This window comes from Streptomyces sp. NPDC001156 (genome assembly GCF_053598275.1).
The window spans coordinates 1-54922 of the sequence record NZ_JBSFJX010000049.1 but is presented as its reverse complement, the minus strand read 5'-3'; the positions used below and the strand labels follow the sequence as shown (position 1 = coordinate 54922).

The window sequence follows — 54922 nt, the reverse complement described above, 5'->3', positions numbered from 1 at the left end:
AAGTGGAACTGGCCTATTACTCGGATTACGCCGTACGACTCGTGAACAGCGAGGAACCGGCCCGGGGCAAGGACTCGCTCACCTCGGTGGAGGCCGTCCGCGACCTCTTCGTGGGCAACCAGTCGGCGGCCCGCCGCGCCACCGACGCCGACGTCACCCGGTTCCGATCGGTCAGGGCCCGACTCCGCGCGGTCTTCGAGGCGGCCGACACCGGCGACGAGACGCTCGCCGTGGACCTGCTGAACTCGCTGCTCCTCGAGTTCCCGGTGAGCCCGCAGATCTCCGGGCACGACCACCGCGACGAGGACGGCCGCCCGCTGTGGCACATGCACCTCGCGGACCACCCGTCGAACGCGACCGCGGGCTATGCGGCGATCGCCGCGATGGGGCTCGCCTTCCACCTCACCGCATACGGCGTGGACCGCCTGGGCCTGTGCGAGGCGGCCCCCTGCCGCAACGCGTACCTCGACACATCGACGAACCGCTCCCGGCGCTACTGCTCGGACCGCTGCGCGACGCGCGCCAACGTGGCCGCCTACCGCGCCCGCAAGCGCCTGGAGGCGGACCGGCCGGAGAACACGGGCCGGCCGGCCGAAAGCGCCCAGCGCAGCAGCGCGAACAACGAGCGCTGACCCTCCTTGCGCGGCCGGTAGCGCAGTCGCACCTTCCCGAGGACAAGCTCCTCGGGAACGCTGCCGTAGTCGGTGCTGTCCCCGCCCGCGTACGGATTGTCGCCGAGCACCCACCAGCCGCCCTCGCGGAGCTCGACGGCCCGCTTGACGACCAGCAGGTCCTGCTGGAAGGGATGCCGCAGAACGACGACGTCACCCGGCCGGACCCGCGCCCCGTACTGGACGAGCAGCCGGTCCCCGTGCTGCAGCGTGGGCACCATGGACGGTCCCGTCACCTCCGCCGCCCCCAACGGCAGCAGGGCCCTCGTGCGCTCGAACTCCTGTGACAGCTCCGGCATCCCCGGCACCTCCCCGGTCCGATCCTCCACCAGTCCCAGTCCCAGTCTCACCCCGGACTTTTGACGTAAGCCCACGGGGGCACTCGCGAAAACCCGTCCCCCACGGAGTAATGTCCCACCTGAGAAGACGATCACGAGGAAGGACAGCTTCATGCTCTCCCGCCTGTTTGCCCCCAAGGTCAAGGTCAGCGCCCACTGCGACCTGCCCTGTGGCGTCTACGACCCGGCCCAGGCCCGCATCGAGGCGGAGTCGGTGAAGGCCGTACAGGAGAAGATGGCCGCCAACGACGACCCGCACTTCCAGGCCCGCGCCACCGTCATCAAGGAGCAGCGCGCCGAGCTCGCCAAGCACCACGTCTCGGTGCTGTGGAGCGACTACTTCAAGGCCCCGCACTTCGAGAAGTACCCGGAGCTGCACCAGCTGGTCAACGACACCCTGAAGGCCCTCTCGGCCGCCAAGGCGTCGAAGGACCCGGCCACGGGCCAGAAGGCGCTGGACTACATCGCCCAGATCGACAAGATCTTCTGGGAGACCAAGAAGGCCTGATCCACCGGTCCTTCTGGTCGCGAAGACCCGTGAGCGGTGCACCCGCGCAGGTCAGCGACGTGTCTGAAGGGGCCCGGCCGCACCGTCGGCCGGGCCCCTTCACATGTGCCCGGCCGCCCGGGGCCAGCGCATGGATCAGCCGGCCCGGACCGGACCGTTCCGCCCGTCCGGGCCGCCGGGCCGTCCCATGCCGGGTCCTGTTGTCGGTGCCCCGTGCCATGCTGTGGGCGTGGACCTGGACGACCTGGTCCGGCTGCGGCGGGCCCGCGACCGGATGGACCGAGACTACGCACAGCCGCTGGACGTGCCCGCGCTCGCGCACACCGCGCTGATGTCGCCCGGGCACTTCCAGCGCAGCTTCCGCGCGGCCTACGGGGAGACTCCGTACAGCTACCTCATGACCCGCCGCATCGAGCGGGCCAAGGCGCTGCTGCGGCGCGGCGACATGACCGTGACGGAGGTCTGCATCGCCGTGGGGTGCACGTCCCTGGGGTCGTTCAGCTCGCGCTTCACGGAGCTGGTCGGCGAGACGCCGAGCGCCTACCGAGCGCGGTCGCACGAGCACGCAGCGCCGATTCCGCCGTGCGTGGTGAAGGGCCTGACGCGCCCCCGCCGGGGCAGGCCGGGCGATACGCGAGCGGACCCGCGCGCCCAGCTCTAGCCTGGCGCCATGGACCTGAAACTCTCCCAGTGCTTCATCGCCGTCGACGATCACGACAAGGCGCTCGCCTTCTACCGGGACGTCCTGGGCCTCGAGGTCCGCAACGACGTCGGGTTCGAGGGGATGCGCTGGGTGACGGTCGGCTCACCGCTCCAGCCGGACGTGGAGATCGTCCTGGAGCCGCCGGGCGCCAGCCCGGACGCCTCCCCGGCGGACCGCCAGGCGATGGCGGAGCTGCTCGCCAAGGGCATCCTGCGGGGCGTCATCTTCTCCACCGAGGACTGCGACGCCCTCTTCGCCCGCGTCGAGGGGGCCGGGGCCGACGTCCTCCAGGAGCCCATGGACCAGCCCTGGGGCGTGCGCGACTGCGCCTTCCGCGACCCGGCGGGCAACCTGCTGCGCTTCACGGAGCGCCGCGCCGCCTGACGCGGACCGCGGCGACCTGGCAGCCGGGCCCGGGAAACGCGTTGCGTGTTCCGTCCCGCCGGGAGACGGTACGAGCGGCCCGTCCACCGTCCGCACCCTCTGCCAGGGAGCCGCCCCGTGAGCGAACCGATCCGCTGGACCTACGCCTTCGTCGACCGGCCCGCTCCGGAGTTCGGCCAAGCCTGCGATTTCTGGACCGCGGTCACGGCGACCAAGTTGTCCGAAACCCGGGGCGATGACGACGAGTTCGTGACACTGCTGCCGGAGACGGGAGACGCCTGTCTGAAGGCGCAGGCCGTGCGCACGGGCGGCGGCACCCATCTCGACCTGGCCGTCGAGGACGTGCCCGCGCTGGTGGCGGCGGCGCGGCAGCTCGGAGCCGACGTCGTCGCCGGCCACCCGGGGTGGGCCGTGCTCCGCTCCCCGGGCGCCCAGTCGTTCTGCGCGGTGCCCTGGCACGGCGAGTCGGCGCGACCTCCCGTGGTCGAGGACTCCGGCGGTGCGGCCGACCGGCTCGACCAGGTGTGTCTCGACGTCGGCCCGGCCGTCTTCGACGCCGAAGTCGCCTTCTGGGGCGGCCTCACCGGCTGGGAGTCGTATCCGGGCTCCCTGCCGGAGTTCCATGTGGTCCGGCCGCCCGCCGCACTGCCGGTCCGCATCCTGGTGCAGCGCCTCGGCACCGACGGCCCCGCCTCGGCCCATCTCGACCTCGCGTGCACGGACATCGAGGCGACCCGGGTGCGGCACGAACGCCTGGGCGCCGCCGTCGTCGAGCGGGGTGCCCACTGGACGGTCATGCGCGACCCGGCCGGCGGCACGTACTGCCTGACGGGCCGCGACCCATGGACGGGCGGCCTGCCCGGCTAGGCGACGCCGGACGCCGCCGTCATGCCCGCTTCGCCGGATGACGGCGCACTACCGGATGGCGGAGTACGCGCAGACGATGATCACCGGCCTCGTGGCAGGCGTCGGGGTCGGACAGGACGTCTCGTCGACGTCCGCGGACAGCAGCGGAGCGGGCGCGCGTTCCCATCGGGCCGGAGGATCCGGCTCGTTCGCTTCCTGCAGCCACAGCGTGAGGCCCCCGCCCGTCAGCACCAGTGCCGCCCACACCCCCACGGCCCACCGCCAGGCCTTGCTCCGTCCCCCCGTTGCCGTCACTCCGGAGCCGCCGTCCCGGCGTTCCAGACCTCCACGTCCACCACGGCGGACACCGGTATCGGCCCGTAGATGTGCGGGAACTCCTCACCGCCGGGCTGCACGGCCTCGTAGCGTACGGGGGCCGTCAGACGCCGCGGGTCGATCACGAGCAGCACCAGTTCGTCGGGCCCCTCGTACGTCCCGTACACCCAGCCCGCGACGCGCGGGACCTGGTGCCGCAGCGAGCAGTGGATGAAGCCCTCCTCCTGAAGCGTGCGGTCGCGGGTCGACATCTCGTAGGTGCCGGTCGCGCGGGCCGCCTCCCACAGGGAGCGCTCGGTGAGGTGCAGCAGAGGTTCGGACATACCGCCAACCCTAGGCTTCGGGTACGACACCCCGGTCTCCGGAGCCGCGTACGCCGGGCACTTGTGGTTGCGGCAGGGACCGGGGCGCCACACCGGGACGAAGGCACCCAGCGTCTTGTGGCGCCGTACGACGGTGCCGACGGGCTGCCCGCAGAACCGACAGACCTGATCCTTGCTGCCCATGCCCTCAGCGTAGGGCGGCCACGGGTGCGGCGCCCCCGGTGCTTTCGGTCAGCGGGGGTCGCGCCACATCGGCCACATCTTCGGGCCGTCGGGGATGTCGAGGGTGCGACCCGTGTAGGCGAACCCGAGCCGCTCGTACAGCCTGGTGCTGCGGGCACTGCTCGCCTCCAGATAGGCAGGCAGGCCCTCCCGGTCGCAGCGGTCGAGGACGTGCTGGATGAGCGCGGTGCCGAGGCCCTCGCCCTGGTGCCCCGGGGCCACGCCGATCATCCACAGGTATTCGTGGGCGCGTTCCGTGGGGTGCGACGCGGCCGCCAGCCGGGCGATGCGCTCGACCCTTTCGTTGTCCGGGTCGACCGTCTCACGCAGTCGCACGGCGTCGTCCGCGTCCTCCGCGTCCGCGTGGTCGCCGGCCGGCACCGGCAGCCAGAGCGCACAGGCCGTGCCGTCCTCGGTCACGTCGATGCGCCCCTCGGCGAACACGATGTCGGTGAACGCGCCCATCAGCCTGTGGTGCGTCGTACGCCGGTACTCCACGTCAGGAAACACCCAGCTGCTGACCGGATCGTCCCGGAACGCCTCGTCCAGCAGCCGGACGACCGTCTCCCGGTCGTCCCCCTCCGCCGCCCGGATGGCCACGCCCATCTGCCCGTCCTTTCACCCCAACCAGCTTTTCAACTACGGGCGTTGACCCTATCGAGTGCTGCTGGGCGCATGACCCGAAGGGGCGCACCGGAGGCGAACCGGCCTTCGGCAAAGGGCGCAGGGCCGCACACCGCGGGGAGGCGCGGGGCCCACCCCTCAGCCGGAGACCCGGGTGCCGCGAGGGGTCAGGAGCCTCGCGGAACCCGGGTCTCCGGGGTCTGACGGTCGCGCCGGTCAGCTGCTGCGCCGGGTCACGAACTCGGCCAGGGCCAGCAGACCGTCCGCTGCCACCGGGTCGGGGACCGCACGGGACAGCTCGTGCATCGCCCGGCCCATCCGGTCGGCCGCCTGCACCTGCGCCCAGTCACGTCCGCCCGCCCGCTCGACGGCGAGCACGGTGCGCTCCAACTCCCCTTCCTCGTACGGTCCCCGGTACAACTCCGCCAGGTCCGCCGCCGCCGGTGTACCGGAGGCCAGGGCGGCGACCACGGGCAGCGATTTCTTCCGGGCCATGAGATCCGCCCCGGCCGGCTTGCCGGTGCGGCTCGGGTCCCCCCAGATCCCGATCACGTCGTCGATGAGCTGGAAGGCGAGCCCGGCCTCGCGGCCGAAGGCGTCCAGCGCCGCGACGTCCTCCTCGTCCGCTCCGGCGTACAGAGCGCCGAGTGCGCAGGCGCAGCCGAGCAGTGCGCCCGTCTTCGCCTCGGCCATGGCGAGCACCTCGTCGAGGGTGACCTCGTCGGGGTCGCGCCGCTCCATGGCCGTGTCCGCGTGCTGACCGGCGCACAGTTCGACGACGCAGGACGCGAGCCGGGCGGCCGCCGCCCCGGACGCCGGGTGCGGGTCCTCGGCGAGCAGCCGCAGGGCCAGCGCCTGCAGGGCGTCCCCGGCGAGGATGGCGTCGGCGTCGCCGAACACGGTCCAGGCGGTGGGACGGTGTCTGCGGGTGGCGTCCCGGTCCATCACGTCGTCGTGCAGCAACGTGAAGTTGTGGACCAGTTCGACGGCCGCGGCGGCCCCCACGGCGGCGGCCGCTTGGCCGCCGAGCGCGCGGGCCGCGGTCAGGACGAGCGCGGGCCGTATCGCCTTGCCCGCGTTGCCGGACGCGGGGGTGCCGTCCGCGTGCTCCCAGCCGAAGTGGTAGCGCGCGATGCGGCGCATCGAGCCGGGCAGCGAGTCCACGGCCCGGCGGAGTTCCGGGTCGACCGAGGCGCGGGTACGCTCCAAGATCACCGTGGCCTCGTGTCCGTCGGGCGGCCCGGCCGGGCCCGGGAGCGGGCCGAGGCGGCCAAGGGAGCCGGCCGGGCCGAGCCTGCCGAGCCTGCCGAGCGTCGGACTCTGCTTCGGCTCCGTCATGAACTCACCCATGGAACCGCCTCGAAGTGTCTGCGGACGGTGACGCTTCCGCTGCCGATGGGCCAGTACCCCGAGGGTGTACCCGCCCGGACGGGCGGGCACACGGCGTGCCGGTTGTGCTCAGTGTCACCTCCAGCGGCCGATCTCGACGTTCTCCAGGACACCCAGCACGTCGGGGACCAGGACGGCGGCCGAGTAGTAGGCCGTCACCAGGTACTTGATGATCGCCTGTTCGTTGATGCCCATGAAGCGCACCGAGAGGCTCGGCTCGATCTCGTCGGGGAGGCCCGTCTGCCTCAGGCCGACGACACCCTGGTCCTCCTCCCCGAGACGCATGGCGATGATCGAGGTCGTACGGGCCTCGCTGACCGGGATCTTGTTGCACGGGAAGATCGGCACTCCCCGCCAGGTGGGGATGCGGTTGCCGCCCATGTCGACGGTCTCGGGGACCAGTCCGCGCTTGGTGAGTTCCCGGCCGAACGCGGCGATCGCGCGCGGGTGGGCGAGGAACAGCTTGGTGCCGCGCCGCCTGCTGAGCAGTTCGTCCAGGTCGTCGGGGCTCGGCACGCCGTCGTGCGGCTGCAGCCGCTGGTCGTATTCGCAGTTGTGCAGCAGACCGAAGTCACGGTTGTTGACCAGCTCGTGCTCCTGGCGCTCCTTCAACGCCTCCACGGTGAGCCGCAACTGGTGCTCGGTCTGGTTCATCGGCTGGTTGTAGAGGTCCGCCACGCGCGAATGGATACGCAGCACGGTCTGGGCGATGCTCAGCTCGTACTCGCGGGGTGCGGCCTCGTAGTCGACGAAGGTGTGCGGCACGTCCGGCTCGCCGCTGTGGCCCGCGGCGAGGTCGATCTGCTTCTCGCCGTACTTGTTGGTGCGCTGCTCCGGGATCGTGCGCTGCCGCCGGAGGTGCTCGCGCAGCGACTCGGCACGCTCCGCGACCTGTTCGACGTCCCGGCGGGGCAGGGCGAGCACCGTGCAGGCGGTGACCGCACGAGCCGTGTACTCCCAGATGGCACCCTGGTCCAGCAGCGCCTGATCGCCGAAGTAGGCGCCGTCGGCGAGGACGCCGAGCACCGCGTCGTCCCCGTAGGGACCCGTTCCGATCTTCTCGACCTTGCCGTGCGCGAGCAGGTACACCTCGTCGGCGTGGCTGCCGAATTCGGCGAGCACGTCCCCGGGCGCGAACCTCCGTTGCTGGCACCGCTGGGCGAGTTCGCCGAGCACGTGCTGGTCGTCGTACGACCGCAGGGCCGGCAGCTCACCGAGCTCGGCCGGGATGACCGTGACCTGGTCGCCGGTCTTCACGAACGTCACACGGCCGTCGCCCACCGCGTAGCTGAGGCGGCGGTTCACACGGTACGTACCACCCTGCACGTTCACCCACGGCAGCATGCGCAGCAGCCATCGTGAGCTGATCTCCTGCATCTGGGGTGCGGACTTGGTGGTGGTGGCCAGGTTCCGTGCGGCCGCGGTGCCCAGACTCTGCTGCGGCCTGTTCTCGTCCGCGCGGACCTCTTCGCCTACCGACATTGGGTTTGCCCCTCCCGGAACATGCGTTGATCTGCGGGAAGAAGCCTCGCAGCACGAAGCGTGACCATGCCATTACCCAAACGAGCGGGAATGGATCATCGTGGCCCTGGGCACACTGGGGAGCCCCGCCAAGGCCGTGGCAGTCCGCCGAAACCGGCGGTCGAGGACGGGCGCGGACCCGGAAGCGCACGCACAAGTCGCTGTTCGAGTCGGCCGATCGTCGGCAGATCCTCCGCTGACCGGATCGGCTCGCACACCGTACGAACGGCTGGTCCGCGCGCTGCGGTCGCCGGTACAAGCAGCGGTACGAGGCGGCCGCGACCGGTGGCCGTCGCGCAGCGCGAAGGAGGCGGCCATGGCCCCACCCATGTCCGCGGGCACGTTCCTCGACCGGCTCGGAGCCGAAGGCGTCACCGTCGTCGAGGTCGGCGACTGGCGACATCACAACCGCAACCACAAGGGCCCCTGGGGCCCCGTCCACGGAGTGCTGATCCACCACACGGCGACACCGGGGAGCAAGCGGACCGTCGCGGTGTGCCGCGACGGCGACGCCGAGTTGCCCGGGCCGTTGTGCCACGGCGTGATCACCAAGGACGGCGTGGTGCATCTGGTGGGCTACGGCGTGCCAACCACGCGGGGCTGGGCGACGACGACGTACTGCGCGCGGTCGTCGCCGAAAAGGCGCTGCCCCCGGTGAACGAGGCGAACACCGACGGCAACCGTCACTTCTACGGTTTCGAGTGCGAGAACCTCGGCGACGGCGACGACCCCTGGCCCCCGACCCGACTCGAGGCGATCGAGAAGGTGAGTGCGGCGATCTGCCGCCGGCACGGCTGGTCGGAACGCTCGGTGATCGGGCATCCGGAATGGCAGCCCGGGAAGGTCGATCCGAAGGGCTTCTCGATGGCCTGGCTTCGGGAGCGGGTCCGCGACCGCCTGAAGTGACACCGGCCGCCCCCGCCCGGCCGTGCGGACTCCCCACGTGTTCGACAATGGCGGGGTGACCAGCCCCGATGTGCCGCACACCGAAGCGCTCGACCCGGCCGTGCTGCATCCACGTCTGCCGTCTCCCCTGGAGGAGGTCGCGGACGAGCGGTTCGCGCGACACGGCGTCCGGCTGCTGCTCAAGCGGGACGACCTGATCCACCCGGACCTGGTCGGCAACAAGTGGCGCAAGCTCGCCCCGAACCTGCGAGCCGCGGCCGGCCGCCCCCTGGTCACGTTCGGCGGCGCCCACTCCAACCATCTGCGGGCCACCGCGGCCGCCGGCCGGCTGCTGGGCCTGGGGACGATCGGAGTGGTCCGCGGCGATGAGCTGGCCCACCGCCCGCTCAACCCCTCCCTGACCCGGTGCGCGGCCGACGGCATGCGGTTGCACTTCGTCGACAGGCCGACGTACCGCCGCAAGGCGGAACCGGAGGCCCTGGCCGCCATCCTGCGGGCCGCGGACGCCGCGGAGGCCTACGTCGTGCCCGAGGGCGGCAGCAACTCCCTCGCCGTACGCGGCTGCCTCGCGCTCGGTGAGGAACTGCGCGGCCGGGCGGACGTGGTCGCCGTCGCCTGCGGCACCGGCGGCACGCTGGCGGGCCTTGCCGCCGGCCTGGCACAGGACCAGCGGGCCCTGGGGATCCCGGTCCTGAAGGGCGACTTCCTGGCCGCCGACACCGCCGAGCTGCAACAGCGGACCTTCGGCGCCCAGCGCGGCACATGGTCGCTGGACACCCGCTTCCACTTCGGCGGCTACGCCCGCGTACCCGATGAACTGGAGGCCTTCGCGGCCGACTTCGAGTCCCGTCACGGCCTGCCGGTGGAACGTCTCTATGTCGCCAAACTGCTCTACGGACTTGTCGTCTTGACCGAAGAGGGCGCCATCTCTCCGGGTACGACGCTGGCCGCCGTGATCAGCGGAAGCCCGTTTCCCTCAGCTCCGCCCGGGGTCACTTAGGCGTTCACGGACATCCGGGGCCCCGACGCGCGAGACGGTCCAAGCCCTCCCCGGGAGGGAGCCGGCGTGGTCCCGCGGGCTCCCGACGAGCCGCCTCAGGTGGTCTCCCGGTACGCCGCCGCCTCCTCCAGGTCCAGTCGGCGCAGCAGGGTGCGGAGCATCTCGTCGTCGATGTAGCGGTGGTTGCGGAGCTTGACGAAGACCTTGCGTTCCGCGCCGATCATCTCGCGGGACAGGCGGCGGTAGGTGTCGTCGTGCGTTTCCCCGGTCACCGGATTCACCGAGCCCAGCCGCTCCCAGACCGAGTTGCGGCGCCGCTCCAGGACCCTGCGCAGACGGTCGGCCAGCGGCGGCGGGAGGGCGTTGCGCTCGTCGTCGAGCAGCGCGTCCAGGCGCTGCTCGGCGGCCCGGGACGCCTGCGCCTGGGCGTTGGCCTCCGCCAGGGTCTCCGCCTGCGCGTCACGCCCCGGCAGCCTCAGCAACCGGATGAGCGGGGGCAGGCTCAGTCCCTGCACCACCAGCGTGCCGATCACCGTCGTGAAGGTCAGGAAGAGGATCAGGTTGCGGTAGGGGAAGGGGTCGCCGTTGTGCATGGCCCGGGGGATCGAGAAGGCGATCGCCAGCGAGACCACGCCGCGCATCCCGGCCCAGCTGATGACGAACGGCCCCCTCCATGTCGGGTCCTCCTCCCGCTCCCGGATGCGCTTGGACGCCATCCGCGGCAGGAAGATCGACGGATACACCCACATGAACCGTGTCACGACGACCACGACGAACAGGGCCAGTGCGTACCAGGCCGCACGCGTGCCCTCGAACCGGCCCAGCCCCCTCAGGACGACCGGGAGTTGCAACCCGATCAACGCGAACACGGCCGACTCCAGGACGAACGCGACCATCCTCCACACCGCCTCCTCCTGGAGCCGCGTCGCGAAGTCGACCTGCCAGTTGTGGTATCCGAGGTAGAGGGCGACCACGACCACGGCGAGCACCCCGGAGGCATGGACCCACTCCGCGGCCCCGTAGGCGACGAACGGAATCAGCAAAGAGAGCGTGTTCTGCAGCAACGCCTCCTTCAGGTGCATACGCAGCCAGTGGATCGGCATCATCAGCAGCAGACCGATCGCGACGCCGCCCACAGCCGCCACGGCGAACTCCCGCGCCCCGTCCGCCCAGGTCGCCCCCTCGCCGACCGCCGCCGCGAGCGCCACCTTGTACGCCGTGATCGCGGTCGCGTCGTTCACCAGCGACTCGCCCTGCAGGATCGTGGTGATCCGTGACGGCAGCCCCACCCGCCGGGCCACCGCCGTCGCGGCGACCGCGTCCGGCGGCGCGACGACCGCGCCCAGCACCAAGGCGGCGGTGAGCGGCATGCCCGGCACCAGCACATACACCGCCCAGCCCACGGCGAGCGTCGCGAACAGCACGTACCCGATGGACAGCAGGGCCACCGGCCGTACCTGGGCCCGCAGGTCCAGGTACGAACTGTCAGTGGCCGCCGTGTACAGCAGCGGGGGCAGCACCAGCGGCAAAACGATGTCGGGGTCCAGGGTGTACTGCGGCACCCCCGGCAGATACGAGACCACCAGCCCCACCGCGACGAGCAGCAGCGGCGCGGGCACCGGAGTCCGGCGCGCCGCACCGGCGACGGCGGCACTGCCGGCCACCAGCAACAGCAACGGCAATACGTTCATCGTCTTCCGCCCGCCCTCGATCTCCGCACAGCTTCCCGTCCCCGAATTCCGCGCGGCACCGCGCGGACCCGTCGTAACCTGGCAATCATGAAACAGTGCACGCACGCCGACGCGCTGCCGCTCCCCGAACCCAAGCCCCAGAGCGAGACCTGCCTGGAGTGTCTCGCGGCAGGCACGCACCCGGTGCAATTGCGGCTGTGTCTGGAGTGCGGACACGTGGGCTGCTGCGACTCCTCGCCCCTGCGGCACGCGACGTCGCACCACAAGGACAGCGGCCACCCGGTGATGCGTACCTTCGAGCCCGGCGAGAGCTGGCGGTGGTGCTTTGTCGACCATGTACTCGTGTGACGCGCGGTCCCCTCGCGTGTGACCCTGGATCCGGACGGTTCGGCGGTCTGACGACTGGGTACGTCAAACCGGCGCTCGCTCATCCGGATTGGGCCCGCAGACCCCTAGCCACTGTGCGTATACATGGGTTTACCATGAGTGACAGGAAGGGATCGGGGTCCCGGGACAGAAAGCCGAGATCGCGATAGCGTCACCGCTGAACCACGTAGGGCGTTACCCCCGGGGGCGACCCTCGGCCCCGAAAGAGCTTGTACCACCTTGGAGGTGAGGGTGTCCCAGATCGCAGGCGAGCCCGCGACCCAGGACTTCGTGGAAGTCCGGCTTCCGGCAGCGGGTGCCTACCTGTCGGTGCTGCGCACGGCCACGGCCGGTCTCGCGGCTCGTTTGGACTTCACCCTCGACGAGATCGAGGACCTGCGCATCGCGGTCGACGAGGCCTGCGCGATCCTGCTGCAACAGGCCGTGCCCGGCTCGGTGCTCAGCTGTGTCTTCCGGCTCATCGACGACTCGCTCGAGGTCACCGTCGCGGCCCCCACCACGGACGGTCACGCCCCCTCGCGGGACACCTTCGCCTGGACCGTCCTGTCGGCTCTGGCCGGCAAGGTCTCCTCCGCGGTCGGCGACGACAAGACCGTGTCCATCAGCCTCTACAAACAGCGCGGCGCGGGACCCGGGCCGGCGTGACGAACGGGGACGGGCCGGTGCGGGACGAAGAGCGCGGCACACGGGAACTCCCCGCCGGGGACGCCGGTGGCCCGAGCGGGTCGCGGCGCATGGCGGACGGCGTGGACGGCATCCCCGAGCAGGCCCGTCCGCACCCGGAGGACGAGGCTTCGGCGGTCGTGGCGCCCCCGCAGACGGGGCCGAACGGCACGGACGAGGCGTTCTCCGTCCGGGGCGACGGACTGCGGGATCCGGACGACGCCACGCGGAGCACGTCCTCCGGAGGGACTGGGGCCTCCCCTGCTCGAGCGGAGTCGAGGGCATGGGGAAGGGTGACGGGCGGGACGATGAGCGAGCACGAGCGAAACGCTGAGCAGAGTGTGCCGGGCGGCGTACAGCACGACCCTCAGGACCGCACCGGAGCGCGGGCCATGTTCGTCGAGCTGCGCAAGTTGAAGGAGGGCAGCCCGGAGTATGCCGAGCTGCGCAACCAGCTCGTCCGTATGCACCTGCCGCTCGTCGAGCACCTCGCGCGCCGCTTCCGCAACAGGGGCGAGCCGCTGGACGACCTGACCCAGGTCGCCACCATCGGTCTGATCAAGTCGGTGGACCGGTTCGACCCGGACCGCGGCGTCGAGTTCTCGACGTACGCCACCCCGACCGTGGTCGGCGAGATCAAGCGCCACTTCCGTGACAAGGGATGGGCGGTGCGGGTGCCGCGCCGTCTGCAGGAGCTGCGCCTGGCCCTGACCACGGCCACGGCCGAGCTGTCCCAGCAGCACGGCCGCTCCCCGACGGTCCACGAGCTGGCCGAGAAACTGGCCATCTCGGAGGAAGAGGTCCTGGAGGGCCTGGAATCGGCCAACGCGTACTCGACGCTGTCCCTCGATGTGCCGGACACGGACGACGAGTCCCCCGCGGTCGCCGACACGCTCGGCGCGGAGGACGAGGCCCTGGAGGGCGTCGAGTACCGCGAGTCGCTGAAGCCGCTGCTCGAGGGCCTTCCGCCCCGAGAGAAGCGGATTCTGCTTCTCCGTTTCTTCGGCAATATGACGCAGTCGCAGATCGCGCAGGAGGTCGGCATCTCCCAGATGCACGTCTCGCGCCTGCTGGCCCGCACGCTGGCGCAACTGCGGGAGAAGTTGCTGGTCGAGGAGTGACGAAGGGCGACCGGAGATCCGGTCGCCCCAAGGTTGCGTGTGCCGAAGCCCGGCCGCGCCGTTACTTCTGGTCCTGTACGTTTCCGGGTCCGCGGATGCCGAGGGCCCGAGTCGTCGCCGGATGCAGCAGCAGCACCAGGGCGGACACCGCGACGACCGCGAGGGCGATGCCGGCCGGGATCGCCATGCTGTCGGCCTGAAGCAGGCTGTAGGCCACCGGCAGGGCCAGGATCTGGGTGATGACGGCGGGTCCCCTGCTCCAGCCGCGCCGCAGCAGCAGTCCGCGCGCGGCCAGCAGGGGCAGCAGCGCGAGCACGACCAGGGTCAGGCCACCGGTGACGGCCTGTCCGCGGTCGTCGGGCGTGCCCGTCAGACCCAGGACGAGAATCCAGATGCCGCCCACGACCACGGCGAGCCCCTCCAGAGCGGCCAGCGCGGCCGCGGCGGTCAGCCGCCCGGGACGCGGTTCTGTTCCGGAGGCGGCGGGGGTGGGGTTCTGCTCAGCGCTCACCCCTGAAGAATAGCCTTCGGGCCCACGCCCACCGTCGGCACGGGTACCGCGATTGTGCTCAAGGCCACCCCCCTTCCTCTTACCGGATCCCTACCTCGGGCTGGGATGAGCACCGCCCCGGTAGGTACCCTGCAATCCATGCGTGCACTTCTCGTGGTCAATCCGGCAGCCACCACCACAAGCGCACGTACTCGTGACGTCCTGTTCCACGCGCTGGCGAGCGAGATGAAGCTCGAGGCGATCACCACGCAGTACCGGGGGCACGCCAGGGACCTCGGCCGCCAGGCCGCGGAGAGCGACGACATCGAGCTGGTGGTGGCCCTCGGCGGTGACGGCACGGTCAACGAGGTCGTGAACGGCCTACTGCACCACGGCCCGGACCCCGACCGCCTCCCGCGACTCGCGGTGGTCCCCGGCGGCTCGACCAATGTCTTCGCCCGCGCGCTGGGGCTGCCCAACGACGCAGTGGAGGCGACCGGCGCGATCCTCGACGCCCTGCGCGAGGACAGCGAGCGGACGGTCGGCCTCGGTCTCGCCTCGGGCACCCCGGGCACCGAGGACGAGGCAGTACCCTCCCGCTGGTTCACCTTCAACGCGGGCCTCGGTTTCGACGCGGGCGTGGTGGGCCGGGTCGAGCAGCGGCGCGAGCAGGGCAAGCGCTCGACCCATGCGCTGTATATGCGCCAGGTGGCACGCCAGTTCCTGGGCGAACCCCACCGCCGGCACGGAACGATCACTCTGGAGCGGGCCGGCGAGGAACCGATCACGGATCTCGTCCTGTCCATAATCTGCAACACGGCGCCCTGGACGTTTCTCGGCAATCGTCCGGTGTACGCGTCACCTAAGGCGTCGTTCGATACAGGACTTGACGTACTCGGTCTCAGCCGCGTCTCGACGGCCTCGGTTGCCCGATATGCAACCCAGTTGCTCACTTCGTCCCCCGAACGGGGGCCCCGCGGCAAGCATGTGGTGTCACTGCACGACCTGGGTGACTTCACCTTGCATTCGAAGGCTCCCCTGCCCCTTCAGATGGACGGCGACCACCTAGGGGTGCGTACGAGCGTGACGTTCACAGGCGTACGCCGTGCACTGCGTGTGATTGTGTGAGCAGAAGAGGCTAAAGTCCTTTCACTCGAACGTTTAGGCCAGGATCCACCCCTTGGAAGTACGGCTGTGATCGAGCCGACACCAAGGAATCAAAAAAAACTTTCCGGAAGGGGTTGTATCCGCCGCTGAGGTTTGCGAGTCTCTACGTGGCGCTCGGGACGGCCCGCAACATCGGCCTCCCATCGAGAGCCCGAACCCCTCCTCAATTCACAGGACCACGTCAGTGTGTCTGACGGTCGGCCCTTCACTTGTTGAGGGATTCGTGAAAGCGTTCACATTCACAAGCAATCTGCACGTATTACCACGGAGAGGTAGCAGCCATGGACTGGCGTCACAACGCCGTTTGCCGCGAGGAAGACCCCGAGCTCTTCTTCCCCATCGGCAACACCGGTCCTGCGCTGCTGCAGATCGAGGAAGCCAAGGCCGTCTGCCGTCGCTGCCCGGTTATGGAGCAGTGCCTGCAGTGGGCGCTCGAGTCCGGCCAGGACTCCGGCGTCTGGGGTGGTCTCAGCGAGGACGAGCGCCGCGCGATGAAGCGCCGCGCCGCCCGCAACCGGGCCCGTCAGGCCACCGCCTGACCTGCCCACCCCGTACGAGCCTGAGGTTGGCGGCGCGTACAGCGAGTACGCATCTCCCGCCCCCGAGCCGCAGCGCGCAGTACCCCCGGTGCGCCTAGTGAGCAACACCCGGCAACGAGCTCTGGCCCCGGACCACTTGTGGTCCGGGGCTCATTGCTGTCCGGGACCACCGTCGGGAGGCGCTGTCCGGGGCCGGACACCGCCGGCGCCGTGAGGCGGTGTCACTTGGGTGCCCGCACCGGGATGTCCAGGATGACCCTCGTACCGCGCTCCGGGGCCGGGACCATGTCGAAAGTGCCGCCCAACTCGCCCTCCACCAGCGTTCGTACGATCTGCAGGCCCAGGTTGCCCGCCGTGTGCGGATCGAAGCCCTCTGGCAGACCGACCCCGTCGTCCTGGACGGTGACCAGGAGGCGGGCCTCCTTCGTCGTACCGCCGCGGACCGCGGAGACCTCGACCGTGCCGGTGTCGCCCTGCCGGAAGCCGTGCTCCAGGGCGTTCTGCAGCACCTCGGTCAGCACCATGGAGAGGGGGGTCGCGACCTCGGCGTCGAGGATGCCGAAGCGGCCGCTGCGCCGGCCGGTGACCGTACCGGGCGAGATCTCGGCGACCATGGCGAGCACCCGGTCGGCGATCTCGTCGAACTCCACCCGCTCGTCCAGGTTTTGGGACAACGTCTCATGGACGATCGCGATCGAGCCCACGCGCCGTACGGCCTCCTCGAGGGCCTCCCGCCCCCGCTCGGACTCGATCCGGCGGGCCTGGAGCCGGAGCAGCGCGGCTACCGTCTGAAGGTTGTTCTTCACCCGGTGGTGGATCTCCCGGATGGTCGCGTCCTTGGTGATCAACTCCCGCTCGCGGCGCCGCAGTTCGGTGACGTCCCGGAGCAGGACCAGCGAGCCGATACGGGTGCCCTTCGGCTTGAGGGGGATCGCGCGGAACTGGATGACCCCGTCGTTCGACTCGATCTCGAACTCGCGCGGCGCCCAGCCGCTGGCGACCTTGACCAGGGCCTCGTCCACCGGACCCTGGGTCGGAGCCAGTTCGGCCGTGGTCTCGCCGAGGTGGTGGCCGACGATGTCGGCCGCGAGGCCCAGGCGGTGGTACGCCGACAGTGCGTTCGGGGAGGCGTACTGGACTATGCCGTCCGCGTCCAGCCTGATCAGCCCGTCGCCGACACGCGGCGAGGCGTCCATGTCGACCTGCTGCCCGGGGAACGGGAAGGAGCCCGCCGCGATCATCTGCGCCAGGTCGGAGGCGCTCTGGAGGTAGGTCAGCTCCAGGCGGCTCGGGGTCCGCACGGTCAGCAGGTTGGTGTTGCGTGCGATGACACCGAGGACACGGCCCTCGCGTCGCACGGGAATGGACTCGACCCGGACCGGAACCTCCTCGCGCCACTCGGGGTCGCCCTCACGGACGATCCGGCCCTCGTCCAGGGCCGCGTCCAGCATGGGGCGGCGGCCGCGCGGGACCAGATGGCCGACCATGTCGTCCTGGTAGGAGGTGGGGCCGGTGTTGGGGCGCATCTGGGCGACCGAGACGTAACGGGTGCCGTCGCGCGTGGGAACCCACAGCACCAGGTCGGCGAAGGAGAGGTCGGAGAGCAGCTGCCACTCCGACACCAGCAGATGCAGCCACTCCAGGTCGGAGTCGCTGAGCGCGGTGTGCTGGCGAACCAGCTCGTTCATGGAGGGCACGTGTGCGAGGGTACCCGGGGCTTCGTACATCGATCGAAATCGGCCAGGTCGGCGACGGTGCGGTAGGCCCCCGGGAACACCCGCGGGCCGCGGCGCCTGGGAGGGACCCTCAACCCTCCCGGCACCGCAGCCCGGAGCAGCAACGGCCGTGGGGTGTGCGGTCCCGGTCGGCCGATGGTCGAGGAGCCGGAGCAGTCAGGGCAGAGAGCGCCGGATCCTCGGTCCGTCCTCCTGTGCGGGGAAGACGGAGGTCTGTGCGGCAGGTCCGCTCACCGTGGGACGAGCGGATTTTACTGAATTTACCTGAGCTGTCTGGACTAGACCACGCTCGCGAACCATGTTCCTGGGTCCCGGGGCGTGTGTCCATGCGTTGGCGGATGTTTGTTGTTGTCTCTTTATCGGACACCCGCCGACGGCTCACCCGCAGCGTAGCCGTCTTCGGCTCCCGGACGGGGTCGGATCGCCATCGTGGCGCTCGCGAGTGCTGCGTTTCCCACCGGCCCGCCCCGGCGTGCGTCTGACGGGAGCCACCACCCTGCCGCTCAGTGCGTCTGCGTCACCTTGGCCAGGGCACGCGGAGCGTCCGGATCCTGACCGCGAGCGATGGTCACCTCGTACGCCAGCAACTGAAGCGGGATGATCTCCAGGATCGGCTGGAGTTCCTCGGGTACGCCCCCGGTGGGCAGGACGAAGCCCGCCGAGGCCTGTTCCACCTGGTCTTCGGGCCCGATGACGACAAGATCGACGCCGCGGCCGCGCAGCCGGTCCAGTACGGGCTGGAGCGCCGTGCCGCCCTTGCCGTCCGTCACGACCGCAATGACCGGCGAGACGTTGTCGACCATGGCGAGCGGGCCGTGCAGGAGGTCTGCGCCCGAGTAGGACAGGGCGGGGATGTAGCTGGTCTCCATCAACTTCAGGGCGGCTTCCTTCGCGGTCGGATAGCCGTAGCCGCGCGAGGTGATGACCATCCGCTCGGCGAACCAGTACCGGGCGGCGAGGGTGCGGACCTCGTCCTGGCGGGCGAGCAGCTGCCCGGCGAGGTCGGGCAGCACCTTCGCGGGCGCGCCGTCACCGCCACGCAGCCCGTCCACGAAGAGATAGAGGGCGAGCAGGGAGGCGGTGTAGGTCTTGGTCGCCGGAAGGGCCTTCTCCGGTCCCGCGAGGATGTCGATGTGGAACTCGGAGACCGCGGCAAGCGGCGAGTCCGGGTTGTTGGTCACCGCGAGCGTGAGCGCGCCGGCCTCGCGGGCGGCCTGTGTGGAGGCGACCAGGTCCGGGGAGCCGCCGGACTGGCTGACGGTGATGACGAGAACGTCGGTGAGATCGGGACGGGCGCCGTACGCCGTGGTCGTCGACATCGAGGTGAGACCGCAGGGCAGACCGAGACGGATCTCCAGCAGGTACTTGGCGTAGAGCGCGGCGTTGTCGGAGGTGCCGCGGGCGGTCAGCAGCACGAACCGGGGCTTGCGGGCGGCGACCTCCCGGGCCACCTCCTGGATCCGCGGCGCCCCGGCGTCCAGGATCCGGCGCAGCACGGCGGGCTGCTCGGCCATCTCCCGGGCCATGATCCGCCCGGGCAGGTCGTCGCTGCGGGGGTCCGTGGTGGGCGCGGTCATGGGGCCTCCTCGGGGTGGCTCATCGCTACGGCACGGCGTCGGCTGCCTCCATTCCACTCCCCCGTCTTTGGATCCGCGCAGCGGGGGGCGACCCGGACATGGCCGACCTGGGACGCGCGGCCCGTGGAACCCTCGGTCGGAGACCGTTTCTGGTAGATTGGTCTATACCACTATTGTTTTCCCCTCGGTTCCCCGGCGAGCCCTCTTCAGATCGGCAGGCCCAGCGTGGAAGTTGTCATCGTTCCGGATGCCAAGGCAGGTGGCGCACTCATCGCCGAGGCCGTGGCGCAGCTGCTCCGGCGCAAGCCCGACGCCGTGCTCGGGGTGGCCACCGGCTCGACCCCGCTGCCCGTCTACGAGGCGCTGGCTGCCGAGGTGCGCTCCGGTGCCGTGGACGCCTCGCGGGCGCGGATCGCACAGCTCGACGAATACGTGGGGCTGCCGGCCGAGCATCCCGAGTCCTACCGCTCGGTGCTCAGGCGCGAGGTGCTGGAGCCGCTCGGCATCGGCATGGACGCCTTCATGGGACCGGACGGCACCGCCGAGGACGTGCAGGCGGCGTGCGAGGCCTACGACCGGGCGCTCGCCGCGGCCGGCGGCGTGGACCTGCAGTTGCTCGGTATCGGCACCGACGGGCACATCGGGTTCAACGAGCCGTGCTCCTCGCTCGCCTCGCGCACCAGGATCAAGACGCTGACCGAGCAGACCCGGATCGACAACGCGCGCTTCTTCGACGGCGACATCGACCAGGTGCCGCATCACGTGATCACCCAGGGCATCGGGACCATCCTGGAGGCACGGCACCTCGTGCTCCTCGCCACCGGCGAGGGCAAGGCGGACGCGGTCGCCGCGACCGTCGAGGGCCCCGTCGCCGCGATCTGCCCGGCGTCCGCGCTCCAGCTCCACCCGCACGCGACGGTCGTCGCCGACGAGGCCGCGGCGTCCAAGCTGAAGCTCGCCGGCTACTTCCGCCACACCTACGCCAACAAGCCCGCCTGGCAGGGCATCTAGCCCGCCCGGTACGCCGAAGGCCCCGGCCCCCGAGAGGGGTGGCCGGGGCCTTCGGATCAGCGGCTACGCGCCCGCGAGGACCTCCGCCGCCGCCCGGCCGCACACCCGCGCCGCCCCGTGGGTGGCGATGTGCAGGGCACTGCGGGGAGCGGCCTGGGGGACGCCCATCTCGACCACGATCGTGTCCGGACGTGACCCGAGGAGTGTGTCGAGGGCCCCGGCCATCCAGGGGTGGCGGTGTTCGTCCCGGACCACCGCCACGATCCGCCGGCCCCCGGCGGCCTCCAGGGCCTCCCGCCCCGCTGCCTCCCCCGCGAAGCTGCCGGTCTCGGTGCCCGGAAGCAGTCGGCCCAGTTCCGCCGCCACGCCCCACGGAGTCTCCTCGCCCACCGCGATGTTGGCGACGGGGGTGAGAGCGGCGACGTAGGGGGGCTCGGTGAGCGGGGTGAAGTCCTCCGCGCCGGTCACCGTCAGCGCACGCCGGGCCGCCAGCAGACCGATGTCCGCACGGGCGCCCGGCAGGGCGGCGACGTCCTTCGCTCCCGCCTGCGCCGTCCACCGCGCCAGCGCCCGCACACGGTCCGCCGCCTCGGCGAGCCGTTCCTCGGCCAGTTCTCCCGAGCGCACGGCGGTGACCAGGGCGTCCCGCAGACGCCGTACCGTCTCGTCGTCGGCGAGGCCGCCGCCCACACAGATGGCGTCCGCGCCGGCCGCGACGGCGAGGACGCTGCCACGCTCGATCCCGTACGTCCCCGCGATCGCCCGCATCTCCATGCCGTCGGTGACGATCAGCCCGTCGTAGCCGAGTCCGCCGCGCAACAGGTCGCTCAGGACGCTCCGGGACAACGTTGCCGGGTGGTCCGGGTCCAGTGCCGGGACCAGGATGTGAGCGCTCATCACCGCGCGGGTGCCGGCGGCGATCGCCGCGCGGAACGGCGCCAGTTCGCGCTCCTGGACCGTGGACACCTCCGCGTCGATCCGGGGCAGCGCGTGGTGGGAGTCGACCGCCGTGTCGCCGTGGCCGGGGAAGTGCTTGGTGCAGGCCGCGACGCCGGCCGACTGGAGTCCGGTGACGTATGCGGCGGTGTGCCGGGCCACCAGTGCGGTGTCGGCGCCGAAGGACCGGACGCCGATCACCGGGTTGGCAGGATTGGAGTTCACGTCGGCGGAGGGCGCCCAGTTGAGGTTGACCCCGCACTCCGCGAGCCGGCGGCCGAGTTCACGGGCCACCTCGCGGGTCAGCTCCACGTCGTCCACCGCGCCGAGGGCGTGGTTGCCCGGGAAGGAGGAACCCGTCCTGACCTCCAGGCGGGTGACATCGCCCCCCTCCTCGTCGATCGCGACAATGACGTCGTTACGTTCGGCGCGCAACTGGGCGGTCAGGGCGTCGAGTTGTTCCGGTGAGGCGATGTTGCGGCCGAACAGGCCCACGGACGCCAGGCCCTCGCCGATACGGCGCAGCAGCCAGTCGGGGGCCGTGGTGCCGGTGAAGCCGGGCTGGAGGACCGTCAGCGCGTCTCGCGTCAGGGTGTCGGTACCGCTGGCGAATGTCGTCATCGGGTGGCGTTATCCCTTCACGGCGCCCGCGGTGAGGCCCGCGGCCATCTTGCGCTGGACGAGGAGGAAGAGAATGACGATCGGCACCGCCATCATCGTGGAGCCGGCCATCATCGGCGCGTACTCGGTGCCGTGCTTGGTGGTGAAGTTGCCGAGCCAGACAGTCGCGGTCTGGTTCTCCTGGCTCATCAGCATCAGGGCGTACAGGTACTCGTTCCACGCCTGAATGAAGCCGTAGACCGAGGTGGCGACCAGGCCGGGGGCGAGCAGCGGGAAGACCACGCGCAGGAAGGCTCCGGTGCGCGAGCAGCCGTCCACCATCGCCGCCTCCTCCAGTTCGCGCGGGATGTTGACGACGAACCCGCGCAGCGTCCACACCGTGAACGGGAGGATGAAGGTGAGGTAGGTGATGATCAGACCTGTCAGCTTGTCGTACTGGCCCAGGTCATTAAGGAGCAGGAAGACCGGGATGATCATGGACACCGCCGGGACCATCTGGACCGCCAGGATGCCCACGATCACGATCTTCCGGCCGCGGAAGGCGAAGCGGGAGATGGCGAGCGCGGCCAGCATGCCGACGACGATGCCGATGGCGACGACGGACAGCGACACGATCAGGCTGCGGCCGACCGGCCCCCAGAAGTCGGCGATGTCCAGCGCCCGGCGGAAGTTGGCCAGGGTGACACCCGTGGGCAGCAGGCTGGGATCCGGGTCGATGGCGTCCTTGGCCGGTTTGAAGGCCGTGTCGACCATCCAGTAGACGGGGAAGCCCGCGGTGACGAAGACGAACAGGCCGAGAAGGTTCCAGCCGAGCCGGGACGTCGGGCGGCGGCGCCCCCCGGTCGCGATGGCGCTCATTCGACCTCTCCGATCTTCAGCATCTGACGCATGTACACGGCGACCACACCGAGCAGCAGCAGCACGGTCAGCAGGGCGATCGCCGAACCCTGCGCGTAGTCGTTGACCACGAACGCGCGGTCGTAGGAATAGGTCTGGAGCAACTGGAACTCCGGCTCCGGATGACCGTTGCGCATCACGAAGACCTGCGGGAAGACGCCCATGTCCCAGATCACTGAGAGGGTGGTGAGCATCACGATGATCGGCTTGAGGATCGGCAGGGTGACATGGCGGAAGACACCCCACCCGGTCGCACCGTCCAGACGGGCCGCTTCCTCCAGCTCCTTGGGCACCTGGGTCAGGCCGGCGGAGAGCGTGATGACGACGAACGGCACCGCGCCCCACACCACGAGGAGCATGATCACGGCGAGGCCCTGCGGCCCGCTCGCGAACCAGTTGTGCCCGATCAGCTCCACTCCGGGCAGCTTGCTCAGCAACGCGTTGAGGATGCCGTAGTCCGAGTCGAAGAGCCACTTGAAGACCGTGGTGGCGACGATGATCGGCATGCCCCAGCTGGCCACCAGCACAATGTTGACCATCGTCTTCACCCAGCCGGACACTCGCTGGAGCAGCAGCGCGATCAGCATGCCGAGGACCATGGTGAAGATCACCGAGCCGGCGGCGAACACGATCGTGCGCACCACCACCGCCCAGAACTCGCTGTCGCCGAGCACCTGGGAGAAGTTGGCGAAGCCCACCGACTCGGCGGGCTGGAAGCCCCACAGCTGCGACTGGCCGAACTTCTGGAAGGAGAGGGTCACCAGGCGGACCAGCGGATACCCCATCACCAGGGCGAGGATCAGCAGACAGGGGGCGAGCAGCGCCCAGGGGGTGGCGGTCCCGCGCGGCGTCCGCTGTCCGCGTGGTTTCGCCGGGATGCCCGGTGGCGGCGCCGGCCGCGGCGGCGGCACCTTGGCGTGGGTGGTCGTGTCTGCGGCACTCATCGCGCGCTCCTTGAGGGTCCCTCAGGTCGTACAAGGGCGAAGCCCCGCACGGTCGTACGAAGGCGGAACACCGCACGCCCGCATGGGGGATGCCGCCGTGCGGTCGTGCGAGAAGCAGGGCCCCGCCCCGCCTACCCTCGGGGGTCACGGGGCCCTGCACTCAGGTCACTTGGTGTTGATGACCTTGTCGATCGCGGCGTCCGCGTCCTTCGCGGCGGCCTCGACCGACTGCTTGCCGGTGCCGATGTTCTGCAGCATGGTCTGCAGGATCTGCGCCTTCTCGACCTGGCCCCAGCCCGGCGCCATCGGGACGAACCAGTTGGACTCGGCCGCCGTGGCCGGGACCGCCGTCGCCGGGTCGTTCTTCAGCGTGGCGAGGTCGGTCTTGTTGTTGGGCAGGTTGCCCTTGGCCATCAGGCCCTTCTGGCCCTCGGAGCCGGTGAACGCGTTGATCCACTCGGCGGCCACCGACTGCGCCTTGGACTTCACCGGGATCGCGAGATCCGAACCGCCGAGGAACACCGGGATGTTCTTGCCGGACGGACCGGGCATCACGAAGTTCTCGAGGTTGTCCTTCAGCTTGCCGGTCTTGTCGTTCTTCGGGTCGGCCGCGGTAGCGCCCTCCCAGGCGGCACCGAAGATCATGGCGGACTTGCCCTGGCCGTAGACGATGTAACGGTCGGACTCGTCCTTGGTCTTGTCACCGTGCATGTACTTGTCGAGGATCGTCTTGAACTCGTTGAGGCCCTTGAGGGACTCCGGCGAGGAGAGGTTGGCCTTCCACTGGCCGCCCTCCTCCTTGGCGATCGAGCCGCCCGCGTCGTAGACGAAGGACATCGCCGCGTACCAGTCGCGCGTCGGCTGGTACCAGGCGTTGAACTTGGCGCCCTCCTTCTTCTGGATCTTGTCCAGGTCGGCGGTCAGCTCCTGGTACGTCGTCGGCGGCGTCTTGACGCCGACCGAGGCGGCGACGTCCTTGCGCCAGTTGGCGACCCGGCCGCCGGCGTAGTAGGGCACGCCGTACGTCTTGCCCTCATAGGTCACCGAGGCCTTCAGGCCGTCCAGCCACTCACCGGAGTTGTCGAACGTGGAGGGCTCGACGGGGGCGAAGGCGCCCTTGACCATGTAGCCGAGCATCTCGGTGTTGCCCATCTCGACCACGTCGGGGGCCTTGTCGGTGGCGAGGACCGCGTCGAGCTTGGTGTTCTTGTCCGGCCAGCCGTAGTACTCGTGCTTGATCTTGAGGCCGGGGTGCTTCTTGACCACCGCGTCGTCGGCGGCCTTCACCAGCGCGGGCCAGTTGTTCTGAGCGTCGACCGTGAGCCAGACGGTGAGCTCCTTGGCGTCCGCCCCCTTGTCCGAGCCTCCGGACTTGCTGCCACCGTCCCCGCACGCCGCGATGGAGACCATCATGCCCGCGATTCCGATCGCGGCTATCAGCTTGCGCTTCACGCCATCCTCCTCAGGGATGCCACCAACCCCCCTTGTCCCCGCGGCGACTGACGACGAGTACCGCCCGTGGGGCCGGGACCTGGACCAATGGTGTAGACCAGTGCGGGAAGCTTGGCCCAGACCAATAGGTGTGTCAAGGGAGTTCACGGCCCTCAGGGGCTCCGTTATGGGACCTACATATGCAACGACCTTTAAGTAGGAACCCAGCGAAATCGGGTAGACCACTTCCGCTCCGCCCGACTGGACCACTTGGACTTGGTGGACTAGACCAGAGGGGGACCCGACGGTATACAGAGGGGATCCCCGGCCGCAGGACGGGGATCACGGAGCGTGCGGGGGAATCCCCCGTCAGGCCGTGCCACGATGGTGAGCCGTGACCGGCAGCTGCCGGTCGCTTCGGCATCCGGAGCCGGGAAGGCAGAGCATGAGCGCCGACGTCAGCAGTGCGGAGAACGAGGGCGGGGCGACCGTCCGCACCGCGCGCGTGCCCAAGTACTACCGCCTGAAGAAGCATCTGCTCGACATGACGGAGACGCTGCCGCCCGGTACTCCCGTGCCCCCCGAGCGCACCCTGGCCGCGGAGTTCGACACCTCGCGCACGACCGTGCGCCAGGCCCTGCAGGAGCTGGTCGTCGAGGGGCGGCTCGAGCGCATCCAGGGCAAGGGCACGTTCGTCGCCAAGCCCAAGGTCTCGCAGGCGCTGCAACTCACCTCCTACACCGAGGACATGCGCGCCCAGGGCCTCGAACCGACCTCACAGTTGCTGGACATCGGCTACATCACCGCCGACGACTCCCTCGCCGGGCTGCTCGACATCTCGGCCGGCGGCCGGGTGCTGCGCATCGAACGGCTGCGGCTGGCGAGCGGCGAACCGATGGCGATCGAGACCACGCATCTGTCCGCGAAGCGCTTCCCGGCGCTGCGCCGGTCACTGGTGAAGTACACCTCCCTCTACACCGCGCTCGCGGAGGTGTACGACGTCCACCTCGCCGAGGCCGAGGAGACCATCGAGACGTCGCTGGCGACGCCGCGCGAGGCCGGCCTGCTCGGCACCGACGTGGGCCTGCCGATGCTGATGCTCTCCCGACACTCGCTGGACCGGGACGGAAACCCGGTGGAGTGGGTGCGGTCGGTCTACCGGGGAGACCGGTACAAGTTCGTCGCGCGGCTCAAGCGGCCGCAGGAATAAGTCGCCCTGGGCCGTGCGCGCGGTGTGGCGCGACCGCTCCTCCTGCTCTACGGTCCTTGCGTCGTCGCATGGACGGGAGGCACCCCCGTGCGTACCGCGCCCGCTCGGTCCTTGGCCGCCCTCGCCGCCGTCACCGGCTCGACGGTCCGGTCGTGTCCTCGCGGTCCGGACGCACCGCCCGCTCCCGGCCCGTCCGGATCACCGCGGGGTGGTCTTCGCCGGGGCGGTGCGGAAACGGCGGGATACCGATATACGAACTGGGGCTTCCGCTTCCGTGACGCGTCACCTACATTGCCTGCGCATTACATCGGTGATCAGTGAGGGGACGGAGCCGCTAGATGTCCGATCGGTCTGATTCGACCAGAGCGCCGGTGGTGACGCCCCTACGCGTCGTCATCGCGCTGTGCCTTGTAGCACCCTTCGTAGCGATGCTGTGGGTCGGCTCCTATGCCAAGACCGACCCGGCGTTCATCGGCATCCCGTTCTTCTACTGGTACCAGATGCTGTGGGTGCTGATCTCCACGGCGCTGACGATGACCGCCTACCAGCTGTGGCAGCGCGACCAGCGCGGCCGTGCCGACCGGAAGGGAGGTGCGGCGGAATGAAGGACGGCGTGAACGGCGTCGCACTCGGCGTCTTCATCTTCTTCTTCCTGGCCGTCACCGTCGTGGGCTTCCTGGCGGCGCGCTGGCGCAGGGCGGACAACGAGCACAGCCTCGACGAGTGGGGACTCGGCGGCCGGTCGTTCGGTACCTGGATCACCTGGTTCCTGCTCGGCGGCGACCTGTACACCGCCTACACCTTCGTCGCCGTCCCGGCGGCGATCTACGCGGCCGGCGCCGCGGGCTTCTTCGCGGTGCCGTACACGATCATCGTCTACCCGCTGATCTTCACCTTCCTGCCCCGGCTGTGGTCGGTGTCGCACCGGCACGGATACGTGACGACCTCGGACTTCGTCCGCGGCCGCTTCGGCTCGAAGGGCCTGTCGCTCGCGGTGGCCGTCACCGGCATCCTGGCGACGATGCCGTACATCGCGCTCCAGCTGGTCGGCATCCAGGCCGTGCTGGACGTGATGGGTGTGGGCGGCGGCGACAACACGAACTGGTTCGTGAAGGACCTACCGCTGCTGATCGCCTTCGGCGTCCTGGCGGCGTACACCTACTCCTCGGGCCTCAGGGCGCCCGCCCTGATCGCGTTCGTGAAGGACACCCTGATCTACATCGTCATCGCGGTGGCGATCATCTACATCCCGATCAAGCTGGGCGGCTTCGACGACATCTTCGCGAAGGCGGGCCATGCGTTCGCGCAGACGAACCCGGCGACGGGCAAGCCGCGCGGGGCGCTCGCGCCGCCGGAGGCGGGCCAGTGGACGTACGCGACGCTCGCGCTGGGCTCGGCGATGGCGCTGTTCATGTATCCGCACTCGATCACGGCGACGCTCTCCTCGCGCAGCCGTGAGGTGATCCGCCGCAACACCACGATCCTGCCGCTGTACTCGCTGATGCTGGGCCTGCTGGCGCTGCTCGGCTTCATGGCGATCGCGGCCGGGATCAAGGTGCAGAACGGGCAGCTGGCGATCCCGCAGCTGTTCGAGAACATGTTCCCGGACTGGTTCGCGGGCGTGGCGTTCGCGGCCATCGGCATCGGCGCGCTCGTCCCGGCGGCCATCATGTCCATCGCCGCCGCGAACCTGTTCACGCGCAACATCTACAAGGACTTCATCAAGCCGGACGCGACACCGAAGGAGGAGACCAGGGTCTCCAAGATCGTGTCGCTGCTGGTGAAGGTGGGCGCCCTGGTCTTCGTCCTGACCATGGACAAGACGGTGGCGATCAACTTCCAGTTGCTCGGCGGCATCTGGATCCTGCAGACCTTCCCGGCCATGGTCGGCGGTCTGTTCACGCGCTGGTTCCACCGCTGGGCGCTGCTCGCGGGCTGGGCGGTCGGCATGGTCTACGGCACGCTCGCGGCCTACGGCGTCGCCTCCCCGACCCAGAAGCACTTCGGCGGCTCCGCGAAGGAGATCCCGGGGATCGGTGAGATCGGCTACATCGGTCTGACGGCCTTCGTGATGAACATCGTCGTCACGGTGGTCCTGACCTTCGTCCTGAAGGCCGTGAAGGCCCCGGCGGGCGTCGACGAGACGAAGCCGGACGACTACACGGCGGACGCCGGCGACCCCGGAGTGGAGGTGGAGCTGCCGCCGGCGACGGCCGGCGCATCCCACTAGGCACTGGTGCTCCACGGGCCGCCGGAGAAAATCCGGCGGCCCGTTGCCGTACCCGTCCGGCACACTCGGCCCATGGACTTCGTGATCCGGCGGGCGGCCCCCGACGAGTACGACACCCTCGGCGACATCACCGCCCAGGCCTATCTCCATGACGGGCTCCTCGACTTCGGGGAGAGCGACGAGTATCTGGGCGAGCTGAGAGACGTCGGCAAGCGGGCCGCGGCCGCCGACGTGCTGGTCGCGGCCCGGGACGGCAGTGTGCTCGGCGGCGTGACCTTCGTCCCGTCCGGCGGCCTCATGGCCGACATCGCGGGCGTCGGCGAGGCCGAGATCCGCATGCTGGCGGTCGCGCACGGCGCCCGCGGCCGGGGCGTCGGCGAGGCTCTGGTCCGCGCCTGCGTCGACCGCGCCCGGGCCACGGAAGGCTGCGTGCGCGTCGTCCTGTCGACCCAGCGCAGCATGCGCTCCGCCCACCGGATCTACGAACGGCTCGGCTTCGTCCGCACCCCCGGCCGCGACTGGAATCCCCTGCCGCAGCTGGACGACATCACTCTCCTCACCTACGAGTTGACACTGTGACATCAGCGCGGCACAACATCTGGGGGTAGCACCGAAACCCGGCACAAGATGTATGCTCATGCTCGCTGTCGCCGCAGGGGAATCCGGTGCGAATCCGGAACTGTCCCGCAACGGTGTACTTGTGTGTGTTCGCACCTGCGTGCACGCACGAGCGTCAGTCCGAGGACCTGCCGACAGTGCGCCCGGCCGTCCGGCCCGGGCGCCAGACGTCCGGGCCTCGTGGAATGGGCCGGTGGACGCGACGCCGTGCGCGCTCGTGAGCTGCCCCCTGCCCTCCTCAAGGCCCCGCGCCGAGCGAGGGAGAGCCACACGTGACCATCGCGCCAGCCGATCCGGCTTCAGTGATCCCGGTCCAGACCGACGGAACCGACGGTCCCGGGGCCACGCTGCTGCGGACCCTGACCGAGCTGACCGCCGACCTCCCCGACGCCGACCCCGGCCGGGTCGCCGCCGCCGCGCTGCGGGGCCGGTCCGCGCAGGCCGACGACGCGGAGTTGCGCGAGCTGGCCACCGAAGCGGCCGCCGGCCTGATCTCGGAGGACCCCGCCTATTCGAAGCTGGCCGCCCGTCTGCTGACGATCGGCATCCGGGCCGAGGCCGCCTCGCAGGGCGTCACGTCCTTCACCCGGTCCGTCGCCGTCGGCCACCGGGAGGGCCTGATCGCCGACCGGACCGCCGCGTTCGTACGCCTGCACGCCGGCCGTCTCGACGCTCTCGTCGACCGGGCCGCCGACGACCGCTTCGGCTACTTCGGGCTGCGCACGCTGCACAGCCGCTACCTGCTGCGGCACCCGATCACCCGCAAGGTCATCGAGACACCTCAGCACTTCATGCTGCGGGTGGCCGCCGGGCTCGCGGAGGACGACACGGCGCGGGCGGTCGACGAAGTGGCGGCTCTCTACGGGCTCATGAGCCGCCTGGACTACCTGCCCTCCTCCCCCACGCTCTTCAACTCGGGCACCCGGCACCCGCAGATGTCGTCCTGCTACCTCCTCGACTCCCCGAAGGACGAGCTGGACTCCCTCTACGACCGCTACCACCAGGTCGCCCGCCTCTCCAAGCACGCCGGGGGCATCGGTCTTTCGTACTCCCGCATCCGTTCCCGCGGCTCCCTCATCCGCGGCACGAACGGGCACTCCAACGGCATCGTCCCGTTCCTGAAGACCCTCGACGCCTCGGTCGCCGCGGTGAACCAGGGCGGCCGCCGCAAGGGAGCAGCCGCCGTCTACCTGGAGACCTGGCACTCGGACATCGAGGAGTTCCTGGAGCTGCGCGACAACACCGGCGAGGACGCCCGCCGGACCCACAACCTGAACCTCGCGCACTGGGTCCCGGACGAGTTCATGCGCCGCGTCGATGCGGACGGACGGTGGTCCCTGTTCTCCCCGTCCGACGTGCCCGAGCTGGTCGACCTGTGGGGCGAGGAGTTCGACGCCGCCTACCGCGAGGCCGAGGCGGCGGGCCTGGCGAAGAAGACGATGCCCGCCCGTGATCTGTACGGCCGGATGATGCGCACCCTCGCGCAGACCGGCAACGGCTGGATGACCTTCAAGGACGCGGCCAACCGCACCGCCAACCAGACGGCCGAGCCGGGCCACGTCATCCACTCCTCCAACCTCTGCACGGAGATCCTGGAGGTCACGGACGACGGGGAGACGGCGGTCTGCAACCTGGGGTCGGTCAACCTGGGCGCCTTCGTCACCGGGAACGACATCGACTGGGAGCGGCTGGACGAGACGGTCCGCACCGCCGTCACCTTCCTCGACCGTGTCGTCGACATCAACTTCTACCCGACGGAGCAGGCCGGCCGTTCCAACGCCAAGTGGCGTCCCGTCGGCCTCGGTGTGATGGGTCTTCAGGACGTCTTCTTCCGGCTGCGTCTGCCCTTCGACTCCGCCGAGGCGAAGGGCCTGTCCACCAGGATCGCCGAGCGCATCATGCTCGCCGCCTACGAGGCCTCCGCCGACCTCGCCGAGCGCAACGGGCCTCTTCCGGCGTGGGAGAAGACCCGCACCGCCCGGGGTGTGCTGCACCCGGACCACTACGACGTGAAGCGCGCCTGGCCGGAGCGTTGGGCGGCACTGCGCGAGCGGGTCGCCGCCGTCGGCATGCGCAACTCGCTGCTCCTGGCGATCGCCCCGACCGCCACCATCGCCTCCATCGCGGGCGTCTACGAGTGCATCGAGCCGCAGGTCTCCAACCTGTTCAAGCGCGAGACGCTGTCCGGCGAGTTCCTCCAGGTCAACTCGTACCTGGTGCAGGACCTCAAGGAGCTCGGCGTCTGGGACGCCCGCACCCGGGAGGCGCTGCGCGACTCGAGCGGTTCGGTGCAGGACTTCCGCTGGATCCCGGAGGAGGTACGCCGGCTGTACCGCACGGCGTGGGAGATCCCGCAGCGCGGTCTGATCGACATGGCCGCCGCGCGGACCCCGTTCCTGGACCAGGCGCAGTCCCTGAACCTCTTCATGGAGACGCCGACGATCGGCAAGCTCTCCTCGATGTACGCCTACGCCTGGAAGCAGGGCCTGAAGACGACGTACTACCTGCGCTCCCGCCCGGCGACCCGGATCGCCCGTGCCGCCCAGGCGCAGCCGGCCATTCCCGTCCAGCAGGTCGCCGACCCCGACGCCGTCGCCTGCTCCCTCGAGAACCCCGAGTCCTGCGAGGCCTGCCAGTAGTTCCCGCCCGCCACCCGATCACCACCCCTGGAGGACGGCGCTTCGCGCGCCCACTGCCATGACTGACCAGAACCTGCTGGACCCCGGCTTCGAACTGACCCTGCGCCCCATGCGCTACCCGGACTTCTACGAGCGCTACCGGGACGCCATCAAGAACACCTGGACCGTGGAGGAGGTGGACCTCCACTCGGACGTGGCCGACCTCGCCAAGCTCACGCCGGGCGAGCAGCACATGATCGGCCGTCTGGTGGCCTTCTTCGCCACGGGCGACTCGATCGTGGCGAACAACCTCGTGCTGACGCTCTACAAGCACATCAACTCCCCCGAGGCGCGCCTGTATCTGTCGCGCCAGCTGTTCGAGGAGGCCGTGCACGTCCAGTTCTATCTGACGCTGCTCGACACCTACCTGCCCGATCCGGAGGACCGTGCCGCGGCCTTCGCGGCCGTCGAGAACATCCCCGCCATCCGGGACAAGGCCGAGTTCTGCTTCACGTGGATGGACTCGGTGGAGCGGATCGACCGGCTCGAGACGAAGTCCGACCGGCGCCGCTTCCTGCTCAACCTCATCTGCTTCGCCGCATGCATCGAGGGCCTCTTCTTCTACGGCGCCTTCGCGTATGTCTACTGGTTCCGCAGCCGGGGCCTGCTGCACGGTCTGGCCACCGGCACCAACTGGGTGTTCCGGGACGAGACGATGCACATGAGCTTCGCCTTCGACGTGGTCGACACCGTACGCAAGGAGGAGCCGGACCTCTTCGACGACGAGCTCCAGGAGCAGGTCACCGCCATGCTGCGGGAAGCCGTCGCGGCCGAGCTGCAGTTCGCGCGCGACCTGTGCGGTGACGGCCTCCCCGGCATGAACACCGACTCCATGCGGCAGTACCTGGAGTGCGTCGCCGACCAGCGCCTCACGCGCCTCGGCTTCGCCCCGGTGTACGGCTCCGAGAACCCCTTCTCCTTCATGGAGTTGCAGGGGGTTCAGGAGCTGACCAACTTCTTCGAGCGGCGTCCCTCGGCGTACCAGGTGGCGGTGGAGGGCACCGTCGACCTGGACGAGGACTTCTGAGCCGCCTCTTTCTCCCATGCCTCCTGGGCCTTCCGGATCCGTCGGTCGACGCGCCGCTCGTGCGCGATGCCGATCAGTGACGGGAGTGCCAGGAGGACGAGGATCCCCACGACGGTGAGCATTCCGATCAGGGCCTGTGCCTGTGCCGTATTCATGGACACCACTGTCGCGCCGAATGCTCCTTACCGTCAGTGGCAGGACTGCCGTGCACCCTCGAATTGCTGCCACTTCCGAGGCACACTGATGGCATGCTGCAGAACGTGGCCGCCATCCTCCTCGACGGTGTGCATCCCTTCGAACTCGGCGTCGTGTGCGAGGTGTTCGGCATCGACCGCAGCGACGAGGGCCTACCGGTCTACGACTTCGCGGTCGCCTCGGCCGAGGGGCCCTCGCTCGGCACCCACTGCGGATTCACCGTGTCCACGCCGCACGGCCTGGAGCGGCTGGAGGAAGCCGACCTCATCGCCGTGCCGGCCGGGGACACCTATGCGGACCGCACGTATCCGCCCGAACTGCTCGACGCGCTGCGCCGGGCCGCCGAGCGCGGCGCCAGGGTGCTCAGCGTCTGCTCTGGCGTCTTCGTGCTGGGGGCCGCCGGGCTGCTGGACGGGCGGCGCTGCGCCGTGCACTGGCGGCACGCCGACGCCCTCGCCCGGCGCTTCCCCCAGGCCGTCGTCGAGCCGGACGTGCTCTACGTCGACGAGGACCCGGTGATCACCTCGGCCGGCACCGCCGCCGGCATCGACGCCTGCCTGCACATCGTGCGCAAGGAGCAGGGCCCGGAGGTCGCCAACAAGATCGCCCGCCGGATGGTGGTGCCGCCGCACCGCGACGGAGGCCAGGCCCAGTACATCGAAAGGCCTCTGCCGCGGTCGCAGTGCGACACGGTGGCCGAGGTGCTCGTGTGGATGGAGCGGCACCTGGACCAGGAGGTGACCGTGGAACAGCTCGCGGCCCGCGCCCATATGTCCCCGCGTACCTTCGCCCGCCGTTTCCAGCAGGAGACCGGCACCACCCCGTACCGCTGGATCCTGCGTCAACGTGTGCTGCTGGCCCAGGAGTTGCTGGAGCAGACCGACGAGACGATGGACACGATCGCCGATCGCACCGGCTTCGGCACGGCGGCGGCGCTGCGGCATCAGTTCGTCCGGGCGCTCAGCACGACGCCCCATGCCTACCGGCGCACGTTCAGGGGCCCACAGGCCGCCTGAACGTGCGCCGGACCGTCACCTGGGCAGGGCCCTCAGCAGGAGCCGGCGCGGGCGGAGTGTGATGCCGATCCGCGGCCTCGGGTCGGAGCCGGGCGCCTCCTCGAAACGGTAGGCGGATGCCACCGCGGCCGTGATCAGGGTGAGCTCGGCCATCGAGAAGTGGTCCCCGGGGCACTTGCGGTTGCCGACCCCGAAGGGGGTCATCGCGTACTTCGGCACGCTCTTGGCGCGCTCCGGGAGCCAGCGGTCGGGGTCGAACTCCGCGACCCGCTCGTAGGACCGCCCGTCGTGCTGGATCGCGTACGGACTGTAGACGACGTCGGCTCCGGCCGGAATGTGATACCCGCCGAGTTGGGTGTCGGCCACCGCCCGCCGCGTCAATATCCATACGGCAGGACGCAAACGCATCGTCTCGACGATGACATTCGCGGTGTACGGCAGCTGCCGTACGTTCTCGAATGCGACCGGCCGGTCACCCGTCACGGTTTTCACCTCGTCGCGGATCTTGTCCGCTTGATCCGGGTGGTCCGTGAGGACTTGCAGGAGCGACATGACCATGGATCCCACCGTTTCGCTGCCGGCCGTGACTATGGCAACGACCTGGTCATGGATCTCCTGTTCCCCAATGGGCTCGCCGTTGTGGTCCTTCGCCTCCAGCAAAGCCATCAGCAAATCGTTCGGCTTTTGACCGGATGCGCGGCGGGCGGCGATGATCTCGTCGACCAGGAGATGAAAATCGGCCAGCGCCCGGTTGAATTCGCGATTGGCCGGAAGGGGCAGGCGGTACAGCGGCCCGAGCGGTATGACCATGCGCTGGTACATGCCGCTGAAGAGCGCGGCGAGCGCGGTACAGATGCGGTCGGCCCGCTCGTCCATGTAGCTGCCGCGCATCAGACAGCGTGCGATCACACGCACCGCCACACGGAACGACTCGGTCGTCACGTCCACGGTCCGGCCGGACCTCCAGCGCTCCACGAGCGCATGCGCCTCCTCCGCCATGACCGGCCCGTAGCCCGGGATGGACTCCAGCCGGAAGGCGGGCTGGATCGCCCGCCGCTGGCGCTGGTGCAGCGGCCCGTTGCTGGTGGCCACACCCTCCTTGCCGAGGAGGCCCTCGAGGGACTCCCACAGCGGACCGCCTATCTGGAAGTCGGTGCTCAGCGCGAGGGCCCCTGCAAGCGCGGGGGTGGTGATCGCGTACACCGCCTTCGGACCGAGCTTCAGCCGTACGACGTCGCCGTCGTCCCGCAGCCTGCCGAGGAGGCCCAGCGGGTCGCGGAAGAGCTTCCAGCCATGTCCGAGGAACGGGACGCCGCCCGCGGCGAGCGGCGGAACGCGTGGTGGCGTCGCCGCCTCGGGGGCCTCCGAACCGATTGATTCGAGGATCATTTCTCACCTGCCGCTTCGTTGTCGACATACGGGGGTGTGGAGCGGTCGTCCCAGTTGTCGACCATGTAGCGGCCGGACTCATGGTGGAACCAGTACACGGTGCTGAACCAGTTCCGCATGTTTGCGACGATCGCTTTCACGGCGGCGCTTAATTCCTTTCCTCGCGCGGTACCGTCCGCGAGCGAGTCGGCGAGCCGCAGCGCCTCCTTTTCAGCGGCAAGGAACTCCGATACGCATTCCTCGACCCGCCGCCTTACTTCCCTGATGGCCTCTTCGAGCGTCATCCCCTTGTGGTGAATGAGACTGATTCCGAGATTGTGGACCTCGTCCCCCGCAATTTCCTTGGGGAGCGAGCACAGATCGTTGTACCAGGCTGCGAATTCCTGGCTCAGCAGCGCCGCCCGCCGGTAAGCGGGGTGTTTCCGCACGGAGTCGGGCAGTTCACAGCCCGCGCTCGGCTCGAGCAGATCGGTCCAGATCCAGTGCGCGAAGGTGAGCCGCCGGAGCTCGAGATAGCCCTCGACCGTCGGGACCGTCCCGGTGGTGCGGTTGCGGTACTCCCGGTCGTATGCGTCGATCACCGCGTGGAAGTGCCGGGCGAAGCGCGCGTTCCACCTGTCGCCGAGGAACGAGTACAGCCGCACCATGCTGTCCGCGAACCCCGCCACCAGGGGATCCGGGTGATGCAGGTGGTCCTCGGGGGAGTCCAGAGCCGCATGGAGCTGGAACCTCAGCCGCCGCCAGGCGGCGGGCCGCCGGTGGACGATGTCACGGTCGTGACGGTCGTCCCAGACGAAGAACCATGCGCTGTAGTCCGCGATCGCCTGCAGGACCCGGTCGGGGGCACCGAGGTAGTAGCCCGCCATGAGGTCCGTGTAGCACAGTCCGTCGGCATATTCCTCGACCTTGTCCGCCGGCATGAGCCGCTTTTCCAGCAGCCAGGTACGTGTCTTCTCCTGCAGGCGGGGCCAATACGGGTGCAGTCGACGCGGAAACGCGGCCTCGATGACCGGCATGGAGAGTGCCGGTGGAACCGCGACCACGGTCGTTGTCGATGAAGTGCTGTGTGGGAAAGCTCGCACGAACAAACCCCTCTCAGCCGCCGGTGGCGCGACATCCCTTCCGCTGTACCGGGCGCGCGCCGTTGCGTATCCCCGCGCTTTCCATTCAGCACTACAACTGACCGATCTGGGAACGGATTTGCTTCAACGAACGCCCTACCACGCCGAGAACATGCCTTGCGTGACTGAATATGGGTTAATTCATACGCACAAGGGATCGAATGTCCGACGCACACATGAACGACGCCCGGCCGAAGGGGTCTCCGGCCGGGCATCGTCAGCAAGGGCTTTCAGTCGTTGGCCACCACGGGGTAGCGAGGCTCGTTCTCGGCCATCTGCCGCAGGGCGTCCTTGCGCTCGCGCTTGGAGAGCCGGTCGATGTAGAGGTACCCGTACAGGTGATCTGTCTCATGCTGCAAACACCGGGCGAAGTACCCGGTGCCGCGCACCTTGATCGGGTTACCCTTCTCGTCCTGCCCGGTCACCTCGGCGTAGTCGGGGCGGGCGAGCGGTGCGTACGCGGTCGGGACGGACAGGCAGCCCTCGTTGCTGTCGTCCAGCCGGCGCTTGTCGGCGGGCAGGTCGACGACCTTCGGGTTGCAGACCACACCGACGTGCCGTAGGCCCTCGTCGTCCTGGCAGTCGTAGACGAAGACCTTCAGGTCGACGCCGATCTGGTTGGCGGCCAGGCCCACGCCCTCGGCGGTGCGCTGGCTGGCGAACATGTCCGCGACCAGCTGCTGCAGTTCATCGCCGAACTCGGTGACGTCCTTGCACTCCTTGTGCAGCACAGGATTGCCGACGACCGTGATCGGCCGCGAGGTGCCGCGCTCGCGCCAGGCGGCCTCACGCTGCTCGGTGTCCTCCGTGTCGATGACGAATCCCTCGTCGTCCACGGGGAGAACGCCCGTGTGCTGCTGATCGGTGTCCTGCTGCGCCATGACCGACGTATGCCTTCCTGCAACCTGTGAGAAAACCTGCGGGTACAGCCTACGGGGCGCGGCCGGATGCCCTCCCCATGAACCGTGGGCCCGGATATCGCCTCAGCAGACCTCTTCGAGGTCCCGCCAGTCCCGGCTGTCCGGGCTGTCCGCGACCCACCCGTCGAGCAGTCCGCGCACCAGCGAGGCGGGCGCCGCGATGCCGCACTCGCGCTCCGGCACCCACAGCTGCCCGGCCGTGCGGTGCCCCAGCGGTCCCGGGTGCCCCGGCTCACTGTGGTCGTGCGGGTCGAGATGCTCGCCGTCGCCCTCGTCCGCCGGCATCCGGGACTCGGAGCACATACGGCACAGCAGCCGCACGGACGACGACCAGTCCTCCGCGGCGAACCCGGCGTCGGCCGCCAGTTGCTCCAGCGCGTCCCGGTCCTCCTCCGTCGCGGCCTCCAGCAGGACCACCCAGGTGGGCACAGGCGAGGGCGCCCACAGCTCGATCTCATCGAAGACGGGGTAGGCGTGCCCCACCGCCGTCGTGCGCTCGCCGTGCGGGACGCCGTCGTGCAGCACGACCTCACCCCAGCGGCGCCCGGAGGACGGCAGCGGGATGGAGAGCACCTCGATGCGGGCGGGGTCCAGCCTGCGCCCCCACACGACCTCGGCTTCCCCTTCGGGCGACAGCCGTACGGCGGCGCTGCCCAGCTCCATCCCGGTGGGCTCGTCGGAGCCGGCGGCTCCCAGCCCTGCCTTCGGCCGGGTGGGGACCCCGGGCACCCTGAGGCCGTACGCCTGCCAGGCGCGGCGGGCCAGCGGCCAGTCCTGCAAGGCTGTGGCGGCGATGCCGACGTTCCACCAGTCGGGCGCCCCGGTGTCCTTCTCGAGCAGGGCCACGGCGCGCAGTCCCGCGGTGCGGGCCTGCTCCCAGTCGTGGCGGAACTTGTGCAGCAGGGCGAGATTGAACCAGGACTCCGACAGCCACGGCTCCATGTCCGCGGCACGGGTCAGCAGCGCTCCCGCGTCCTCGTACCGGCCGTCGCCGATCAGCGTGAACGCGCGGTCGGTGGCCTGCCGCCAGGAGGCGGAGGGCCGGTGCCGTCCCTTCCCGAAGATCCTCACGATTCCCGCCTGCCAGTCCCTTGCGATTCCCGCCTGCCGGTTTCTCGCCGTTCGCGGGGGCCACGGACCGAGCTGTGCCCCCGAACACCCTCTTCTCGCATCCAACCACGTACGGCCGGACGGGCGCTCATTACCCATGGGTTACCCCGCAGTCGCCGAGGTCAGACCGGCCGCGCAAGCTCCACCGCCTCCCTTGCCCGAGGCGCACCCCGGGCGCTAGACGACCGGTGCGACACTCATCGCGCCGCCCCTTTGATGCAGCACCCGGGCGAGTGACTCCACGACCTCCGGCTGGTAGTCGCGGGCACAGCCGAGCCGCAGCCGCTCCAGTGCTCTGAGCGCTCCGCCTGGTCCCGTTTCTTCCCGCGCCATCTCCTCGTACGCGTTCACGGTCCGGACGATTCTGGCGCTGACCGGCTGTTCCCGGTAGGGATCCGCCTGCCGTTCCACGACCACCGCCACCTCGGCGTCCACCCCGGTCTGGCGTACGACGGCCCCGCCCAGAAGCGCGATGCGCCGCTGTTCCTCGGTAGGCAGCGCGGCCGTCGCACCGGCCGGCACCGGGTCGATCAGACTGAGCTGCCCGATGTCGTGCATGAGGGCCGCGTACTCCAGGACGGTCAGCTCCGGTTCGGCCAGACCCAGTTCCCGGCCGACCGCACAGCTGAGCGCCGCCACCCGGCGGGCGTGCCCGGCAGGTGTGTACCCGGCGATCTCGGTGGCCCGCGCCAGCGAGGCGATGGTCTGCCGGTAGGTGGTGCGCACGGCCGCGTACCGCCGGTAGGAGAGCTGGGTGAGCAGCAGCGGCAGCGAGAACACCGGCAGCGCCCACAGGCCCACGACCGCGACCGCGAGGGACATCACCGCGCCGGTCGCGCAGACGGCCGAGCCGATGCCGACTCTGGCCCGCAGTTCGTCGCGCAGCAGCGGTCCGAACGGCCAGCGGGTCCTGGAGTGCGCCAGCGCGGCGGCGAGCACGGCGTCGCACAGGGTCGTGAGCACGAGCAGCGCGACGAGCAGGAGCGCGTACGCCGGTCCGCTCCAGTCGCGCAGCCTGCCCTGGGCGTAGAGGGGTTGGAAGCAGACGGTGGCGAAGCCCACGGTGAGCAGCCGGCGGGTCAGGTGGTCGGCGGTGGGCCCGCGGCCGCGGGCCACGTGCGGGACGCAGCCCGCGAGACAGGCGGCGAGGACCACCGTGACGACCTGCTGCACCCCGTGGTGGGTGGGGTGCCCGGCGTTCTGTCCGAGCAAGGCGTAGGACAGCGCACCGGCCGCACCGAGAGGAGTGGACTCCCGCTCGTCGCTGTCGCTCCACCGGGACAGCTCGCCCACCGCGACGAGCACCCCGAAGGCGAGGGCGACGGCGGGTTCGTCGAGACCGCGCCAGAGCGTGAGGCAGAGGGAGCCCGCGGCCAGGAGCGCGGCCGCCGTACGGGCCAGGACGAGGACGAGGCGGCCCACGGTCATGCGCCGCCCCCGCCGCGGCGCTGCCCGGCCGGCTCACCGGCCGTCGGCACGGCGGCCGGCGGCGGCACGGCGGCGCGCACCTCGTCCGCGGTCACCGCCGGATGCCAGCCGTGCCGGCCGAGGGCGCGGACCAGTGCCCGCACCATCGCGGGGTCGAACTGCGCCCCCGCACACCGCTCCAGCTCCTCCAGCGCCGCCCCGACCGGGCGGGCGCGCCGGTACGAGCGGGTCGATGTCATCGCGTCGAAGGCGTCGGCCACCGCCACCACCCGGGCAGGCTCCGGGATCTGGTGGCCGACGAGACCGTACGGGTATCCGCTGCCGTCGAGCCGCTCGTGGTGGTGGAGGATCGCGGACCGTGCCTCGCCGAGGAACCCGATCCCGCGGACCATCTCGTGGCCGTACTCAGGGTGCAGCTCGATGATCCGCCGCTCCTGAGGGGTGAGCGGCCCGTCCTTGCGCAACAGCCGTGTGGGCACGCCGAGTTTGCCGACATCGTGCAGGATCCCGGCGAACCGCAGGACCTCCACCCGGTCGTCGTCCATGCCGAGTTCACGCGCGATCATCATGGAGGCCTGTCCGACCCGCTCGCTGTGCCCGCGGGTGTACCCGTCCTTGATGTCGACTGCCTGCACCAGCGCACGGATCGTGGCCTGGTGGGCCGCCCGCTCCCGGTGGTACTGGGCGAAGACCCAGCAGGACACGTACATGGGGAGTAGCACGAGCAGGGCGGCGACGGGCCCGAACGGGCTGCGCCACAGCACGGCCATCATCAGCCCGGCGAGCCCGTGCACGGAGACAGGGGCAAGCGACCGCAGGAACAGCCCGCGCCATGCCATGCGCGCCGGCACCCCCTCGGCGAGTGCCAGGACCCCGCCGTCCAGCAGGGTCAGCGTCAGGCAGAACGCCACCACGGCCGCGCCCGCGGTCAGGAGCGCGTACGGGAAGCGCGGGCCGGCAACCGCGTCCCGGCCGCCGAGCGCCCAGTGCACCCGCGAGGCCGCCCACACGGCCAGGACGAGCTGGGCGGCCCGCCAGACACGGCGCAGCCACGGCGGCCGCTCGCCGACACGGGTCAGCAGGGCCCCGGGCAGCGGCACCAGGGCGGCAGCCGGTGGCGGCAGCAGAAAGGCCGCGGCGAGCAGTACGGGAAAGAAGGTGCCGAGCCCTTCGGGAGCCCGGGTGCTCAGCGGTCGGCACCGGACGATCTGCTCGCAGCCGGCGTAGAGCGCGGCAGGGAGGGCGATCGCCCACCAGGCGACCGAGAGGTCCGCCAGCGGAGCCACACACACCAGTGCGGCGAGGACGACACAGCCCACGTACACCCGTGCCCACGGCCGTACCGGCCCCATGACACACCTCCCCCGCATCCCGCGCCCCTCCCGCTACCGGGCGGGGGCGGTCATGCCCCTCTCAGGCTCCGGAGCCTAGAGGCGAGGGCAGGGCAGGAATGCGGCATTGGTGGTATCTGCAGGCCAATGGCACGCGGATTAGCACGTTCGAGTGACAAGCCGCCGACGATTGACCGGAGTTTCCGAACTGGAGTTCAGGACTCCTGAGGCGTCGCGGTCACATCGTGCTCGGGCACCGTCTGACCCGAGCGGATCAGATCGATACGGCCCATGACCTTCGCCCTGAGGTCGGTCGGCACGTCGTCATGCCCGCAGCACCGCTTGACCAGCTTCTTCACGGCCTGCTCGAGCCCGTACTTCTCCAGGCACGGCGAGCATTCCTCGAAATGCTGCTGGAACTTGGTGCGGTCCATGTCCGGCATCTCACTGTCGAGGAACTCGTAGAGATGGTTGAGGACCTCACTGCAGTCCGTCTCGTGCGGCTCTCCGCAGCTCATGAGCCCGAACCTTTCGCTTCGTTCGACTCTCCGGCGCCGGCCGGGACGAGCCCGCGCTCGCGGGCGTAGTCCTCGAGCATGCCGCGCAGTTGACGGCGGCCCCGGTGCAGCCGGGACATCACCGTACCGATGGGTGTCCCCATGATGTCCGCGATCTCCTTGTACGCAAAGCCCTCTACGTCCGCGAGATACACGGCGATGCGAAATTCCTCGGGGATCGCCTGCAGCGCTTCCTTGACGTCCGAGTCGGGCAGGTGGTCGAGCGCCTGCGACTCGGCGGAGCGCAGACCGGTCGACATGTGCGACTCGGCGCGGGCGAGCTGCCAGTCCTCGATCTCCTCAGCGGCGCTGCGCTGGGGTTCGCGCTGCTTCTTGCGGTACGAGTTGATGAAGGTGTTGGTGAGGATCCGGTACAGCCAGGCCTTGAGGTTGGTGCCCTCACGGAACTGGTGGAAGGACGCGTACGCCTTCGCGTACGTCTCCTGGACCAGGTCCTCGGCGTCCGCCGGATTGCGGGTCATCCGCAATGCGGCGGAGTACATCTGATCGAGGAATTCGAGCGCGTCCCGCTCGAAGCGCGCGCTGCGCGCCGCGGACGACTCCGCGCTCGTGCCCCGGCCCTCGGGCTGCTCCGCCCGGCCGTTGTCGGTCCCTGCGTCGGTACCGGTGACCGGACCCACCTCCTCCAGCAACGTGGCAGGACCGAAAGAGGTCCCACTTGAATCGGAGGATAGACGAACATCCTTACCCGCCGCCGCTCGAACAGGGGCGGTCTTGGCCGCGTGCAGCACCGTCCACTCCAGGTCAGCGCTGCTGCTGCGGCTCGGGCAGATGGTCGAACCCATGCGGCGGACTTCCTCTCGTTCGTGCGGTGCAACACCGTCGGGTGCTGTCTGGTCCGCACAACATCGGTCCGCCGCGCAGCATTCCCGGGCGTCACCCGAGTGACGCGATCCACTTCACCACGGCGTCGGCGACGATCTCCAGCGCCTCCTCCCGGCTGATCCCGGCGCGCTTGGGGACGGCGAGGCCGTGATCGCCGTGGGGCACCTCGACGATCTCGTACGGCCCGGGCGGGAACTCCTCGGGCCTCCCGAACGGGTCGTTGCCGCCCTGGACGACCAGCGTGGGCACACCCGCGCCGAGCAGCTCGCCTTCGCGGGACTTCTCGGGCCGGCCCGGCGGGTGCAAGGGGAAACTCAGCGCGAGTACGGCGTGTGCGCCGAGCTCGGTGGCCGTCCGGCAGGCGACCCGGGCCCCGGCGCTGCGCCCACCGGCGATCACGGGCAGTCCCGGCTTCCCGAGGACCGGCCACACCCCGCGCCAGCCTTCGTCCAGCGTCTTCGGCGCGGGCGCCACCTTCTTGCCGACGACGCGCCAGGGCTGTTCCACGAGGGCGACGCTCACGCCGTGCCCGGGCAGGACCCGGGCCAGCGTCTGGAGGTCGGCGGCCTCGATGCCCCCGCCTGCGCCATGGCTCACGGCGAGGACGAACTTCGCCCGCTCGGCGGTATACCAGGTGACACGCGCGGTACCGGCCTCGGTTGCGACCTTCTCCGTCGCATCCGGCATAACAGTCACATCCGTCACGTCAGAACAGTGTGCCCTCTTCGGGGCCCGCCAGCTCCTTGAGCAGCTCCGGGCCGTTGTTGCGGACGTTGCTGACCGCCGTGGAGACCGGGTAGGCGCGCATCAGACCGGACGGCGGTGCGTCCAGCAGGGAGCGCAGGTCGTCGGGGTCCGTGCGGGAGGGGTCGAGCCAGGCGTCCCACCGGTCCGGGGTGAGCATCAGAGGCATCCGGGGGTGGATGTCGGACAGCGAGTGCGGCCCCTCGGCCGGGGCCACGGCCAGCGGCGACGTCTCCGCTTCCGTCGTGATCACCGAGCAGGTCACCCACCAGGCCCGCGGATGGTCGTCGGGCAGGGTCCTGTCCCGCCAGAACTCGTACAGACCGGCCATCGCGAAGACCGAGCCGTCGGCGGGCAGCACGAAGTACGGCTGCTTGCGCGGCCGCTTCTTCCTGCCCTCGGCCTCCAGTTCGCGTTCCTCCGTGCCGGTGACCCACTCGTAGTAACCGTCCGCGGGCAGGATGCAGCGCCGGGCGGCGAAGGCCCGGCGGTAGGACGGCTTCTCGTGCACCGTCTCGGCACGCGCGTTGATCATCCGGGCGCCGCCCTCCGGCGACTTCGCCCAGGACGGGACGAGGCCCCACCTGAGCCTGCGCAGCTGGCGAACCGGCCGCTTGTCGTCGGCGTCCTTAAGGGGACGCTCGAGGACCGCGTAGACCTCCTTGGTGGGAGCCACGTTGTAGTCGGGTGCCAGGATCTCCCCGGGCTCCCCGCCCTGCGCCTCCGACTCCGCCGGAGCAGGGGAGACTCCCGTCTCGATCTCAAAGATTCCTGCGAGATCCTCAGGCCTGCGACTCGCTGCATACCGTCCGCACATACGTGCCACACTGCCAGATCCGACGAGAGCCCAGGAGCCGACAACCGCCATGCACACCCTCGCTTCGCCCTCGCTGAGCGCGCTGCCCGACCTCTGGGACAGGGTCTTCGGGAGCCAGCCCGACCCCGATCTGTGGGTCGTGATCGCCACCCTGGTCGCCGCGCTGGCCGTGGTCGTTCCGCATGGCGCGTGGCGGATATCGCGCAATGCCATCACCATCGCGCACGAGGGCGGCCACGGCCTGATCGCACTGCTCACCGGACGCACCCTCACCGGCATCCGACTCCACTCCGACACCAGCGGCCTCACCGTGAGTCGCGGCAAGCCGTACGGCCTCGGCATGATCCTGACGGCCGCCGCCGGGTACACCGCTCCCCCGCTCCTGGGCCTCGGCGGTGCCGCGCTGCTCGCCGCCGGGCACATCACCATGCTCCTGTGGCTGGCCACGGCACTGCTCGTGGCCATGCTGGTGATGATCCGCAACGCGTACGGGGCGCTGACTGTGCTCCTGACCGGCGGCATGTTCGTGCTGGTGTCATGGCTCACCGGTCCCCAGGTGCAGGCGGCGTTCGGCTACGCAGTGGTGTGGTTCCTGCTGGTCGGCGGCGTACGGCCAGCCTTCGAGCTGCAGGCCAAGCGGTCCCGTGGCGGCGCCGGGGACTCGGACGCGGACCAGCTGTCCCGGCTCACCCACGTACCGGCCGGCCTGTGGCTCTTCCTGTTCCACGTCGTGTCGCTGTGCTCACTGATGGGGGGCGGTCAGTGGCTGCTGCGGATCTGATCGCGCCCGGGTGTGACCGCATGTGTTCGCGCATGTATGCACGGCGTCTACGGCCCGGGGTATCAGACAACGATTTCGCTCAGGTTTCGCCGCTTTTGATCAAGATCTCCGGCGTGAGCCAGCCACTACAGTGGGGCGCATGACCGTTAACCCCGCGCACACCGCCCTCTGGCCCGCCCCGCACGCGAGCGGAGCCGTCGATGCGACGGTCCACGTGCCCGGGTCCAAGTCGGTCACCAACCGCGCCCTCGTCCTCGCCGCCCTCGCCTCCGAACCGGGCTGGCTGCGCCGTCCCCTGCGCTCACGCGACACCCTCCTGATGGCCGCCGCCCTGCGCGCGATGGGCGTCGGCATCGAGGAAGGGGTCGGCCCCGACGGCTCCGGCGAGACCTGGCGGGTGATCCCCGCCGCGCTGCACGGCCCGGCCACGATCGACGTCGGCAACGCCGGCACCGTGATGCGCTTCCTGCCTCCGGTGGCCGCACTGGCCGACGGCGCCGTCCGCTTCGACGGCGACCCCCGCTCGTACGAGCGCCCCCTGGACGGTGTGATCGACGCTCTGCGGGTCCTCGGCGCCCGTATCGACGACGACGGCCGCGGCACGCTGCCGCTGACCGTACACGGGGGCGGCGCGCTGGACGGCGGCCCGGTGTCGATCGACGCCTCCTCGTCATCCCAGTTCGTCAGCGCCCTGCTGCTCTCCGCACCCCGGTTCAACCAAGGTGTGGAGGTCCGCCACACCGGTTCGACGCTGCCCTCGATGCCCCACATCCGGATGACCGTCGACATGCTGCGCGCGATCGGCGCCCAGGTCGACACGCCCGAGTCCGGGGGCGAGCCCAACGTCTGGCGCGTGACGCCGGGCGCCCTGCTCGGCCGGGACCTGACGGTCGAGCCGGACCTCTCCAACGCCCAGCCCTTCCTCGCGGCCGCCCTGGTGACCGGGGGCAAGGTGGTCATCCCCGACTGGCCCGCCCGTACGACCCAGCCCGGCGACCGGTTGCGGGAGATCTTCACCGAGATGGGCGGTTCCTGCGTGCTGACCGAGCGCGGCCTGGAATTCACCGGTTCGGGTGCTCTTCACGGTATCGATGTGGACCTCGGGGAGGTCGGGGAGCTGACGCCGGGCATCGCGGCCCTCGCCGCCCTCGCCGACTCCCCGTCGACGCTGCGCGGCGTGGCCCATCTGCGCCTCCACGAGACGGACCGCCTCGCCGCGCTCACCAAGGAGATCAACGAGCTGGGCGGCGACGTCACCGAGACCGCCGACGGCCTGCACATCCGCCCGCGCCGCCTGCACGGCGGCGTCTTCCACACCTACGACGACCACCGCATGGCGACCGCGGCCGCGGTCATCGGCTTGGCGGTCGACGGTGTGCAGATCGAGAACGTGGCGACGACGGCCAAGACGCTGCCGGACTTCCCCGAACTGTGGGCCGGGATGCTCGGGGACTGACGGGCGGACTGGGACCATGCGCCGCTACGGCAAGCACACCGACGAGGACGACATCCGCACCCGCCCCAACCGCAGGGGCAACCGGCCGCGCACGAACATCCGGCCCAAGCACGAGGACGCGGCCGAGGGCATGGTCCTCACCGTCGACCGGGGCCGGCTGACCTGCCTCGTCGACGACCGCACGGTCATGGCGATGAAGGCCCGCGAACTGGGCCGCAAGGCCGCCGTGGTCGGCGACCGGGTCGCCCTCGTCGGCGACCTGTCCGGTGCCAAGGACACGCTCGCCCGCATCGTCCGTATCGAGGAGCGCACGTCCCTCCTGCGCCGCACGGCCGACGACGACGATCCGTTCGAGCGGGTGGTGGTCGCCAACGCCGATCAGCTGGCCATCGTCACCGCGCTCGCCGACCCCGAGCCGCGGCCCCGTCTGATCGACCGCTGTCTGGTGGCGGCGTACGACGGCGGCCTCGAACCCCTCCTCGTGATGACGAAGTCGGATCTCGCCCCGCCCGACAAGTTGCTGGAGCTGTACGGGGACCTGGACATCCCGTACGTGGTCACCAGCCGTGAGGAACTGGAGAACGGCGATGCCGCGGGCCGGGTGCGCGAGCATCTGGACGGCAAGGTCACCGCTTTCGTCGGCCACTCCGGCGTGGGCAAGACGACGCTGGTCAACGCGCTGGTGCCCGGCGACCGCCGGCGTACGACCGGCCATGTCAACGCCGTGACCGGCCGCGGGCGGCACACCACGACCTCCGCGCTCGCGCTGCCGCTGGCGGAGACGGACGGCTGGGTCATCGACACCCCGGGCGTACGGTCCTTCGGCCTCGCGCACATCGACCCGTCCCGGGTGATCCACGCCTTCCCGGACCTGGAGCCCGGCACCGAGGACTGCCCGCGCGCGTGCAGCCACGACGAGCCGGACTGCGCCCTGGACGCATGGGTGGCCGAGGGGCATGCGGATCCGGCGCGGCTGTACTCCCTGCGCAGACTGCTCGCCACCCGCGAGCGAAAGGAAGGGGACTGACCTCCCGGGGTTTGGGTGCCTAGCGGGCAGGTAAATTCTTACCTCGCACCGGACCAGACCCGACCGGACGAAGCAGTCGACGTGGGGACGCGGGAGGACGACACATGGCGTGGCTGCTGGTCATCGTGGCCGGGCTCCTCGAGACCGGATTCGCCGTCTGCCTCAAGCTGTCGCACGGTTTCACCAGGCTCTGGCCCACGGTCGCGTTCTGCTGCTTCGCGCTCGGCAGCTTCGGCCTGCTCACCCTGTCCCTGAAGAAGCTGGACGTGGGCCCGGCCTACGCGGTGTGGACGGGCATCGGCGCCGCCGGAACGGCGATCTACGGCATGGTCTTCCTGGGCGACCTGGTCTCCACGCTGAAGATCGTCTCGATCACCCTGGTGATCGCGGGCGTGATCGGCCTGCAACTCTCGGGCTCGGCCCACTGAGGAACGCCGCCGCGGGGCGCGGGCTTCCCTCGATGTGCGCTCCGCCGCGTGGGGGGTGCGAGGTTCCGCTCGACGTGCGGCCCAGCCGCGCACGAGAGGCTGGGCCCCGCTCGACATACGGCCCCGGCCCCGTGGCGACGCCGCCCGGCGCCGGCGATCCGTGCCCAGTCCCATGACCACGCCCGGCGCCGCAGTGGGCCGTCACCGTACCGACCTCGGCAGGGCGAATCGCACCAGTTCCGCCACCCCGCTCCCCTCGCTCGGCGGAGCCGCCACGCAGGACAGGGACAGCCGGACGGCCAGCTCGCAGGCACGGGCGAGTTCCGTGACGTCCTCCTTGCCCATGCCGTGGCCGTTGATCGCGGCGACGGCCCGGTCACGGAACAGCGCCACGAAGTCCGAGGGCGACGGCAGCGGTCCGTCGGCCCGCCGCTGCGCGGGCACCGCGGAGGTGGACGGGACCGCGGAAAGCGTCGGGGAGGGCAGCCGCTCGCTCCAGCAGCCGGTGAGCATGGCGCGCACGAGCACGTTCTCCCTGGCCGCCGACGCGGTCCACACGGCGGCCGCGGTCAGCCGTTCGCGTGGCTCGGCGGGGGCGGCGAGGGCGCGATCGACACCGGCGAGGTAGCCGTCCGCCTCCCGACGCACCAGGGCCCGGGCGAGCCCCTCCTTGCTGCCGAACTCGTTGTACAGCGTCTGGCGGGAGACACCGGCCATGGCCGCCACGTCGACCATGCGCACGGTGGACCAGGGGCGGCGCAGGAGGGCCATATAGGCGGCGTCCAGTAGCGATTCCCGCGCTGCAGGCATCCTCGCCTCCCTCGGGGCCGGCGGCTCTGACGCACAGATTTGACGCGCATATCTGCACTGTCAAGGGTTCGCGGCGGCTCCCCGGGGCGTGCGCCGGGGATCGCGCGCGGTGATCGCACCACGGCAGCCGGTCCCGGCGGACGAGATGCCCGCGCCCCCGAAGATCCGCCGGGCGGTGTGGCCCTCGCGCGGAAGGGGCCGATACCGTTCGGTCATGCCCGACTATCTCGATGACCTGCGGCTCGCCCATGTGCTCGCGGACGCCGCCGATGCCGCGACCATGGCCCGGTTCAAGGCGCTCGACCTCAAGGTGGAGACAAAACCGGATATGACGCCGGTGAGCGAGGCCGACAAGGGCGCCGAAGAGCTGATCCGGGGCCAGTTGCAGCGCGCCCGGCCACGCGACGCGATCCTCGGCGAGGAGTACGGCATCGAGGGCACGGGCCCGCGCCGCTGGGTCGTCGACCCGATCGACGGCACCAAGAACTACGTACGCGGTGTGCCGGTGTGGGCGACGCTGATCTCCCTCATGGAGGCGGGCGAGGGGGGCTACCAGCCCGTCGTGGGCGTGGTCTCCGCCCCCGCCCTCGGCCGCCGCTGGTGGGCCGCGAAGGGACACGGCGCCTTCACGGGCCGCAGCCTGTCCTCGGCGTCCCGACTGCGCGTCTCGCGCGTCTCCAAGCTGTCGGACGCGTCCTTCGCCTACTCCTCGCTGTCGGGCTGGGAGGAGCAGGGCAGGCTGGGCGGCTTCCTGGACCTCACGCGCGCGGTGTGGCGCACCCGCGGGTACGGCGACTTCTGGCCGTACATGATGGTCGCCGAGGGCTCGGTCGACATCTGTGCGGAGCCGGAGCTGTCGCTGTGGGACATGGCGGCGAACGCGATCATCGTCACGGAGTCCGGCGGCTCCTTCACGGGCCTGGACGGCCACCCCGGCCCGCACAGTGGCAACGCGGCCGCGTCCAACGGCCTGCTCCACGACACCCTGCTCGACTACCTGAACGACCGGTACTAGGCATCAGGGCTGTCCCCGTGCACCGCGGGCGCCCCTGAACTCACGACGCGCGCCCTCTTGTTGACCCGCCCTTTGCCTGCAACTCTGAAAGTCCCCCCACTTGTGAATTTGTGAAGCATTGCACAGGGGCGACCGACGGGCGCCAGTCGACGGCACCCGGAGCCCTGAGCCAGTGCATTCGCGTGCATTTCTAGGAGGTGGCTCCGCCCCATGCTCGTCCGCGACGCCATGAGCACGCTGGTCCTCACCATCGGCCCCGCACACACCCTCCGTCAGGCAGCAGCCCTGATGTCCGCCCGCCGTATCGGCGCGGCCGTGGTCCTCGACCCGGACGCGGGCGGCCTCGGGATCCTCACCGAACGCGACATCCTCAATTCCGTCGGTCTCGGGCAGAACCCGGACACCGAACGGGCCCACTCCCACACCACCACGGACGTCGTGTTCGCGACGCCCACCTGGACCCTCGAAGAGGCCGCACGCGCCATGGCTCACGGTGGCTTCCGGCATCTGATCGTCCTGGATCGCGACGAAGTCGTCGGCGTCGTCTCGGTCCGCGACATCATCCGCTGCTGGGCGCCGGTCCGGGAGCGCGTCCCGGCCACGGCCCACTAGCCGCGGGCAAGCGAGGGGCCGGAATCCCACAGGGATTCCGGCCCGTCCCCCTACGGCAAGCGGTCCAACCCGGGTCAGCCGCGCAGGGCCTGGACTGCGGCTTCCAGGCGCTTGCCGAAGTCTCCGTCGGCCTGACGGAAGTTCTTGATCGCACGCTCGGCGATGTCGTCGCGCGAGACCTTGGCGATGAAGCCCGCCAGGTTGCCGATCAGGCGCTCCTTCTCGTCCTCGGACATCAGGCGGTAGAGGTTGCCCGCCTGCACGAAGTCGTTGTCCTCGGCGTGGACCGGGGCCGCGTGGTCGCCGGTGCCGGCCGTGAAGCCGTCGAAGGACTGCCACAGCGGACAGTCCGTCTGGAAGGGGCCACCGAAGCTGTTCGGCTCGTAGTTCTTCGCGCCCTTGTGGCGGCCGTCGTAGAGGAAGCCGTCACGGGAGTGGGTGCGCGCCTCGGCGGCGTGCGGACGGTTCACCGGCAGGTGGTCGGCGTTGATCCCGACGCGGTAGCGGTGGGCGTCGCCGTACGCGAAGAGGCGGCCCTGGAGCATCTTGTCCGGGGAGGGACCGATGCCCGGCACGAAGTGCGCGGGGCTGAAGATCGACTGCTCGACCTCGGCGAAGATGTTCTCCGGGTTGCGGTTGAGCTCCAGCTTGCCGATCTCGATCGGCGGGTAGTCCTCGTGCGGCCACACCTTGGTGAGGTCGAACGGGTTGAAGCGGTAGGTCGCCGCGTCGGCCGCCGGCATGATCTGGACCTGCACGGTCCAGCTCGGGAAGTCGCCCCGCTCGATGGCCTCGCGCAGGTCGCGCTGGTGGGAGTCCGGGTCTTCACCGGCCAGCTTGTTGGCCTCCGCCTGGGTGAGGTTCTTGATCCCCTGATCGGTCTTGAAGTGGTACTTGACCCAGAAGACCTCGCCGGCCTCGTTGTTCCACTGGTAGGTGTGCGAGCCGTAGCCGTTCATGTGTCGGTACGAGGCCGGGATGCCCCGGTCGCCGAACAGCCAGGTCACCTGATGGGTGGACTCGGGGGACAGACCCCAGAAGTCCCAGACGTTGTCCGCCTCCTGCGAGCCGGAGTACGGGTCGCGCTTCTGGGTGTGGATGAAGTCGGGGAACTTGATGGCGTCCTTGATGAAGAACACCGGAGTGTTGTTGCCGACGAGGTCGTAGTTGCCCTCTTCGGTGTAGAACTTCAGCGCCCAGCCGCGGGGGTCGCGGACGGCGTCCGCGGCACCGAGGTTGCCGGCCACGGTGGAGAAGCGCAGAAACGTCTCGGTCTGCTTGCCCACCTCGGAGAGGAACTTGGCACGCGTGTACCGGGTGACATCTGCGGTGACCGTGAAGGTGCCGTAGGCGCCCGCGCCGCGGGCGTGCACCACACGCTCCGGAATGCGCTCACGGTTGAAGTGGGCCAGCTTCTCCAGCAGGAGCTGGTCCTGGACGAGAACCGGACCTCCGACGCCCGCGGTCTCACTGTTCTGGTTGTCGGCTACTGGAGCACCGGACTCCGTCGTAAGCGGTCCCTGCGTCACGTGGGCCTCCTGCGTCACATCTGACTAACCTTGTTACCGAGCTAAAGTCGATCTCGATCCTACAATGGACAATGTCTAAGTCAAATAAAGATCCAAAGTCACACCCATTCGGAACCTGGTCCGCTTGCTGTTAAGCTGGGTTCCATGAGTGACCTGTTGGAACGGCTGCGCGGACGCGGATGGCGGATGACCGCGCAGCGACGTGTCGTGGCCGAGGTCCTCGACGGCGAGCATGTTCACCTGACAGCCGACGAGGTGCATGCCCGGGCCGTCGCCAAGCTGCCGGAGATCTCCCGGGCGACCGTCTACAACACGCTCGGCGAACTGGTCTCCCTCGGCGAGGTGCTCGAGGTCGCCACGGACAAGCGCGCCAAGCGGTACGACCCCAATGCGCACCGGCCGCACCACCATCTGGTGTGCGCCCGCTGCGGCTCGATCCGCGATGTCCATCCGAACGGGAACCCGCTCACCGACCTCCCGGAATCGGAGCGCTTCGGCTTCACGGTCTCGGACGTCGAGGTGACGTACCGCGGCCTGTGCCCGAACTGCGCGGCTGGCTGACCAAGATCGTCCGAAAGCCCTGGCACCTGCTAGGTGCCGGGGCTTTCGTGTATGTACGAGGCCGTGGGCTTGTGGGGTGCGGAGCGCCCGGCGGACCGGCGCGTGTGTGGCCGCCCACCCCGCGACGCCTGCCTGCTCCGCCGCCGTACGGGGGTACACAAAGCGCCAGGGCCGGAATCCTTGAGGATTCCGGCCCTGAGCCTTCAGTAGCGGGGACAGGATTTGAACCTGCGACCTCTGGGTTATGAGCCCAGCGAGCTACCGAGCTGCTCCACCCCGCGTCGATGAACGCAACATTACGTCAATGACGCGGACAGAGGCAAATCGCTTAAGGACAGGGGCCGATCAAGGCCCCTGTCAGGCCGACAGCTCCTGCTTCAGCGCGTCCCGCAGCCGTGCCGCACGCTCGGACACCTCGGCCGGTCCGAGCGACACCGCCCGGTCGGCCCACCGCTGCCCCTCCGCCAGCTCGCCCCGGCGCGCATAGACGAGGGCCAGCCGCAGAGCCGCCCGGCCGTGCCCCGCATCGGCCGCTCGCGTCCACCACAGCGCGGCCTCCGGCTCGCTGCCCTCGCGTGCCAGCAGCAGCCCCAGGTTGAACGCACCGTTGCGCGACCCGCCCTCCGCCGCCTCGCGGTACCACCGGGCCGCTTCCACCACATCGCCGCGCAGGGCGGCCAGCATCCCGACCCGGACCTGCGCCCGCCGGTGCCCCTGCGTCGCCGCCCGCTCGTACCACTCCTCGCACTCGCTCTTCTCCTGCGACGGCTCACCCAGCTCATGGGCGGGCGCCGGCGGCCGCCGGGCGTCCAGCAGAGCGGCCAGCCGGTAGGCGGCCTCCGCGCTCCCGCCCCCGGCGGCACACCGCAGATGCCGCTCGGCCGTCAGCTCGTCCCCCTCCCGCAGCCGTGCCATCCCGACCTGGAGCGCCGCCTCGGTGTGACCGGAGGCAGCAGCCCGCTCGTACCACCCGAGCGCCGCCTCGTCGTCGCTCCGGCCCGCATGGAGGATCCCGAGGTTGAACGCGGCGTCCACACTGCCCGCCTCCGCGGCCTTGGAGAACCACGGCTCGGCGCCCGTCGTGTCCCCGCCCTGGAGCAGCAGGATGGCGAGCGCGTTCGCCGCCTCCCGGTGCCCGGCGTACGCGGCCCGCCGGTACCACTGCTCGGCCTGCGCGGTCCGGCCCTGCTCGACGCAGAGCAGGGCGAGGTTGTAGGCGCCGTTGACGTCGCCCGCGTCCATCGCGGCCCGGTACCAGCGCTCGGCGGTCTGCGTCTCACCGCGCTCGGCGTGCAGCGCGCCCAGGGCGTTCGCCGCGTTGCCGTCCCCCTCCTGCGCGGCGCGCAGCCACCAGACGGCGGCGCTCTCGGTGTCCCCGGCGTCCCGCAGCAGGAAGCCGAGCGCGCAGGCCGCTCTCGGCTCACCGTCCTTCGCGCTGGTCAGGTACCAGCGCCCGGCTTCCTTCAGGGCGCCCCGCTTCTCCAGGATCGCCCCGAGGTGCAGCGCGGCCCGCCGGTGCCCGCGCGCCGCCGCCTGCCGGTACCACTGCTCCGCCTCGTCGAGGACGGGCGACTCGACACCGTTGTCACCGCCGGCCTCCTGCTCGTGCAGGGCCTTGCGGTCGAGCGCGCGCGCCAGCCGGTAGGCGGCCTCCCGGTGCCCGCGCTCGGCGGCGGCCCGCATCCACTGCTCCGCGGTCTCGTCACCGCGGTGCTCCAGCAGATCGGCCAGCGCATAGGCGCCGAGGGTGTGCCCCTGCTCGGCGGACTGGCGCAGCCAGTACTCGGCCGCGGGCTCGTCGCCCCGCTCGCGGTGGTGCCGCCCGAGCGCGTGCGCGGCCGCGGCGGAACCGGCCACGGCAGCGATCCGCCACCAGCCGGCGGCCTCCTCTGCGTAGCCGCGCTGATGCAGAAGGACACCCAGGTTGTTGGCGGCGGCACGGTCACCCACGGCGGTGGCGGCTCGCAAGTGGGGCTCGGCGCCGTCGAGATCACCACGGCGCAACAGCATGGCCCCGAGGACGCTCATCGCCTCGATCTCGCCGGCCTCGACCGCGAACCGCAGACGTGCCTCCTCGGCGGCCTCGCCGGTCTCGTCCCGATCGGCGGACTGCACAATTCGCCCCGACTCGAACAGAGCTGCCTTCTCCCCCATAACGTCCATCGTCGCACCACCTGCTACCCGGGTACACCTGGTATACCGCAGCTAGTGAGGTCACTTCAGCGTTTTGTCGACATGCCCACAGAGAGATAAGTCAAACACAGAATGGCCAACTCCCCCCGGAACCGGTTGCTCTTCCTGAGAGTCGCCAGGTCACGATGTACGCCTCGTCGTGTCGCGCGCGCACGCGAAGGGCCCGGATCCTTGATCAGGATCCGGGCCCTCGACTTCAGTAGCGGGGACAGGATTTGAACCTGCGACCTCTGGGTTATGAGCCCAGCGAGCTACCGAGCTGCTCCACCCCGCGCCGTTGTTGGTAAACCC

53 protein-coding genes, 2 tRNA genes, 1 pseudogene and 1 riboswitch are annotated in these 54922 nt (G+C 70.2%); of the genes and pseudogenes, 27 read left to right on the top strand and 29 right to left on the bottom strand.

The window, feature by feature from the left end:
- The first annotated feature begins 2 nt into the window (after window positions 1-2).
- Window positions 3-632 carry a CGNR zinc finger domain-containing protein gene (locus ACWDA7_RS23245; protein ID WP_450606135.1) on the top strand — a complete coding sequence of 210 codons (630 nt, stop codon included), beginning with the start codon at window positions 3-5 and terminating at the stop codon, window positions 630-632.
- Here ACWDA7_RS23245 and sodX read toward each other — a convergent pair.
- The gene (gene sodX, locus ACWDA7_RS23240) at window positions 536-970 is read right to left on the bottom strand and encodes a nickel-type superoxide dismutase maturation protease (protein ID WP_450606134.1); all 435 of its coding nucleotides are present in this window, start codon (window positions 968-970) and stop codon (window positions 536-538) included. The two genes, ACWDA7_RS23245 and sodX, sit on opposite strands and share 97 nt — an antisense overlap.
- Before the next feature lie 151 nt (window positions 971-1121).
- Here sodX and sodN point away from each other — a divergent pair, with 151 nt between their 5' ends.
- The 4 genes from sodN to ACWDA7_RS23220 all read left to right on the top strand — a co-directional run bounded on the left by sodN (window position 1122) and on the right by ACWDA7_RS23220 (window position 3471).
- On the top strand, window positions 1122-1517 hold the full coding sequence (gene sodN / locus ACWDA7_RS23235) for a superoxide dismutase, Ni (protein ID WP_355133333.1): 396 nt from the start codon (window positions 1122-1124) through the stop codon (window positions 1515-1517).
- 229 nt (window positions 1518-1746) lie between these two features.
- A complete protein-coding gene (locus ACWDA7_RS23230; RefSeq protein WP_359395835.1) occupies window positions 1747-2178 on the top strand; it encodes a helix-turn-helix transcriptional regulator in 432 nt (143 codons plus the stop codon).
- Between the two features lie 9 nt (window positions 2179-2187).
- Window positions 2188-2604, top strand: a complete 417-nt coding sequence (locus tag ACWDA7_RS23225) for a VOC family protein (protein ID WP_450606133.1) — start codon at window positions 2188-2190, stop codon at window positions 2602-2604.
- Between the two features lie 117 nt (window positions 2605-2721).
- Window positions 2722-3471, top strand: coding sequence for a VOC family protein (locus tag ACWDA7_RS23220; protein WP_450606132.1), 750 nt, complete (start codon window positions 2722-2724; stop codon window positions 3469-3471).
- 48 nt (window positions 3472-3519) lie between these two features.
- On the opposite strand, the gene ACWDA7_RS23215 is transcribed toward ACWDA7_RS23220, so the two are convergent.
- The 5 genes from ACWDA7_RS23215 to ACWDA7_RS23195 form a co-directional block, all read right to left on the bottom strand.
- Entirely contained in the window at window positions 3520-3765 is a 246-nt protein-coding gene (locus ACWDA7_RS23215) for a hypothetical protein (protein WP_450606131.1), read from the bottom strand.
- Window positions 3762-4109, bottom strand: coding sequence for a DUF952 domain-containing protein (locus ACWDA7_RS23210; protein WP_432932343.1), 348 nt, complete (start codon window positions 4107-4109; stop codon window positions 3762-3764). Before ACWDA7_RS23210 ends, ACWDA7_RS23215 begins: the two co-directional genes overlap by 4 nt.
- A gap of 231 nt (window positions 4110-4340) precedes the next feature.
- Window positions 4341-4937 (bottom strand): GNAT family N-acetyltransferase, encoded by a 597-nt coding sequence (locus ACWDA7_RS23205; protein ID WP_450606130.1) that lies wholly within the window; start codon window positions 4935-4937, stop codon window positions 4341-4343.
- A 234-nt stretch (window positions 4938-5171) separates the two neighbouring features.
- Window positions 5172-6305, bottom strand: coding sequence for a family 2 encapsulin nanocompartment cargo protein polyprenyl transferase (locus tag ACWDA7_RS23200; protein ID WP_450606129.1), 1134 nt, complete (start codon window positions 6303-6305; stop codon window positions 5172-5174).
- A gap of 114 nt (window positions 6306-6419) precedes the next feature.
- Window positions 6420-7826, bottom strand: a complete 1407-nt coding sequence (locus ACWDA7_RS23195; protein WP_450606128.1) for a family 2B encapsulin nanocompartment shell protein — start codon at window positions 7824-7826, stop codon at window positions 6420-6422.
- A gap of 355 nt (window positions 7827-8181) precedes the next feature.
- On the opposite strand from ACWDA7_RS23195, the pseudogene ACWDA7_RS23190 reads away from it, so the two are divergent.
- Window positions 8182-8771 (top strand): annotated as a pseudogene (locus tag ACWDA7_RS23190) (N-acetylmuramoyl-L-alanine amidase).
- A 55-nt stretch (window positions 8772-8826) separates the two neighbouring features.
- Entirely contained in the window at window positions 8827-9771 is a 945-nt protein-coding gene (locus tag ACWDA7_RS23185; protein ID WP_450606127.1) for a 1-aminocyclopropane-1-carboxylate deaminase/D-cysteine desulfhydrase, read from the top strand.
- Between the two features lie 95 nt (window positions 9772-9866).
- On the opposite strand, the gene ACWDA7_RS23180 is transcribed toward ACWDA7_RS23185, so the two are convergent.
- Entirely contained in the window at window positions 9867-11462 is a 1596-nt protein-coding gene (locus tag ACWDA7_RS23180) for a Na+/H+ antiporter (protein WP_450606126.1), read from the bottom strand.
- An 87-nt stretch (window positions 11463-11549) separates the two neighbouring features.
- On the opposite strand from ACWDA7_RS23180, the gene ACWDA7_RS23175 reads away from it, so the two are divergent.
- The 3 genes from ACWDA7_RS23175 (at window position 11550) to ACWDA7_RS23165 (ending at window position 13633) form a co-directional block, all read left to right on the top strand.
- Window positions 11550-11810: a UBP-type zinc finger domain-containing protein gene (locus tag ACWDA7_RS23175; RefSeq protein ID WP_359395856.1), complete on the top strand. Its 261-nt coding sequence runs from the start codon at window positions 11550-11552 to the stop codon at window positions 11808-11810.
- A 270-nt stretch (window positions 11811-12080) separates the two neighbouring features.
- Window positions 12081-12494, top strand: a complete 414-nt coding sequence (locus ACWDA7_RS23170; RefSeq protein ID WP_043449288.1) for an ATP-binding protein — start codon at window positions 12081-12083, stop codon at window positions 12492-12494.
- A complete protein-coding gene (locus ACWDA7_RS23165) occupies window positions 12491-13633 on the top strand; it encodes an RNA polymerase sigma factor SigF (RefSeq protein WP_450606125.1) in 1143 nt (380 codons plus the stop codon). Before ACWDA7_RS23170 ends, ACWDA7_RS23165 begins: the two co-directional genes overlap by 4 nt.
- Before the next feature lie 61 nt (window positions 13634-13694).
- Here the strand turns inward: ACWDA7_RS23165 and ACWDA7_RS23160 are convergent, their stop codons facing one another.
- Window positions 13695-14144, bottom strand: a complete 450-nt coding sequence (locus tag ACWDA7_RS23160; protein WP_359395861.1) for a hypothetical protein — start codon at window positions 14142-14144, stop codon at window positions 13695-13697.
- Between the two features lie 138 nt (window positions 14145-14282).
- Here ACWDA7_RS23160 and ACWDA7_RS23155 point away from each other — a divergent pair, with 138 nt between their 5' ends.
- Both ACWDA7_RS23155 and ACWDA7_RS23150 read left to right on the top strand, forming a co-directional pair.
- Window positions 14283-15251, top strand: coding sequence for a diacylglycerol/lipid kinase family protein (locus ACWDA7_RS23155; protein ID WP_450606124.1), 969 nt, complete (start codon window positions 14283-14285; stop codon window positions 15249-15251).
- Window positions 15252-15571: 320 nt separating this feature from the next.
- The gene (locus ACWDA7_RS23150) at window positions 15572-15829 is read left to right on the top strand and encodes a WhiB family transcriptional regulator (RefSeq protein WP_006380970.1); all 258 of its coding nucleotides are present in this window, start codon (window positions 15572-15574) and stop codon (window positions 15827-15829) included.
- Between the two features lie 221 nt (window positions 15830-16050).
- Here the strand turns inward: ACWDA7_RS23150 and ACWDA7_RS23145 are convergent, their stop codons facing one another.
- Both ACWDA7_RS23145 and ACWDA7_RS23140 read right to left on the bottom strand, forming a co-directional pair.
- Entirely contained in the window at window positions 16051-17517 is a 1467-nt protein-coding gene (locus tag ACWDA7_RS23145) for a histidine kinase N-terminal domain-containing protein (protein WP_432939540.1), read from the bottom strand.
- 551 nt (window positions 17518-18068) lie between these two features.
- On the bottom strand, window positions 18069-19142 hold the full coding sequence (locus ACWDA7_RS23140; RefSeq protein WP_450606123.1) for an SIS domain-containing protein: 1074 nt from the start codon (window positions 19140-19142) through the stop codon (window positions 18069-18071).
- Between the two features lie 225 nt (window positions 19143-19367).
- Between ACWDA7_RS23140 and nagB the strand changes: the two genes are divergently transcribed.
- On the top strand, window positions 19368-20153 hold the full coding sequence (nagB, locus tag ACWDA7_RS23135) for a glucosamine-6-phosphate deaminase (protein WP_450606122.1): 786 nt from the start codon (window positions 19368-19370) through the stop codon (window positions 20151-20153).
- Window positions 20154-20216: 63 nt separating this feature from the next.
- Here nagB and ACWDA7_RS23130 read toward each other — a convergent pair whose 3' ends face one another.
- The 4 genes from ACWDA7_RS23130 to ACWDA7_RS23115 all read right to left on the bottom strand — a co-directional run bounded on the left by ACWDA7_RS23130 (window position 20217) and on the right by ACWDA7_RS23115 (window position 25003).
- A complete protein-coding gene (locus tag ACWDA7_RS23130; RefSeq protein WP_450606121.1) occupies window positions 20217-21710 on the bottom strand; it encodes a glycoside hydrolase family 3 protein in 1494 nt (497 codons plus the stop codon).
- A gap of 9 nt (window positions 21711-21719) precedes the next feature.
- Window positions 21720-22568: a carbohydrate ABC transporter permease gene (locus tag ACWDA7_RS23125; protein ID WP_450606120.1), complete on the bottom strand. Its 849-nt coding sequence runs from the start codon at window positions 22566-22568 to the stop codon at window positions 21720-21722.
- The gene (locus ACWDA7_RS23120; RefSeq protein ID WP_359395875.1) at window positions 22565-23551 is read right to left on the bottom strand and encodes a carbohydrate ABC transporter permease; all 987 of its coding nucleotides are present in this window, start codon (window positions 23549-23551) and stop codon (window positions 22565-22567) included. The genes ACWDA7_RS23125 and ACWDA7_RS23120 overlap by 4 nt, the downstream gene beginning before the upstream one ends.
- Before the next feature lie 165 nt (window positions 23552-23716).
- A complete protein-coding gene (locus tag ACWDA7_RS23115) occupies window positions 23717-25003 on the bottom strand; it encodes an extracellular solute-binding protein (protein WP_450606119.1) in 1287 nt (428 codons plus the stop codon).
- Window positions 25004-25427: 424 nt separating this feature from the next.
- Here ACWDA7_RS23115 and ACWDA7_RS23110 point away from each other — a divergent pair, with 424 nt between their 5' ends.
- The 7 genes from ACWDA7_RS23110 to ACWDA7_RS23080 all read left to right on the top strand — a co-directional run bounded on the left by ACWDA7_RS23110 (window position 25428) and on the right by ACWDA7_RS23080 (window position 33956).
- The gene (locus tag ACWDA7_RS23110) at window positions 25428-26192 is read left to right on the top strand and encodes a GntR family transcriptional regulator (RefSeq protein ID WP_359395879.1); all 765 of its coding nucleotides are present in this window, start codon (window positions 25428-25430) and stop codon (window positions 26190-26192) included.
- 338 nt (window positions 26193-26530) lie between these two features.
- Window positions 26531-26797: a DUF3311 domain-containing protein gene (locus tag ACWDA7_RS23105; protein ID WP_359395881.1), complete on the top strand. Its 267-nt coding sequence runs from the start codon at window positions 26531-26533 to the stop codon at window positions 26795-26797.
- A complete protein-coding gene (gene mctP, locus ACWDA7_RS23100) occupies window positions 26794-28422 on the top strand; it encodes a monocarboxylate uptake permease MctP (protein WP_450606118.1) in 1629 nt (542 codons plus the stop codon). Before ACWDA7_RS23105 ends, mctP begins: the two co-directional genes overlap by 4 nt.
- Before the next feature lie 72 nt (window positions 28423-28494).
- Window positions 28495-29001, top strand: a complete 507-nt coding sequence (locus tag ACWDA7_RS23095; protein ID WP_450606117.1) for a GNAT family N-acetyltransferase — start codon at window positions 28495-28497, stop codon at window positions 28999-29001.
- A 52-nt stretch (window positions 29002-29053) separates the two neighbouring features.
- A riboswitch (cobalamin riboswitch) is annotated at window positions 29054-29190 on the top strand.
- 122 nt (window positions 29191-29312) lie between these two features.
- Complete coding sequence (locus ACWDA7_RS23090; RefSeq protein ID WP_450606116.1) at window positions 29313-31679, top strand: ribonucleoside-diphosphate reductase subunit alpha; 2367 nt, start codon at window positions 29313-29315, stop codon at window positions 31677-31679.
- 58 nt (window positions 31680-31737) lie between these two features.
- Window positions 31738-32745, top strand: coding sequence for a ribonucleotide-diphosphate reductase subunit beta (locus ACWDA7_RS23085; RefSeq protein ID WP_450606115.1), 1008 nt, complete (start codon window positions 31738-31740; stop codon window positions 32743-32745).
- Between the two features lie 248 nt (window positions 32746-32993).
- On the top strand, window positions 32994-33956 hold the full coding sequence (locus ACWDA7_RS23080) for a GlxA family transcriptional regulator (protein ID WP_450606114.1): 963 nt from the start codon (window positions 32994-32996) through the stop codon (window positions 33954-33956).
- A 15-nt stretch (window positions 33957-33971) separates the two neighbouring features.
- Here the strand turns inward: ACWDA7_RS23080 and ACWDA7_RS23075 are convergent, their stop codons facing one another.
- From ACWDA7_RS23075 to ACWDA7_RS23030, 10 genes are all read right to left on the bottom strand, one after another.
- Window positions 33972-35345 (bottom strand): bifunctional albaflavenone monooxygenase/terpene synthase, encoded by a 1374-nt coding sequence (locus tag ACWDA7_RS23075; protein WP_450606113.1) that lies wholly within the window; start codon window positions 35343-35345, stop codon window positions 33972-33974.
- The gene (cyc1, locus tag ACWDA7_RS23070) at window positions 35342-36427 is read right to left on the bottom strand and encodes an epi-isozizaene synthase (RefSeq protein WP_450606112.1); all 1086 of its coding nucleotides are present in this window, start codon (window positions 36425-36427) and stop codon (window positions 35342-35344) included. Before cyc1 ends, ACWDA7_RS23075 begins: the two co-directional genes overlap by 4 nt.
- Window positions 36428-36696: 269 nt before the next feature.
- Window positions 36697-37347, bottom strand: coding sequence for a peptide deformylase (gene def / locus ACWDA7_RS23065; protein WP_359395899.1), 651 nt, complete (start codon window positions 37345-37347; stop codon window positions 36697-36699).
- Window positions 37348-37449: 102 nt separating this feature from the next.
- A complete protein-coding gene (locus ACWDA7_RS23060) occupies window positions 37450-38457 on the bottom strand; it encodes a tetratricopeptide repeat protein (protein ID WP_450606111.1) in 1008 nt (335 codons plus the stop codon).
- Window positions 38458-38673: 216 nt separating this feature from the next.
- Window positions 38674-39924, bottom strand: a complete 1251-nt coding sequence (locus tag ACWDA7_RS23055) for an HD-GYP domain-containing protein (protein WP_450606110.1) — start codon at window positions 39922-39924, stop codon at window positions 38674-38676.
- Entirely contained in the window at window positions 39921-41276 is a 1356-nt protein-coding gene (locus ACWDA7_RS23050) for an HD-GYP domain-containing protein (RefSeq protein ID WP_450606109.1), read from the bottom strand. The genes ACWDA7_RS23055 and ACWDA7_RS23050 overlap by 4 nt, the downstream gene beginning before the upstream one ends.
- Before the next feature lie 194 nt (window positions 41277-41470).
- On the bottom strand, window positions 41471-41773 hold the full coding sequence (rsrA, locus tag ACWDA7_RS23045) for a mycothiol system anti-sigma-R factor (RefSeq protein WP_359395907.1): 303 nt from the start codon (window positions 41771-41773) through the stop codon (window positions 41471-41473).
- Window positions 41770-42453 carry an RNA polymerase sigma factor SigR gene (gene sigR, locus ACWDA7_RS23040; RefSeq protein ID WP_359395990.1) on the bottom strand — a complete coding sequence of 228 codons (684 nt, stop codon included), beginning with the start codon at window positions 42451-42453 and terminating at the stop codon, window positions 41770-41772. The genes rsrA and sigR overlap by 4 nt, the downstream gene beginning before the upstream one ends.
- Before the next feature lie 256 nt (window positions 42454-42709).
- Window positions 42710-43345: an alpha/beta hydrolase family protein gene (locus tag ACWDA7_RS23035; RefSeq protein WP_450606137.1), complete on the bottom strand. Its 636-nt coding sequence runs from the start codon at window positions 43343-43345 to the stop codon at window positions 42710-42712.
- A 19-nt stretch (window positions 43346-43364) separates the two neighbouring features.
- Window positions 43365-44219 (bottom strand): SOS response-associated peptidase, encoded by an 855-nt coding sequence (locus tag ACWDA7_RS23030; protein ID WP_450606108.1) that lies wholly within the window; start codon window positions 44217-44219, stop codon window positions 43365-43367.
- 49 nt (window positions 44220-44268) lie between these two features.
- Here ACWDA7_RS23030 and ACWDA7_RS23025 point away from each other — a divergent pair, with 49 nt between their 5' ends.
- From ACWDA7_RS23025 to ACWDA7_RS23010, 4 genes are all read left to right on the top strand, one after another.
- Window positions 44269-45000 carry a M50 family metallopeptidase gene (locus ACWDA7_RS23025; RefSeq protein ID WP_450606107.1) on the top strand — a complete coding sequence of 244 codons (732 nt, stop codon included), beginning with the start codon at window positions 44269-44271 and terminating at the stop codon, window positions 44998-45000.
- A gap of 139 nt (window positions 45001-45139) precedes the next feature.
- Window positions 45140-46456, top strand: a complete 1317-nt coding sequence (aroA, locus tag ACWDA7_RS23020) for a 3-phosphoshikimate 1-carboxyvinyltransferase (protein ID WP_450606106.1) — start codon at window positions 45140-45142, stop codon at window positions 46454-46456.
- Window positions 46457-46472: 16 nt separating this feature from the next.
- Window positions 46473-47483, top strand: coding sequence for a ribosome small subunit-dependent GTPase A (rsgA, locus tag ACWDA7_RS23015; RefSeq protein WP_450606105.1), 1011 nt, complete (start codon window positions 46473-46475; stop codon window positions 47481-47483).
- Window positions 47484-47587: 104 nt separating this feature from the next.
- The gene (locus ACWDA7_RS23010; protein ID WP_450606104.1) at window positions 47588-47911 is read left to right on the top strand and encodes a DMT family transporter; all 324 of its coding nucleotides are present in this window, start codon (window positions 47588-47590) and stop codon (window positions 47909-47911) included.
- Window positions 47912-48112: 201 nt separating this feature from the next.
- Here ACWDA7_RS23010 and ACWDA7_RS23005 read toward each other — a convergent pair whose 3' ends face one another.
- On the bottom strand, window positions 48113-48721 hold the full coding sequence (locus tag ACWDA7_RS23005; RefSeq protein ID WP_450606103.1) for a TetR/AcrR family transcriptional regulator: 609 nt from the start codon (window positions 48719-48721) through the stop codon (window positions 48113-48115).
- Window positions 48722-48935: 214 nt separating this feature from the next.
- Here ACWDA7_RS23005 and hisN point away from each other — a divergent pair, with 214 nt between their 5' ends.
- The gene (hisN, locus tag ACWDA7_RS23000; RefSeq protein ID WP_450606102.1) at window positions 48936-49736 is read left to right on the top strand and encodes a histidinol-phosphatase; all 801 of its coding nucleotides are present in this window, start codon (window positions 48936-48938) and stop codon (window positions 49734-49736) included.
- A 210-nt stretch (window positions 49737-49946) separates the two neighbouring features.
- Window positions 49947-50348 (top strand): CBS domain-containing protein, encoded by a 402-nt coding sequence (locus tag ACWDA7_RS22995; protein WP_450606101.1) that lies wholly within the window; start codon window positions 49947-49949, stop codon window positions 50346-50348.
- Between the two features lie 74 nt (window positions 50349-50422).
- On the opposite strand, the gene ACWDA7_RS22990 is transcribed toward ACWDA7_RS22995, so the two are convergent.
- Window positions 50423-51895 (bottom strand): catalase, encoded by a 1473-nt coding sequence (locus ACWDA7_RS22990; protein WP_450606100.1) that lies wholly within the window; start codon window positions 51893-51895, stop codon window positions 50423-50425.
- Window positions 51896-52021: 126 nt separating this feature from the next.
- Between ACWDA7_RS22990 and ACWDA7_RS22985 the strand changes: the two genes are divergently transcribed.
- On the top strand, window positions 52022-52438 hold the full coding sequence (locus ACWDA7_RS22985) for a Fur family transcriptional regulator (RefSeq protein WP_359395925.1): 417 nt from the start codon (window positions 52022-52024) through the stop codon (window positions 52436-52438).
- 207 nt (window positions 52439-52645) lie between these two features.
- Here the strand turns inward: ACWDA7_RS22985 and ACWDA7_RS22980 are convergent.
- The 3 genes from ACWDA7_RS22980 to ACWDA7_RS22970 all read right to left on the bottom strand — a co-directional run bounded on the left by ACWDA7_RS22980 (window position 52646) and on the right by ACWDA7_RS22970 (window position 54905).
- Window positions 52646-52719 (bottom strand) — tRNA-Met (locus tag ACWDA7_RS22980).
- Window positions 52720-52795: 76 nt separating this feature from the next.
- Window positions 52796-54601, bottom strand: a complete 1806-nt coding sequence (locus ACWDA7_RS22975; RefSeq protein ID WP_450606099.1) for a tetratricopeptide repeat protein — start codon at window positions 54599-54601, stop codon at window positions 52796-52798.
- Between the two features lie 230 nt (window positions 54602-54831).
- Window positions 54832-54905 (bottom strand) — tRNA-Met (locus ACWDA7_RS22970).
- Window positions 54906-54922 lie beyond the last annotated feature (17 nt).

What these genes read in the sequence shown, in the direction of transcription:
- sodN (WP_355133333.1), top strand. Translation starts at nt 1,122, where the DNA reads ATGCTCTCCCGCCTGTTTGCCCCCAAGGTCAAGGTCAGCGCCCACTGC.
- ACWDA7_RS23205 (WP_450606130.1), bottom strand. Translation starts at nt 4,937, where the DNA reads ATGGGCGTGGCCATCCGGGCGGCGGAGGGGGACGACCGGGAGACGGTC.
- ACWDA7_RS23200 (WP_450606129.1), bottom strand. Translation starts at nt 6,305, where the DNA reads ATGGGTGAGTTCATGACGGAGCCGAAGCAGAGTCCGACGCTCGGCAGG.
- ACWDA7_RS23025 (WP_450606107.1), top strand. Translation starts at nt 44,269, where the DNA reads ATGCACACCCTCGCTTCGCCCTCGCTGAGCGCGCTGCCCGACCTCTGG.
- ACWDA7_RS23145 (WP_432939540.1), bottom strand. Translation starts at nt 17,517, where the DNA reads ATGAACGAGCTGGTTCGCCAGCACACCGCGCTCAGCGACTCCGACCTG.
- ACWDA7_RS23085 (WP_450606115.1), top strand. Translation starts at nt 31,738, where the DNA reads ATGACTGACCAGAACCTGCTGGACCCCGGCTTCGAACTGACCCTGCGC.
- ACWDA7_RS23080 (WP_450606114.1), top strand. Translation starts at nt 32,994, where the DNA reads ATGCTGCAGAACGTGGCCGCCATCCTCCTCGACGGTGTGCATCCCTTC.
- ACWDA7_RS23120 (WP_359395875.1), bottom strand. Translation starts at nt 23,551, where the DNA reads ATGAGTGCCGCAGACACGACCACCCACGCCAAGGTGCCGCCGCCGCGG.
- def (WP_359395899.1), bottom strand. Translation starts at nt 37,347, where the DNA reads ATGGCGCAGCAGGACACCGATCAGCAGCACACGGGCGTTCTCCCCGTG.
- rsrA (WP_359395907.1), bottom strand. Translation starts at nt 41,773, where the DNA reads ATGAGCTGCGGAGAGCCGCACGAGACGGACTGCAGTGAGGTCCTCAAC.
- ACWDA7_RS23125 (WP_450606120.1), bottom strand. Translation starts at nt 22,568, where the DNA reads ATGAGCGCCATCGCGACCGGGGGGCGCCGCCGCCCGACGTCCCGGCTC.
- ACWDA7_RS23095 (WP_450606117.1), top strand. Translation starts at nt 28,495, where the DNA reads ATGGACTTCGTGATCCGGCGGGCGGCCCCCGACGAGTACGACACCCTC.
- ACWDA7_RS23050 (WP_450606109.1), bottom strand. Translation starts at nt 41,276, where the DNA reads ATGGGGCCGGTACGGCCGTGGGCACGGGTGTACGTGGGCTGTGTCGTC.
- ACWDA7_RS23175 (WP_359395856.1), top strand. Translation starts at nt 11,550, where the DNA reads ATGAAACAGTGCACGCACGCCGACGCGCTGCCGCTCCCCGAACCCAAG.
- ACWDA7_RS23155 (WP_450606124.1), top strand. Translation starts at nt 14,283, where the DNA reads ATGCGTGCACTTCTCGTGGTCAATCCGGCAGCCACCACCACAAGCGCA.
- ACWDA7_RS23150 (WP_006380970.1), top strand. Translation starts at nt 15,572, where the DNA reads ATGGACTGGCGTCACAACGCCGTTTGCCGCGAGGAAGACCCCGAGCTC.
- ACWDA7_RS23180 (WP_450606126.1), bottom strand. Translation starts at nt 11,462, where the DNA reads ATGAACGTATTGCCGTTGCTGTTGCTGGTGGCCGGCAGTGCCGCCGTC.
- ACWDA7_RS23225 (WP_450606133.1), top strand. Translation starts at nt 2,188, where the DNA reads ATGGACCTGAAACTCTCCCAGTGCTTCATCGCCGTCGACGATCACGAC.
- sodX (WP_450606134.1), bottom strand. Translation starts at nt 970, where the DNA reads ATGCCGGAGCTGTCACAGGAGTTCGAGCGCACGAGGGCCCTGCTGCCG.
- ACWDA7_RS22995 (WP_450606101.1), top strand. Translation starts at nt 49,947, where the DNA reads ATGCTCGTCCGCGACGCCATGAGCACGCTGGTCCTCACCATCGGCCCC.
- ACWDA7_RS23195 (WP_450606128.1), bottom strand. Translation starts at nt 7,826, where the DNA reads ATGTCGGTAGGCGAAGAGGTCCGCGCGGACGAGAACAGGCCGCAGCAG.
- ACWDA7_RS23110 (WP_359395879.1), top strand. Translation starts at nt 25,428, where the DNA reads ATGAGCGCCGACGTCAGCAGTGCGGAGAACGAGGGCGGGGCGACCGTC.
- ACWDA7_RS23140 (WP_450606123.1), bottom strand. Translation starts at nt 19,142, where the DNA reads ATGACCGCGCCCACCACGGACCCCCGCAGCGACGACCTGCCCGGGCGG.
- ACWDA7_RS23075 (WP_450606113.1), bottom strand. Translation starts at nt 35,345, where the DNA reads ATGATCCTCGAATCAATCGGTTCGGAGGCCCCCGAGGCGGCGACGCCA.
- ACWDA7_RS22985 (WP_359395925.1), top strand. Translation starts at nt 52,022, where the DNA reads ATGAGTGACCTGTTGGAACGGCTGCGCGGACGCGGATGGCGGATGACC.
- ACWDA7_RS22975 (WP_450606099.1), bottom strand. Translation starts at nt 54,601, where the DNA reads ATGGACGTTATGGGGGAGAAGGCAGCTCTGTTCGAGTCGGGGCGAATT.
- ACWDA7_RS23030 (WP_450606108.1), bottom strand. Translation starts at nt 44,219, where the DNA reads ATGTGCGGACGGTATGCAGCGAGTCGCAGGCCTGAGGATCTCGCAGGA.
- hisN (WP_450606102.1), top strand. Translation starts at nt 48,936, where the DNA reads ATGCCCGACTATCTCGATGACCTGCGGCTCGCCCATGTGCTCGCGGAC.
- ACWDA7_RS23130 (WP_450606121.1), bottom strand. Translation starts at nt 21,710, where the DNA reads ATGACGACATTCGCCAGCGGTACCGACACCCTGACGCGAGACGCGCTG.
- ACWDA7_RS23005 (WP_450606103.1), bottom strand. Translation starts at nt 48,721, where the DNA reads ATGCCTGCAGCGCGGGAATCGCTACTGGACGCCGCCTATATGGCCCTC.
- ACWDA7_RS23055 (WP_450606110.1), bottom strand. Translation starts at nt 39,924, where the DNA reads ATGACCGTGGGCCGCCTCGTCCTCGTCCTGGCCCGTACGGCGGCCGCG.
- rsgA (WP_450606105.1), top strand. Translation starts at nt 46,473, where the DNA reads ATGCGCCGCTACGGCAAGCACACCGACGAGGACGACATCCGCACCCGC.
- ACWDA7_RS23210 (WP_432932343.1), bottom strand. Translation starts at nt 4,109, where the DNA reads ATGTCCGAACCTCTGCTGCACCTCACCGAGCGCTCCCTGTGGGAGGCG.
- ACWDA7_RS23105 (WP_359395881.1), top strand. Translation starts at nt 26,531, where the DNA reads ATGTCCGATCGGTCTGATTCGACCAGAGCGCCGGTGGTGACGCCCCTA.
- ACWDA7_RS23035 (WP_450606137.1), bottom strand. Translation starts at nt 43,345, where the DNA reads ATGCCGGATGCGACGGAGAAGGTCGCAACCGAGGCCGGTACCGCGCGT.
- mctP (WP_450606118.1), top strand. Translation starts at nt 26,794, where the DNA reads ATGAAGGACGGCGTGAACGGCGTCGCACTCGGCGTCTTCATCTTCTTC.
- aroA (WP_450606106.1), top strand. Translation starts at nt 45,140, where the DNA reads ATGACCGTTAACCCCGCGCACACCGCCCTCTGGCCCGCCCCGCACGCG.
- ACWDA7_RS23010 (WP_450606104.1), top strand. Translation starts at nt 47,588, where the DNA reads ATGGCGTGGCTGCTGGTCATCGTGGCCGGGCTCCTCGAGACCGGATTC.